The organism is Klebsiella sp. OBRC7 (genome assembly GCF_000293135.1).
GTDB classification, from domain to species: Bacteria; Pseudomonadota; Gammaproteobacteria; order Enterobacterales; family Enterobacteriaceae; genus Klebsiella; species Klebsiella michiganensis.
Genome location: NZ_ALNJ01000099.1, coordinates 1 through 57,671, shown reverse-complemented (window position 1 = coordinate 57,671; position 57,671 = coordinate 1). Strand labels below are relative to the sequence as shown.

Here is a 57,671-nt window from a genome sequence, read left to right as displayed (position 1 = left end):
ACCTCCGTCACTTCGGAGATGCTGGTCATTCTTCCATCCGGTAGCGACGCCATATAAATCAGCGCGCGTAATCCGTAATCAGTGAAACTCGTTAACTGCACAATCAACCTCAGGGAAAAGAAAAACAGAGTGCGTCGGTAGACAATTACTATTGATGATAAACCAGCCAGCGCTCAGGCCGCTAATTTATTTAAATGGGGCGGGCGAACAGCAAAAACAAGAGGCGCCTTAACGGCGCCCCTGGAGATCGTTATGCGTCGAACGGATCGCGCAAAATCATCGTCTCGGTACGGTCAGGACCGGTAGAGATAATATCAACCGGTACGCCGGTCAGCTCTTCAATGCGTGCGATGTAGTTCAGCGCTGCCTGCGGCAAACCGCTGCGCTCTTTCACACCAAAGGTGGTTTCAGACCAGCCCGGCATGGTTTCGTAAATCGGCTCGATGCCTTCCCAGTTGTCAGCAGCCAGCGGAGTGGTCGTCACTTCGCGGCCATCAGGCATCCGGTAGGCTACGCAGATTTTAACTTCTTTCAGGCCGTCCAGGACGTCCAGCTTAGTCAGGCAGAAACCGGACAGGGAGTTAATCTGCACCGCGCGGCGCACCGCTACGGCATCCAGCCAGCCGGTACGACGACGACGGCCGGTGGTAGCGCCAAACTCGTTACCCTGCTTGCACAGGAACTCGCCGGTTTCATCAAACAGCTCAGTCGGGAACGGACCCGCACCTACGCGAGTGGAGTAGGCTTTGATGATACCCAGAACGTAGTCTACATAACGCGGCCCCAGACCGGAGCCGGTCGCCACGCCACCTGCGGTGGTGTTGGAAGAGGTTACGTACGGATAGGTACCGTGGTCGATATCGAGCAGCGTACCCTGTGCGCCTTCAAACATGACGAAATCGCCACGCTTGCGCGCCTGGTCAAGCAGATCGGAAACGTCAACAACCATCGCGGTCAGGATGTCGGCAATCGCCATGACATCATCGAGAACCTTCTGGTAATCAACCGCTTCGGCTTTGTAGAAATTCACCAGCTGGAAGTTGTGATATTCCATCACTTCTTTCAGTTTCTCAGCGAAGGTGGCTTTATCAAACAGATCGCCAACGCGCAGACCGCGACGAGCCACTTTATCTTCGTAAGCCGGGCCGATACCGCGACCGGTCGTACCGATAGCTTTCGCGCCGCGCGCTTTTTCACGCGCTACATCCAGCGCGACGTGATATTCGAGGATAAGCGGGCACGCTTCAGAAAGCAGCAGACGCTCGCGGACAGGGATACCGCGGTCTTCCAGACCTTTCATCTCTTTCATCAGCGCAGCCGGAGAAAGCACAACACCGTTACCGATGATGCTGGTGACATTCTCGCGAAGAATACCTGATGGAATGAGATGGAGGACGGTTTTTTCACCGTTGATTACGAGAGTATGGCCGGCGTTGTGACCGCCCTGATAGCGCACAACATATTTAGCCCGTTCAGTCAGGAGATCGACGATCTTCCCTTTACCTTCGTCACCCCATTGGGTGCCCAGTACGACGACGTTGTTACCCATTTTTCAAAATCACCGTTTGCTTAAAAATGGATTCTACCATCGCTTTTTCAGAGTTACAGCACTTTTTGCACTCAAAAGGCGGGAAATTAGTCTACTTTACGCTCAGCCAATCGTTTTCCTCAACATGTAGTAGATGACGATACCGGCAACCACAAGACCTCCGCCAAACCGGCGTAATAAATTATCCGGTAATTGGCTCATCGTGGCGACCATTCGACGCCACGCGCGCGGATAAAGCAACGGCCCAAGCCCTTCAAGTACTAAAACCAGCGCCAGTGCCAGCCAGATTGTTGAGTTCATTATTCACCTTTATTTAAGTACAGCCACCGTCGCTCACCCCTGTGAGTCGTTGCTCAATTCATATTCTCCGGTATTTCATCATTGTTATGAACCGGCTTTATGAAACAAAATACATAACCCATTGGCGAGCCCAAATCCGCTGCGAACATTGTAAAAAAGGCGCCTCAACGGGCGCCTTTTTGCTTACTCATTGCTTATCAGCGGGTCGCAGACGTGGGTGATTTCATATAGCGGAAGAAATCGCTGTCCGGGCTGAGAACCATCACATCCTGATTGCTCTGGAAGCTGTTCTCATACGCACGCAGGCTACGGATAAAGGCATAGAAGCCGGGATCCTGGCTGAATGCATCAGCAAACAGTTTCGCCGATTCAGCATCGCCTTCACCGCGCAGAATACGACCCTGACGCTCGGCTTCCGCCAGCGTTTTGGTTACTTCATAATCCGCGGTCGCGCGCAGTTTTTCAGCTTCTTCCTGACCCTGTGAACGGTGACGACGCGCTACCGCTTCACGCTCGGCGCGCATACGGTTGTAGATCGCTTCAGACACTTCGGCAGGCAGGTTGATCTGTTTAATACGCACGTCGACGACTTCAATACCCAGCGCCGCCATACTGTTCGGGTTGATCACCTGAACCTTACCGTTTGTTTCTGCTTCAACACGCTCCGCCGCTTTGGCAATTGCGTCATCGGCAGCCGGCGTACTGACTTCATCTTCTGTGCCAGCAGAACCTGAGTTCAGCGCATCGCGGACTTCCAGGGTCAGACGGCCGCGGGAGTCGGTCACGATGTCTTTCACATCCAGACGGCCAATTTCAGAACGCAGACGGTCAGAGAATTTACGCTTCAGCAGCACCTCGGCCTGAGAGACGTCACCGCCGCCGGTTGCCAGGTAGTAACGGCTAAAGTCGCTAATGCGCCACTTGATGTAAGAGTCAACAATCAGGTCCTTCTTCTCTTTGGTAACAAAGCGGTCGGCCTGGTTGTCCATTGTCTGGATACGCGCATCAAGCATCTTCACGGATTCAATAAAAGGAATCTTGAAGTGAAGGCCAGGCGCGTACACCAGCGGTTTGTTTTCATCGTCGCGCAGAACTTTACCAAAACGCAGCGTGATGCCGCGCTCGCCCTCTTTGACCACAAAGATGGACATGTAGAGCACCACCAGCACGATGACAATTATCGCGATAACAGATTTACGCATCGTTATTCCCCCTGACGCTGGTAGTCGTTACGCTGCGCGTTGGCGCGGCGTTGGTCCATAATGGTGCCTCCCGTAGAGGTAGAAGCGTTACTGGCGCTGTTTGAGCTGGATGCAGGCGGCAGACGCAGCAGATCGCTTGCGCCACTGCTATCGCTCTTTGCCGCCGGCGCGCCGGCGCCTTTCAGCATCTGATCCAGAGGCAGAACCATCAGGTTGCTCCCCTTATCGTTGACCAGCACTTTGCGCGTATGGCTCAGCACTTTTTCCATGGTTTCGATATACAGACGCTCGCGGGTAATTTCCGGAGCCGCTTTATACTCAGGCAGAATTTTTGCAAAACGAGCCACTTCACCCTGCGCTTCAAGAACGGTCTGGGTCTTATAGGCGCGAGCCTCTTCAAGGATACGCTGTGCCTGACCGTTAGCCCGCGGCTGGACTTCGTTGGTGTAAGCTTCCGCTTCACGAATGTACTGCTGTTCGTTTTCACGCGCGGCAATCGCATCATCAAACGCGGCTTTTACTTCCTCCGGCGGACGCGCCGTCTGGAAGTTGACGTCGAGCAGGGTGATACCCATGTTGTACGGACGAATGGTCTCTTCCAGCTCGCGCTGGGTATCGCTACGAATGACGGTACGTCCTTCGGTCAGGATACGGTCCATGGTGTATTTACCGATCACGCCACGCAGGGCGCTGTCGGTGGCCTGACGCAGGCTGTCGTCCGCACTGGTGACGCTAAACAGATAGCGTTCCGGATCGGTCACGCGGTACTGCACGTTCATCTCAACGCGCACGACGTTTTCATCAGACGTCAGCATGACGCCGGAAGCCGCCAGTTCGCGGACCGACTCAACGTTAACCGCCTGAACGTTATCAATGAAAGTAGGTTTCCAGTTAAGGCCAGGCTCAACCAGATGGCTAAATTTACCAAAGCGAGTGACGACGCCACGTTCAGCTTCTTTAATGGTATAGAAACCGCTAGCTGCCCAGATAATAACCGCAGCGGCGGCAACGATGCCGACGATACGCCCGCCCATTGGCCCACGAGGTCCCTGAGAGCCGCTACCGCCGCCCAGTCCACCTTTTCCGCCACCCAGGCCGCCAAGTTTTTTACTTAGCTTACGGAAGATATCATCCAGATCGGGAGGTCCCTGCTCGCGACCGCCTTTATTGCCATTTCCCCCAGAGTTGCCGCCTTGGTTATTGCTGCTTCCCCACGGGTCGCGGTCCTGTCCGTTATTACCGGGCTGATTCCACGCCATGTATATGCTCCATATTTGTTTTTGATATCCCCACAGGGGTTAATATCTTCAGGCAAGCTGCAAGGTCAAATCACGTATTCAACCAGCGCTGGCTCTTGTTTACAGAGGCGACGCCAGTCAACGATCGGCATGCGCACCTGCAGACCAACGCTACCGTCATCCTCCATCCACTCTTTCTCTATCGCCTGAAGCTGATAGAACCGGCTTCTCAACCGACCTTCCTGCGGTGGCAGGCGCAGCGTGTGCTGGGCCACTTCACCAGAAAGCCGTTCCGTCAAAGCCTGAAAAAGCAGCGGTACGCCAACCCCGGTCTGGGCGGAAAGCCAGACCCGAATCGGTTTATTTTCTTCATCCCGATCGATACGCGGCTCAAAATCATCCAGCATGTCGATTTTATTCATGACCAGCAGCGCCGGGATCTCATCAGCTTCGATTTCCGCGAGCACCGTATTCACTGCATCAATATTTTCCTGCACGCGCACATCGGCTGCATCAATGATATGCAGCAACAGCGTCGCCTGGCGCGTCTCCTGGAGCGTCGCTTTAAACGCGGCCACCAGATCGTGCGGCAGGTGGCGAATAAAGCCTACGGTATCCGCCAGGACGGTTTCGCCGACATCAGGGACATCAATCCGGCGCAGCGTTGGATCCAGAGTGGCGAACAGCTGGTTCGCAGCATAGACCTCGGCTTCAGTTATCTGGTTGAATAACGTGGATTTACCGGCGTTGGTATAACCGACCAGCGACACGGTTGGAATATCGGCTTTGGCGCGTGACCGCCGTCCCTGCTCACGCTGTTTTTCAACTTTTTCCAGTCGCGCCAGGATCTGCATAATACGGTTACGCAGCAAGCGGCGGTCAGTTTCGAGCTGGGTTTCTCCCGGGCCGCGCAAACCAATCCCGCCTTTCTGTCTTTCAAGGTGGGTCCAGCCGCGAACGAGGCGAGTCGCCATGTGGCGCAGCTGCGCCAGCTCGACCTGCAGTTTCCCTTCGTGGGTACGCGCTCGCTGGGCAAAAATATCTAAAATCAGGCCGGTACGATCGATAACCCGGCATTCGCATAAGCGCTCCAGGTTTCGTTCCTGTGCCGGACTCAGGGCATGATCGAAGAGCACGACCGATGCACCGGTCGCTTTTACGGCTTCCGCAATTTCGACAGCTTTACCTTCACCAACAAAATACTTCGGGTGCGGTGCTTTACGGCTACCGGTAATCACCTGCATTGCTTCGACACCGGCGGAAGAGGCCAGAGTTTCAAACTCCTGGAGATCTTCCATATCTTTGTCTTGCGAAAAATAGATGTGTACCAGTACCGCCTGCTCACCGGCATCATAACGGTCAAACAAGCGTAAACCCCTTATAAAATACCAGCGGGGAACGCAGAAAACCTGGCTCCCCGACGTGGAAAAACAGCATCTGCCTTATTCGGCGTCTTCGCTGTCTTGCTGCGGCGCAGAAGAACCCTGCGCACCACCACCGTGGTGATAGTTGTTTGTACCGCCGCCAGCATTGTTGCTGTGGTGTGACACCGGGCGAGACGGGACAACAGTAGAAATTGCGTGCTTATAGACCATCTGGCTGACCGTGTTTTTCAACAGGATCACGAACTGATCGAAAGACTCAATTTGCCCTTGCAGCTTAATACCATTCACCAAATAAATAGAAACCGGAACACGTTCCCGACGCAAAGCGTTCAGGAACGGATCTTGTAAAGATTGCCCCTTAGCCATTCTCTCTTTTCCTTATATGTATGCTTGTTTTGTACTCAGAACCTTACGATTCTTAAAAAAATTACGCACGATACCCGTTCAATTGTACACGTTCAGTCCAGGCTAGCACCAACAACCTGTAATACTTTGTTGAACGCTTGTTCAGGTTGTTCACTGTCTAACCAGTGGATACCTTCCCAACCGCGCAGCCAGGTCACCTGACGTTTAGCTAACTGTCTCGTGGCGCAAACACCTCGATAAACCATTTCATCATACGGGATCTCGCCATTAAGGTAAGACCACATCTGGCGATATCCGACACAACGAATGGAAGGCATATCCGTATGCAAATCTCCCCGGGCAAAAAGCGCCCGCACTTCTGCTTCAAAACCTGAAGCCAACATCTGATGAAAACGCTGTTCTATGCGCTGATGGAGCAGTTCACGGCTCGCCGGGGCGATGGCGAACTGGTGCACCTTATACTGCAGAGCATCACCTGACGTTTGCGTCAGCTCCGTTAAAGTTTTACCCGAAATGAAAAAAACTTCCAGTGCTCGGGAAAGTCTTTGCGGATCATTTGGATGAATACGCGCGGCGGCAACCGGATCAATTTCCTGTAGCTGCTGGTGTAACGCGTTCCATCCCTGCTCTGCGGCCTGTTGCTCGATCCTGGCTCTGACCTCAGGGTCAGCCGAGGGGAGAGGCGACAATCCTTCCAACAACGCCTTGAAATACAACATCGTTCCGCCAACCAGTAGCGGAATACGCCCGGCAGCGACGATATCGGCCATCTCTGCCAGCGCATCGCGGCGGAAATCCGCCGCGGAATAAGCCTCGGCCGGGTCAAGAATATCCAGCAGGCGATGCGGCGCAGCGCTCAGCTCCGCGGCATCGGGCTTGGCCGTGCCTATGTCCATTCCTCGATAGATGAGGGCTGAATCAACGCTAATCAACTCTACTGGCAAAACTTTACGTAAGGCGATAGCCAATGCGGTTTTACCAGAGGCCGTCGGGCCCATTAAAAATATTGCCTTAGGCAGGCTTGCCTCAGTTACATCACTCATCTTTCAGGGCATTCATCGCCGAATGTAAATCAACAGGTTGTAACAGACCACCCGGCGGCGCTTTAACCAGCTGCGGACATAAGCGTTCGATATCCGCCAGGACGGCAATCGCCTGCGCCATGTTCCACTGCGCATGGTCGCTCGCCAGATTACGCGCCATCCATTGAGCAATATTGCCGACGTCGACGGTTTTTTGCTGCGCCAGGTAGCCTATCAGTTCAGGAATCAAGATTTGTAAATTTTGTTGTCTTAAGGGTAAAGGCACTGCGCGGACCGTCACGTGGTGCGCATCGGACTGAAGTTCAATCCCGACCTCAGCCAGCGCCGACTGCGCCTGCTTGAGCGCATCTTTTTCCTCGTCGGACACTTTTATCCGCAGCGGGATAAGCAGCGGTTGGGCGCAAACCGCCTCTGCGCCCGGCGTTAGCTGCGCCTGGCGCAGCCACCGCTCAGCAACCGGCAGAGCCAGCAGCGCTAACTTACCGCCGCGCTCCAGAAGCGCGCAGTCGCTATCGATAATCGTCAGTACGCGGCCAAAGCTTTGGCTATGACCCGACAGGCCTTCCGCTGCCGGTGCGGGAGCCAGAGGTTTGCGCTCCGTGGCCGGCGTATCCAGCAGTTGGCGATAAAGCGCACCCTGCTGTTTTTGATAGCCTGGCTGCGCGTGCGGCCAGGCGGCTCCGCCAGATGAACCCGAGGCGGTGGACTCTCGCGGACCGCCGGTATTAAAACGCGGCGCGGCGGGCTCATCCCGGTAACGGGGAGCGGCGCTTTCACGCGCGACCGCCGGCTGGGCAAAATGATTGCCGCCCGCCGCAATGCGATTTTCCGGCACCTGCCGCGGCGCGGGCTCATCGCCCTCTTCAGCCAACGGCACCTCCAGCTGCTGCTGCAGGACGCTCAGCACGCCCTGATAGATAAAGTCATGCACCAGGCGCGACTGATGAAAACGCACTTCATGTTTGGCCGGATGGACGTTCACATCTACCTGATGCGGATCTATCTTCAGATACAGCACAAAGGCAGGCTGCTGGTCGGCGCCCAGTTTGTCTTCACAGGCCTGGCGAATCGCGTGATTAATCAGGCGATCGCGCATCATACGCCCATTGACGTAGCAATACTGAATCTCCGCCAGCGTCGGATTGGTATGTAGCGGATCGGCCACCCAGCCGCTGAGGGTCAGGTCGCCGTGCTGCCACTCAATGGCCAGCGCGTGTTCGAGAAATGGCAAACCGCAGATCGCGCCCAGACGCCGCTCGCGCTGGCCGTCCTGCGATACCGCCCGGTACTGGCGCACGGCCTTGCCGTTGTGGCTGAGGTTGATGGTCACGTCGAAGCGCGCCAGCGCGATGCGCCGCACGATCTCGTCGATATGGCCAAACTCGGTTTTCTCAGTGCGCATAAATTTACGCCGGGCGGGGGTGTTATAAAACAGATCCAGCACTTCCAGCGTTGTCCCCACCGGGTGCGCCGCCGGCTTCACGGTGACCGCCTGATCGCGCCCTTCGGCATAGGCCTGCCAGGCCTCCTGCTGCTCCTCGGTACGCGAGGTCAACGTCAGGCGAGCCACTGAACTGATACTGGCCAGAGCTTCGCCGCGAAAGCCGAGGCTAATGATCGCCTCAAGGTCATCCAGCGAAGCAATTTTACTGGTGGCGTGACGAGCCAGCGCCAGCGCCAGCTCGTCTTTTTTGATGCCGCAGCCGTTATCGCGAATGCGGATTAACTTCGCCCCGCCGCGCTCAATATCAATGTCGATACGCGTCGCCCCGGCATCGAGGCTATTTTCCACCAGCTCTTTGACCACCGACGCCGGACGTTCCACCACTTCACCTGCGGCAATCTGGTTGGCGAGCTGCGGCGGTAGAACCTGAATCGGCATGGCCGTCTCCTTAATTTAACAACGTCCCGTCTGACGAACCTGCGCTGGCAGTCTGCGCGGCTGCCCCGCGCGGCGCGGATTGCAGAGGGTGCTGCATAAAGTAGTTACGCAGGCCGTTATAAATCGCCTCTGCGACCTGTTGCTGATAGGCATCGCTGCCCAACAGCCGCTCCTCGCCTGTATTACTAATAAAACCTGTTTCGACAAGGATCGAGGGGATATCCGGCGAACGCAGTACGCCGAGGCTGGCATGCTCAGGACGGCGCTTATGTAAATCGCCGATCCGCTGCAGCTGGCTCAGCACATTGGTCGCCACATCATACCCGACGCGCTGGGAATGGCCGAACTGTAAATCCAGCACCGCCTGGCTCAGGTAAGGGTCCGACTGGCTGTTGGCCAGTACATCGCCCGCGCCGCCCAGCAACTCTGACTGCTTCTCATGCTGTTCGAGCCAGCCGGCCATCTCGCTGTTCGCGCGGCGGTTGGAAAGCACCCAAACCGAGGCCCCGGTAGCATCGCGATTCGGCGCAGCGTCGGCGTGAATCGAGACAAGGAAATTGGCGTTTTGCTTACGTGCGACGTCAGAACGCCCCATGACGGAAATGAAATAATCGCCGTCGCGCGTCAGCACGGGCCTGAACTGCGGATCGGCATTCAGCAGCGCGCGGAGCTTACGCGCAATCGCAATGGTCACATTCTTCTCTTTTGTGCCGTTCGGACCAATGGCTCCCGGATCCTGGCCGCCGTGGCCGGCGTCAATGGCGATAATCACTTTATCGTCGCCGGAAACGGTACGCGCCGCAGGACGCGTTACGCTACTGGTGCTGGTCACCGCGGTAAGCCGGTCGTTATCGGCTTTAAACGGGTTGCGCGCGGGTTCGCTCGGACGCACGGGCTGCGCCACGGGCCTTTCCGCCTGTCTAACCACCACCGGCTGAGGTGGAGGCGGAGGCGGCACGTCGGCGTTAATCGTAAACACCACGGTGTAGTTAGAGCCGTTCTGCTGTTTCACCGCGCGGGTTTTGCCATCGGCGGTGAGATCCACCAGCAGGCGCAGCGACTGCGTATCCTGCGGCGTCCCGGAACGAATGCTTTTTACCAGATTATTGCCGCTAAACTGCAGCGGTAGCCCCTGGAGTACGCCAGTCTGTTTAATATCCAGCGCCACGATGCGTTTGCCCTGGGGGCTAAACGAATATTCAGGTTCGCCGATAAAGCTAATGGTAATGCGGGCCTGCCGATCGCCATTTGAGACCTGGATATCGGATAAACTTGCCGCAGTGGCCTGAATGCTGAACAGCATCAGTGCGGCGGCCAGCCAACTGGTTAAGCGATACATCATCCCGTCGTCCTTCAGGCTAATTAGCCAAACGCGCCAATAAAGACTCACCCAATGAGGAGACCGCGGTTACGCGCGCCTCACGCCCTTGTGCCTGATACTCAAGGTGAATTTCAACATCCGGGTCCGGCAGTACTCCCGTGCCCTGCTGAGGCCATTCCACCAGGCAGATAGCATCGTCAGTAAAATAATCGCGGATCCCCATAAACTCGAGTTCCTCAGGATCCGCCAGGCGATAAAGATCGAAGTGATAGACCATCAAATTATCGAGACTGTAAGGCTCGACGAGGGTGTAGGTTGGGCTTTTAACGTTGCCACTGTGACCGAGAGCCTGAAGGAAACCGCGGCTAAAGGTGGTCTTACCCGCCCCTAAATCGCCATATAAATAGATGACCGTCGCGCCAGCGCATGCCTGCGCGACGCGGTTGCCAAGGCTTAAAGTCGCCTGCTCATCGGGTAAAGGAATCACTCGGTTAATCATGGTCTACGTCAATCACATCCGGGTTAACAACACGCCTGAGCGTGGAAAAAAGATCGGTCGCCAGCATTCCGCGGGTGCCGTGTCTCGCCGCCAGCCGATCGGCGGCTTCGCCATGAGCAACGCATCCGGCGCAGGCGGCATCATACGGCGTCAGGCGCTGGCCTAACAACGCAGCGATAATACCGGTCAGCACATCGCCCATCCCGCCGCTGGCCATCCCAGCGTTACCGGCGTCGATAATAGCCATTTCGCCCGTTTCGCTCGCCACGATCGTACCTGCGCCTTTCAGCACCACGATGCCACCATAACGTTTTACCAGACGTTGTGCAGAATGTAAGCGATCGCTTTCAATTTCTGCCACACTCACGTTCAGCAGGCGGGCGGCTTCGCCGGGATGCGGCGTCAGCACGCGATTGTGACGTTTATCGGGATTGATTGCCAGCAGGTTCAGCGCATCCGCATCCCAGACCATCGGTTTGCGAAAATTCTCCGCCTGGCGTAGCGCATTTTTACCCCACTCGCCCTGCCCCAGACCCGGCCCAATCGCGATGACATCCGCCCAGTGCAGACTCTCTTCGAGAGAGCGGGACGTCAGCTCATGGACCATCAGCTCCGGCCTGGCGGTGAGAATGGGCGCAATGTTGTCCCGGTGAGTCAGTACTCGCACCAGCCCGGCGCCCGCGCGCAGCGCCGCTTCACCGCTCATTCGTATGGCACCCGCCGTCCCCGGTTCGCCGCCGATAATCACCAGCTTACCGTGGTCGCCTTTGTGCGAGGTTGGACGCCGCGGCGGCAGCCAGCCGGGGAGCTGCGAGGCATCATAGCGACTGAGCGCCGTCGTTTGGCCTGCCAGCCACCCCTCAAGCCCCAGGGCGTGATGATGCAAACGGCCAACGACATCGCGGGCTTTGCCGGTCAGCAGCCCCGGCTTAAGCGCGATAAAGGTGATGGTATGAGCGGCATGGATAACCGCGCCCGGCGTCGTCCCCGTCTGCGCATTCAGGCCGGAGGGGATATCCAGCGCCACAACCTCAGCCGGATGGGCGTTTGCCCGCGCGATCAGCGCCGCAACGTTTTCCCGGGGCGCGCTCTGTAACCCGGTACCGAGCAGGCCGTCAATAATCAGCGTGATATCTTCCGGCCAGGGGATGCTGGCGGCATGAATCGTGCCGCCGGCGTTGAGCCACTCCTCACGCGCGAGGCTGGCCTCATCCGGCAGCAGCTTCTCGCTCTCCATCGCCAGCAGCGTGACCTGAATGCCTCGCGACTGTGCCAGGCGAGCCACAACGTAGCCGTCGCCGCCGTTATTACCGTGGCCGCAGAGAATCAGCCAGTGCTGGCTTTCAGGATACTGGACGCGCGCAAGCTCAAAAGCCGCTTCGCCCGCACGACGCATCAGTTCATACAACGTCAGCCCAAGGGCATCCGCCGCCTCTTTTTCCGCTCGCCGTAGCGCCTCCGCCGACCAGATGATATGTGGTATACTCCCGGTGTTTCTCGTCATCGTATGGTCCATCATGTCACAGCCCCTCGATCTCAATCAGTTAGCGCAGCAAATCAAACAATGGGGCACAGAGTTGGGGTTCCAGCAGGTCGGTATTACCGATACCGATCTCAGCGCCAGCGAACCTAAACTGCAGGCGTGGCTGGATAAACAATACCACGGCGAAATGGCGTGGATGGCGCGTCATGGCATGATGCGCGCGCGCCCCCATGAACTCCAGCCCGGTACCCTGCGCGTGATTAGCGTGAGAATGAACTACCTGCCCGCTAATGCCGCTTTCGCCCGCACCCTGAAAGACCCCGCGGTGGGTTACGTTAGCCGTTACGCCCTCGGACGGGACTATCACAAGCTATTACGTTATCGCCTGAAAAAATTAGGTGAGATGATTCAGGGACAGTGTGCTTCGCTCAATTTTAGACCTTTTGTCGATTCCGCGCCGATTCTTGAACGCCCTTTAGCTGAAAAAGCGGGGCTGGGATGGACAGGTAAGCACTCGCTCATTCTTAGTCGCGATGCCGGCTCGTTCTTTTTCCTCGGTGAACTGCTTATCGATCTCCCTCTTCCCATTGACCAGCCCGTTGAGGAAGAGTGCGGCCGCTGTGTTGCCTGCATGACCATCTGCCCAACCGGCGCCATCGTCGAGCCCTATACCGTCGATGCCCGGCGCTGTATTTCCTATCTGACTATCGAACTGGAAGGCGCTATTCCGGAAGAGTTTCGTCCGCTGATCGGCAACCGCATATACGGCTGCGATGACTGCCAGCTGATTTGCCCGTGGAACCGCTTCGCGCAGCTCACCGATGAAGATGATTTCAGCCCGCGCAAGGCGCTACACGCCCCGGCGCTTATTGAGCTGTTCGCCTGGAGCGAACCCTGGTTTTTAAAAGTGACGGAAGGTTCGGCCATTCGCCGTATTGGTCATCTGCGCTGGCTGCGTAATATTGCCGTCGCGTTGGGCAACGCGCCCTGGGATGAAGCGAACCTGAAGGCGCTGGAAAGCCGCAGGGGTGAGCACCCGCTTCTCGACGAACATATCGAATGGGCGATGGCGCAGCAAATTGAAAAGAGAAATGCCAATGTGGTTGAGGTGCAGTTACCCAAAAAGCGGCGGCTGGTCAGGGTGGTTGAAAAAGGGCTACCGCGCGACGCCTGATTCATTCACAGGGTGTGAATAAAAATAAAAACACATTGCGTTTCAAGGGGCAGACGTTCGTCAAGTGATCGGATTAACACTTTGAAATGAAATTTAACTGTTATCTTTCAATTAGATATAAGAATACTATTTACATAGTGAAGTAATTTCCTGAGAGAGAACGAAAGGTTAACCTGTGGATAACTCTGTTCACAGTATTTTCAGGACCGCGCGAAAATCATCACCGGCGCGTGATTGCGCTGTGGATAAACTGGGTATGAGAAGATATTTGGAGCGGGAAACGAGACTCGAACTCGCGACCCCGACCTTGGCAAGGTCGTGCTCTACCAACTGAGCTATTCCCGCTTGGGTGTGGTAACTTTCAAATTTTGGAGCGGGAAACGAGACTCGAACTCGCGACCCCGACCTTGGCAAGGTCGTGCTCTACCAACTGAGCTATTCCCGCATACTTCTGGCCATATTTCTATGGCGTCGTGATTTGCATTTCTGCTTCGTCACGGGAGGCGCATTATACGAGAATTCGATTTACCTGCAACCCCCCTGAGCGCAATTTTTTTCGTTTTTGGTTTAAGTGACCACTTTATCACCACACACCGGCCTGAATTGTCTAAATAACCAGCAAATGCGGCAAAATCACTTTTTCCGGGCCCGCTAAAGGCGCAAAATCGCTCAAGTTTATAGGCGGATATCGCCCGCTGACGGTCAACAACGATGACAACCAGGGAAATAAAATGAAAAAAGCGCTTACCGTCCTGCTGCTGGCCACGCTTGCCACAGGAACAGCATCGGCAACAACGCTACATTTTGGGACAACGACGGCCAATCCGCCGTATGAAACCGTCAATGGTAAAAATCAGCCCACGGGTTTTGATATCGACCTGGCCAACGCGCTGTGCAGGCAGATGCAGGTCGAATGCAAATTCACTCCCCAGGGGTTCGATACCCTCATCCCGGCGCTGCGCTTTAAGAAATTCGACGCCGTGATTGCCGGTATCGAAGTGATTCCGATGCGAGAAAAGCAGGTTGCGTTCAGCCATCCCTATCGTCAGGCGCTGTCCGGCGTAGTTGTTACAGCGAAAGACGCCGCCCACACCTTTGCCGATCTGAAGGATAAAAAAATCGGCGTCGTGAAAGGCACCCTTCATCAGCACTATCTGCGGGACAAACAAAAAGCCGTGCATGCGGTGCCTTACAACAGCGACGAAAGCGCCCTGAGCGCGCTGAAAGAAGGCGTGATTAGCGGCGTGATGGGCGATCAGGAGACGTTAACGAAATGGCTCCAGGATAACCCCGACTACGCCATGATGGACGAACGCGCCACGGATCCCGGCTACTACGGTAAGCAGTACGCCATTGCGGTACGTAAAGACGATCCTGAGCTGCTGAATAACATCAATGCCGCTCTGGATGTCGTAAAAGCCTCGCCGGAGTTCCAGGCCATGGAACAGAAGTGGTTTAAATAGTCGGGGGGATGACCGGGGCGTGCTGGCCCCGGCTCGGGCGTTAAAGCTTAATAAAGTGTTCGCGATAGTAGGCCAGTTCCGCAACAGATTCGCGAATATCGTCCATCGCCTGATGGGTTCCTTGTTTCTTAAAGCCGTCGAGAATTTCCGGCTTCCAGCGACGAGCGAGCTCTTTCAGCGTGCTGACGTCCAGATAGCGGTAGTGGAAATACGCTTCCAGCTCAGGCATATATTTAAACAAGAAGCGACGATCCTGGCCAATGCTATTGCCGCAGATCGGCGACTTACCTGCCGGTACCCACTTCTTGAGGAATTCGATAGTCGCCAGTTCGGCTTCACGATCGCCCTGGGTACTCGCCTTCACCCGCTCCACCAGCCCGCTGCCGGTATGGGTACGCACGTTCCACTCATCCATCAACGCCAGCTGCGCGTCTGACTGGTGCACCGCAATGGTCGGCCCTTCCGCCAGAATGTTCAGATTCGCGTCGGTCACCAGGGTGGCGATTTCGATGATGCGATCGCGCTCCGGATCCAGCCCCGTCATTTCAAGATCGATCCAAATCAGGTTGTTTTCATCTGCACTCATGTTATTTTCCACCCTTCTTACGTCACTATATTCATCTAAAATAGCGTGTATCATAGAGGTTTTGCCCGTACAGGGCGACCAGGAGCCAGTTCGATTGAGTAAAAATAAACTCTCCAAAGGCCAACAGCGCCGCGTGAAGGCCAACCACCAGCGCCGCCTGAAAACGACTTCGGAGAAGGCCGATTTTGATGACAACCTGTTCGGTGAGAAATCCGAAGGGACCGTCATTAGCCGCTTTGGCATGCATGCCGATGTCGAATCCGCCGACGGTAGCGTCCACCGTTGCAACATACGCCGCACCATCCGTTCGCTGGTCACCGGCGATCGCGTGGTCTGGCGGCCTGGCAAAAGCGAAGCTGACGGCGTCAACGTCAAGGGCATCGTCGAGGCCGTCCATGAACGGACCTCCGTACTGACGCGTCCGGATTTCTACGACGGCGTCAAACCCATCGCCGCCAATATCAATCAGATTGTCATTGTTTCCGCGATTTTGCCTGAGCTTTCTCCGAATATTATCGACCGCTACCTTGTGGCCTGCGAAACGCTGAACGTTGAGCCGCTGATCGTGCTCAATAAGATCGACCTGCTGGATCAGGCGAGCATGGACTTCGTCAACGAGCAAATGGACATTTATCGCCATATTGGTTACCGCGTACTGATGGTCTCCAGCCGCACGCAGGATGGCCTGAAGCCGCTTGAAGAGGCGCTCACCGATCGTATCAGTATCTTTGCCGGGCAGTCAGGGGTAGGCAAATCCAGCCTGCTGAACGCGCTGCTGGGCCTGCATGATGACCAAATCCTCACCAATGACGTTTCGGATGTCTCCGGACTGGGGCAGCACACCACCACGGCCGCGCGCCTGTACCACTTCCCGCACGGCGGCGATGTGATTGACTCGCCGGGCGTACGCGAGTTCGGCCTGTGGCATCTCGACGCGGAACAAATCACCCACGGCTTTGTCGAATTCCATGATTATTTAGGCCGGTGCAAATACCGCGACTGCAAACACGACAATGACCCGGGCTGCGCCATTCGCGAAGCGGTGGAGAAAGGCGAAATCGCCGAAAGCCGGTTTGAAAACTACCATCGCATTCTGGAAAGCATGGCGCAGGTACAGGTAAAAACGCGTAAAAGCTTTTCATCAACCGATGACTGACATTTAAGCTGAGCATCGTTAGAATCGTCCCCCTTTTTTCAGGCTCCGCTGCTCCGCGGGGCCAGGAACGACAAATAATGGCCTGGAGGCTACCTTGTTAAACGATCTTAAACTTTCACTGCAATACATTCTGCCTAAACTGTGGCTCACCCGCCTCGCAGGCTGGGGTGCACGCAAACGAGCAGGCTGGCTGACAAAACTGGTCATCGATCTGTTCGTGAAATATTACAAGGTCGATATGAAAGAGGCGCAAAAGCCTGACACCGCCAGCTACCGTACCTTTAACGACTTCTTCGTTCGCCCGCTGCGCGACGACGTCCGTCCGCTAAACGCCGACCCGAGTGTGCTGGTAATGCCCGCCGACGGCGTCATCAGCCAACTGGGCGCCATTGAAGACGACAAAATTTTGCAGGCTAAAGGCCATAACTACAGCCTGGAAGCGCTGCTGGCCGGTAACTACCAGATGGCTGACCTGTTCCGTAACGGCAGCTTTGTTACCACCTATCTTTCGCCGCGCGATTACCACCGCGTGCATATGCCGTGCAACGGTATTCTGCGCGAAATGATCTACGTGCCGGGGGATCTGTTTTCCGTAAACCATCTGACCGCGCAAAACGTGCCGAATCTTTTTGCCCGCAACGAGCGCGTCATCTGCCTGTTCGATACTGAGTTTGGCCCTATGGTGCAAATCCTCGTCGGCGCTACCATCGTCGGCAGCATCGAAACCGTGTGGTCCGGTACCGTCACGCCGCCGCGCGAAGGCATCATTAAGCGCTGGACCTGGCCTGCTGGCGATAGCGAAGGCTCCGTCGCCCTGCTGAAAGGCCAGGAGATGGGCCGCTTTAAGCTGGGCTCCACGGTGATTAACCTGTTTGCTCCGGGCCAGGTGAAGCTGGTTGAGCAGTTACAAAGCCTGTCGGTGACCAAAATAGGCCAGCCGCTGGCGATCGCGCCTGAAGCCGCAGCGCCGGTAGAGCCCGCGCCGCTGGCGGAAGAAGAAGTCCGCGCTGAACACGCCGCCAGCCCTCTGGTTGACGATAAACAAGACGAAGGTTAATTCCTGAAAAAAGGTTACGCCGTGCGCCTGATATACACTTTCCTGTTGGCCTGGAGCCTCAGTTTTGGGGCGTACGCAGCGACAGCCCCGGATGCTAAACAGATAGCCCAGGAGCTGGAACAGGCGAAGGCGGCAAAGCCCGCCCAGCCTGAAACCGTTGAAGTCCTGCAATCTGCCCTGAACGCCCTTGAGGAGCGTAATGCTTCCCTTGAGCGCGCCCGCCAGTACCAGGACGTTATCGATAACTTTCCCAAACTGTCGCAAAACCTGCGCGCGCAGCTCAACAATCTCAGCGATGAGCCGCGCCAGGTCTCCACTACCCTCTCCTCCGATGCCCTGAACCAGGAGATTCTCCAGGTCAGCAGCCAGCTGCTGGAAGCCAGTCGTAAAGCTCAGCAGGAGCAGGATCGCGCCCGCGACATCGCCGACTCGCTCAACCAGCTGCCGCAGCAGCAGAGCGATGCCCGCCGCCAGCTGAATGAGGTTGAACGCCGGGTCGGCGCGCAAAGCAGTAATACCCCGCTGGCACAGGCGCAAAATCTTGGTCTGCAGGCGGAGTCCGCGCGGCTGAAAGCGCTGGTCGATGAGCTGGATCTGGCACAGCTTTCCGCCAATAACCGCCAGGAGCTCTCACGGTTGCGATCCGAGCTGGCGCAGAAAGAGAGCGAACAGCTCGACGCCTGGCTACAGGCGCTGCGAAATCAGCTCAATAACCAACGGCAGCGCGAGGCGGAGAAAGCGCTGGAAAGCACCGAACTGCTGGCAGAAAACAGCGAAAACCTGCCGCCGGATATCGTGGCGCAGTTTAAAGTTAACCGCGAGCTGTCGCAGGCGCTCAACCAGCAGGCGCAGCGGATGGATTTGATCGCCTCGCAGCAGCGCCAGGCGACCAATCAGACCCTCCAGGTGCGTCAGGCGTTAAACACCCTGCGCGAGCAGTCCCAGTGGCTGGGCTCTTCCAATCTGCTTGGTGAAGCCCTGCGCGCGCAGGTGGCGCGGCTGCCGGAAATCCCGCGGCCGCAGCAGCTGGATACCGAAATGGCGCAGCTGCGCGTGCAGCGTTTACGCTATGAAGATCAGCTCGGCAAACAGCCGCAGCTAAGACAAATTCGTCAGGCCAACGGTGAACCGCTCACCGCGGAACAGAACCGTATTCTGCAGGCCCAGATGCGTACGCAGACCGAGCTGCTCAACTCCCTGCTGCGCGGCGGCGATACGCTTATGCTCGAACTGACCAAGCTGAAGGTCGCCAACGGTCAGCTAGAGGATGCGCTTAAAGAGATCAACGAAGCGACCCACCGCTATCTGTTCTGGACCTCGGACGTCAGCCCAATCGGCTTCTCATGGCCGCTGGAGATCGTTCAGGATCTCCGCCGCCTGATCTCGCTCGATACCATGAGCCAGCTCGGTAAGGCCAGCATGATGATGCTGACCAGCAAAGAGACCCTGCTGCCACTCTTCGTCGCGCTCATTCTGGTGGGGTTTAGTATTAGCTCACGCCGCCATTTCACCAGCTTCCTTGAGCGCTCAAGCGCGCGCGTCGGTAAGGTTACGCAGGATCACTTCTGGCTCACCCTGCGCACGGTGTTCTGGTCCATACTGGTGGCCTCGCCGCTGCCGGTGCTGTGGATGACGCTGGGCTATGGCCTGCAGGCTGCCTGGCCTTTCCCGCTGGCCGTGGCGATTGGCGATAGCGTCACCGCCACGGTACCGCTGCTGTGGGTCGTGATGATTTGCGCCACGTTCGCCCGCCCTAACGGCCTGTTTATCGCCCACTTTGGCTGGCCGCGCAGCCGCGTCAGCAAAGCGATGCGCTACTACCTGATGAGCATCGGGCTGATCGTGCCGCTGATTATGGCGCTGATTACTTTCGATAACCTCAACGATCGCGAGTTCTCCGCCTCGCTGGGCCGCCTCTGCTTTATGTTGATTTGCGGCGCGCTGGCGATGGTGACCCTGAGCCTGAAACGCGCCGGCATTCCGCTGTATCTCGACAAAGAAGGCAGCGGCGACAATATGCTGAACCGGCTGCTGTGGAATATGCTGCTCGGCGCGCCGCTGATAGCGATGCTGGCGGCGGCGATCGGCTATCTTGCCACGTCGCAGGCGCTGCTCGCCAGGCTTGAAACCTCGGTCGCCATCTGGTTCCTGCTGCTGGTGGTTTATCACATCATACGCCGCTGGATGCTGATCCAGCGGCGCCGCCTGGCGTTCGATCGCGCGAAGCACCGTCGGGCGGAGATCCTCGCCCAGCGCGCCCGCGGCGAAGAGGAAGTCCAGCATACCAGCAGCCCGGAAGGTTCGATGGAAGCTGAGGTCAGCGAGGTCGATCTTGATGCCATCAGTACCCAGTCGTTGCGCCTGGTGCGCTCCCTGCTGATGCTGATCGCGCTGGTGTCGGTTATCGTGCTGTGGTCAGAAATCCACTCCGCATTTGGCTTCCTGGAGAATATCTCGCTGTGGGACGTCACCTCCACGGTACAGGGCGTTGAGAGCCTGGAGCCGATTACCCTCGGCGCGGTGCTGATAGCCATCCTGGTGCTGATTATTACCACCCAGCTGGTGCGCAACCTGCCCGCGCTGCTGGAGCTGGCCATCCTCCAGCATCTGGAACTGACGCCGGGCACCGGCTACGCCATCACCACCATCACTAAGTATCTGCTGATGCTGATCGGCGGTCTGGTCGGCTTCTCGATGATTGGCATTGAGTGGTCCAAGCTACAGTGGCTTATTGCCGCGCTCGGTGTGGGTCTCGGTTTTGGCCTGCAGGAGATCTTCGCCAACTTTATCTCGGGCCTGATTATCCTGTTTGAGAAACCGATCCGCATTGGCGATACGGTCACCATTCGCGATCTCACCGGCAGCGTGACGCGTATTAATACCCGCGCCACCACCATCAGCGACTGGGACCGTAAAGAGATTATCGTACCGAACAAGGCGTTCATCACCGAACAGTTCATCAACTGGTCGCTGTCGGATTCCGTGACCCGCGTGGTGCTAACGGTGCCTGCTCCGGTAGATGCCGATACCGAAGAGGTGGCGCAGATCCTGTTAAATGCCGCGCACCGCTGTTCATTGGTTATCGATACCCCGGCGCCGGAAGCGTTCCTCGTTGATCTGCAGCAGGGGATCCAGATTTTCGAGCTGCGTATCTACGCCGCCGAAATGGGTCACCGGATGCCGCTGCGCCACGAGATGCACCAGCTGATTCTGGCCGGATTCCGCGAGCACGGTATCGATATGCCGTTCCCGCCGTTCCAGATGCGCCTGGAGAGCATTGATGGCAGAAAAAGCAGCAGGGCGCTGACCTCGGCAGGGAAAACCAGCCGTACGCCCGGCAGCCTGTAAGAACGGCCTTGCCTGAACGCAGGCAAGGCCAGCGTTTTAGCTCTCCTGGACCATTAGCTGCACCGCTGTACGCCGGCGGTAATTCTCATAGATCCCCAGCGCCAGCAGCGAAAAGAAAGCCGGTCCGCCGACCATCCACAGCGCGCTGCCCCAGTCACCCGCTTCCATCACCGGCTCAATCACGGTAAAGATATTGGCAAATGCCACCACCAGTACCACAACGGCGGTCGCCAGCAGCGTCGAGCCGCGGTGTTTAAAAATCACAAAGGGGCGATCGAGATCCTGCTTAGCCTTAAAAAAAGGAAATGCCAGCGTTAAAAACAGATACGGCAGCGTCATAGAGACATTCGCCATCAGCGTCAGTTTGTTATAAAACGCCGACGCGGTATCGCCCCCAAAGGAAACCAGCAGAATAAACACGCTCACCAGCAGGCACTGCCACCACATGGCGTTCGCCGGCATACCGTTAGCGTTAATTCGCGTCATTGCTGAAGGCCAGAGCGCTTTTGGCGTGCCCTGAATAATCGCCTTTAACGGCGAGTAGCTCAGGGTAAAGAAAGCGCCGGTATAAGCGAGGAACATGGCGAGTCCGGTGATTCTGGCAAACCATAATCCGCTCAGGGCGGCGACGGCAGACGGCAGATGCATCGCATTAGCCAGGGTGGCGCCAAGGCGGGTCATCAGCACGTAGGTGATATTACCGAGGTTCGTGGAAGGGTTGCTCAATACCTGCTGCCAGTTGGCGCTCACGCCCCACAGAACAATCGCCAGCGAATAGCCAACAGAAATGACGACCGCCGCGATAACAATGCCTTTGGCGAAATTCTTTTCCGGCTGCTCGGTTTTATCCACCAGACCGCCAACCGCTTCGATTCCGCCGTAGGCAAAGATGGCAAAAACCACGAACGATAGCATCGCCAGACCAGACTGGTAGCCTGGATTAGGCGAGGCCGTGAAATCCAATGGTTGGGCATAATGGCCGCCGTTGAGCAGTAAAATCACCAGGCTCACCAGCAGCAGGACCAGATTAAGGCCCATGACCGCGATCCCGCCGACGGCGGTAATTTTGGCGATTTTGTGCATGCCTTTTACCGCGACAAAGGTCACCAGCAGCATCCAGCACGCGGCAAGAATACCGACCGTTTGCGTGGAGGTCAGTCCGGCCAGCGCCCAGGTTTGCGTTTTATCCGCGCCGAATAAGAATGTGGAAAACGGCACCCAAATTTTAGCCGCCGTGCTGACCATCCAGACCATATAGGATGAAAACCACATAAAGGCCCCCATAAACGCAAAGCGCGGGCCGACGCTATGATTCATCCATGAATAGATCCCGCCCTCCTCCTTACGATAGGCCGCTCCCATCTCCGCCATCATTAGCGCAAAAGGGATAAAGAAAAACAGAGCGGAGAAGAGATAAAACGGCATCGCGCTGTAGCCCATCAGGTAGAACGCAGAGGGGCTGTTTGCAAAACCAAATACCGAGGTGAAGATCATTAATATCAGCCCAATCAGGCTCATCTTCTTTATTTGCTGGTGCATAAATCTATCCAAACGCTGTATCGCGGCAGAGGATGCCGGATAGCCAAAAAAATGAGCGCGGATAGTAGCAAAAACCCAAACGGTTCTTGTGGGTATTAGGGCTAAAAGGCGGGCTTCCCTTCCATCATCGAAAGGGAAGCTGAGAAAGGATCAGGCGCGGTCGACGGTGAAAGAGAGAACCTCACCGATGCTTTCTGCCCCCAGGGCCAGCATCACGACGCGGTCAACGCCCAGCGCCACGCCGGAACAATCCGGCAGCCCGGCTTCGAGAGCGGCCAGCAGATGACGATCGATTGGCTGCTGCGGCAGGCCGCGAGCGGCGCGCTTGCGGTTATCCTGCTCAAAACGCTGCTGCTGTTCGCGCGCGTCGGTCAGCTCATGAAAACCGTTCGCCAGCTCAATGCCTTTGTAATAGACCTCGAAACGTTCCGCCACGCGGTGATCTTCGGTGCTGATTTGCGCCAGCGACGCCTGACTTGCCGGGAAGTGATAAATAAACGTCGGACGATCTTTACCGATGTGCGGCTCGACGCCCATGGTAAAAAGTAGCTGAAGCAGCGTATCCCGGTCCTCTTCCGTATCGGCGATATTGCTCAGATCCAGCTTCGCCGCCGCTTCGCGCAGCTGCGTTTTATCCGCCGACAGCGGATCGATTTCCAGATGACGCTGGAAGGCTTGCTGATAGGAGAGGCTTTCGGCTGGCTGGCAGTCGAGGACCTGCTGGAGCAGATCGTCCACTTCATTGATCAGCCGGTACATGTCATAGCACGGACGATACCACTCCAGCATGGTGAATTCCGGGTTATGGTGGCGCCCCATCTCTTCATTGCGGAAGCTACGACACAGCTGAAACACCGGGCCGCAGCCGGCCGCCAGCAGGCGCTTCATGTGATACTCCGGGCTGGTCATCAGGTACAGATTCAGCCCCTGAGAATGACCAGGACCGACGAAACGCGTCTCAAACGGGACCATATGAATATCCGTCACCGTCGCCTGACTCATGCAGGGCGTCTCCACCTCCAGCACGCCGCGGTCGGTAAAGAAACGGCGAATTTCCGCCATGACCGCTGCACGTTTTAATAGATTTGGAATGGATGCGCTCGGCTGCCAGGTTGCCGTTTCGCTCATGGTACGTTCTCCGATTTGAAACAAGGGCACGAAGTCTACTCGTAACTGGCGAATGAAACAAATTTTGTGCGAATACGTAAACGCGTTACATACACTTAATTTATTGATAACCCAAAAACATAAAGCAATGAGATAAACGACCGCACAGAACGATAAAAAAATCGAACACGTCAATTTTCCCTCCTAACCCTACGGCTATACTCCTTACCTATAAAGGAGCAGTGATACGTTTTCGCCAGCCCGGCGGCGAAATAAACAAAAACTGGAGGAATGTCGTGCAAACTTTTCAAGCCGATCTTGCTGTAATAGGCGCAGGCGGAGCAGGTCTTCGCGCCGCAATAGCCGCCGCGCAAGCTAATCCAAATGCAAAAATCGCTCTAATTTCAAAAGTCTATCCTATGCGCAGCCATACCGTTGCTGCTGAAGGGGGTTCCGCTGCCGTTGCGCAGGATCATGATAGCTTCGAGTACCATTTTCACGACACCGTTGCCGGCGGCGACTGGCTATGTGAGCAGGACGTCGTTGACTACTTCGTTCATCACTGCCCGACGGAAATGACCCAGCTCGAACAGTGGGGATGCCCGTGGAGCCGCCGCCCGGACGGTAGCGTCAACGTCCGGCGATTCGGCGGCATGAAGATCGAACGAACCTGGTTCGCTGCCGATAAAACCGGCTTTCATATGCTGCACACCCTGTTCCAGACCTCGCTTCAATTTCCGCAAATCCAACGCTTCGACGAACATTTTGTTCTGGATATTCTGGTCGATGATGGGCAGGCTCGCGGTCTGGTCGCGATGAATATGATGGAAGGTACGCTGGTACAGATCCGCGCCAACGCGGTAGTTCTGGCTACCGGCGGCGCTGGACGCGTGTATCGCTACAATACCAACGGCGGTATCGTCACCGGCGACGGGATGGGTATGGCGCTCAGCCACGGCGTACCGCTGCGCGATATGGAGTTCGTGCAATATCACCCCACCGGCCTGCCGGGCTCCGGTATTCTGATGACGGAAGGCTGCCGCGGCGAAGGCGGTATTCTGGTCAACAAGAACGGCTACCGCTACCTGCAGGATTACGGCATGGGTCCAGAAACCCCGCTGGGCGAACCGAAAAATAAATATATGGAGCTGGGTCCGCGCGATAAAGTCTCCCAGGCTTTCTGGCACGAATGGCGCAAGGGCAACACGATCCCTACGCCGCGAGGCGATGTGGTCTATCTCGATCTGCGCCATTTGGGTGAGAAAAAGCTGCTTGAACGTCTGCCGTTTATCTGTGAACTCGCGAAGGCCTACGTTGGCGTCGATCCGGTAAAAGAGCCGATTCCGGTGCGTCCAACCGCACACTACACCATGGGCGGGATCGAAACCGACCAGCAGTGTGAAACCCGTATCAAAGGGCTGTTTGCCGTTGGCGAGTGTTCTTCTGTGGGTCTGCACGGCGCCAACCGCCTTGGCTCCAACTCCCTGGCGGAGCTGGTGGTCTTTGGTCGTCTGGCCGGTGAGCAGGCCATGCAGCGCGCAACCGAAGCGGGCGAAGCCAATAGCGCCGCGCTGGACGCGCAGGTCGTCGATATCGAGAAACGCCTGAAAGATCTGGTTAATCAGGAAGGTAACGAGAACTGGGCGAAGATTCGCGACGAAATGGGTCTGTCGATGGAAGAAGGCTGCGGCATCTACCGTACGCCGGAGCTCATGCAGAAAACGGTCGATAAGCTCGCCGAGCTGCAGGAGCGCTTCAAGCGCGTGCGGATCACCGATACGTCCAGCGTGTTCAATACCGACCTGCTGTACACCATCGAACTGGGCCATGGACTGAACGTCGCCGAATGTATGGCGCATTCCGCCCTCGCGCGTAAAGAGTCCCGCGGCGCGCATCAGCGTCTGGATGACGGCTGCACCGAGCGCGACGACGTCAACTTCCTCAAGCATACCCTCGCCTTCCGCGATGCCGATGGTCACACTAGTCTGGAGTACAGTGATGTGAAAATCACCACTCTGCCGCCGGCAAAACGCGTGTACGGTGCGGAAGCGGAAGCAGCCGAGAAGAAGGAGACGACGAATGGCTGAGATGAAAAACATGAAAGTCGAAGTGGTGCGCTACAACCCGGAAGTGGACATCGCACCGCACAGCGCTTTCTATGAAGTTCCCTACGATGAGCAAACCTCGCTGCTGGATGCCCTGGGCTATATCAAAGACAACCTCGCACCGGACCTCAGCTACCGCTGGTCCTGCCGCATGGCGATTTGCGGTTCCTGCGGCATGATGGTGAACAAGGTGCCAAAACTGGCCTGCAAAACCTTCCTGCGCGAATACACCAAAGGCATTAAAGTCGAGGCGCTGGCTAACTTCCCGATTGAGCGCGATCTGGTGGTCGATATGACCCACTTTATTGAAAGCCTGGAAGCGATTAAGCCGTACATCATTGGCAACCCGCGCACGCCCGATCAGGGGCCTAACACGCAGACGCCGGCGCAAATGGCCAAGTACCACCAGTTCTCCGGCTGCATTAACTGCGGCCTGTGCTACGCGGCCTGCCCGCAGTTTGGTCTTAATCCGGAGTTTATCGGCCCGGCGGCGATCACCCTCGCCCATCGCTACAACGAAGACAGCCGCGACCACGGTAAAAAGGAACGTATGGCGCAGCTTAACGGCCAGAATGGCGTCTGGACATGTACTTTCGTGGGCTACTGCTCCGAAGTCTGCCCGAAACACGTCGACCCGGCGGCCGCGATCCAGCAGGGCAAGGTAGAAAGCTCGAAAGACTTTCTTATCGCCACCCTGAAACCACGCTAAGGAGTGCAGTATGACGACTAAACGCAAACCCTACGTGCGGCCGATGCCGTCGACCTGGTGGAAAAAGCTGCCGTTTTATCGCTTCTATATGCTGCGTGAGGGAACAGCGGTACCCACGGTCTGGTTCAGCATTGTGCTGATTTACGGATTGTTCGCACTGAAGCACGGCGCGGAGAGCTGGGCCGGGTATATCGGTTTTCTGCAAAATCCGATTGTCGTGATCCTGAACCTGATCACGCTTGCAGCCGCGCTGCTGCATACCAAAACCTGGTTTGAGCTGGCACCGAAAGCTGCCAATATTATCCTTAAAGGCGAGAAAATGGGGCCAGAGCCGGTTATTAAGGGGCTTTGGGTTGTCACTGCGGTCGTCACCGTGGTGATCCTGTTTGTCGCGCTGTTCTGGTAAGGAGGCTGGAATGATTAATCCCAAACCAAAACGTTCTGATGAACCGGTATTCTGGGGGCTGTTTGGCGCTGGCGGCATGTGGGGAGCGATTGTCGCCCCCGTCATCGTGCTGCTGGTGGGTATTATGCTGCCGCTCGGACTGGCGCCCGCGGACGCCTTCAGCTACGAACGCGTGCTGGCTTTCGCCCATAGCTTTATTGGCCGCGCATTCATTTTCCTGATGATTGTGCTGCCGCTATGGTGTGGACTTCACCGTATTCACCATGCGATGCATGATTTGAAAATTCACGTACCCAACGGTAAGTGGGTCTTCTACGGCCTCGCGGCGATTCTGACCGTCGTCACTCTGGTCGGCATATTGTTCATCTAAAGCGCTCGCCGGAGGCCGTTTTTACCTCCTCGGCGATAAGCCCGGTAGCATTATGTTACCGGGCTCGCTTCTCAAGAAAATTCTGCCGCATTTTTCCTGCCTGAATCTACACTTAGCTTAAAACTGGCAAGGAAAACATTATGCGTCTGCTACCCGTTATTGCGGTTGTTGCCGCTTCATTTCTGCTTGTAGCCTGCAGCGCACCGACTCCACCTCCTGGCGTAACCGTGGTCAGTCCGTTCAACCCTCAACGCTATCTTGGCACCTGGTATGAGATTGCCCGCTTCGATCACCATTTTGAGAGCGGTTTAGAAAAAGTTACCGCAACCTATAGCCTGCGCGACGATGGTGGGCTGAACGTGGTCAATAAGGGATACAACCCCGACCGGGGGATGTGGCAGAAAACCGACGGCGTGGCTTACTTTATCGGGGAGCCCACGCAAGCCGCGCTGAAAGTGTCGTTTTTCGGCCCCTTCTATGGCGGCTATAACGTGATTGCGCTGGACAAGGATTATCGCTACGCGCTGGTTTGCGGACCTGATCGGGATTATCTCTGGCTACTGGCGCGCGCGCCGAAAATCCCGCCAGAAGTGAAGCAGCAGATGCTGAATATCGCTACCCAGCAGGGATTCGACGTCAGCAAACTGCTGTGGGTCAATCAGCAGTATTAATGTGCGCTCATTTTCAGGCCAATGATACCAATCACAATACACGCCAGGCTGGCAATGCGCATCGGGCTGGCGGATTCGCCTAGCAGGATAATCCCCGTCACGGCTGCGCCGACCGCGCCAATTCCGGTCCAAACGGCGTAAGCCGTCCCCACGGGTAGCGTTTTCATCGCCCACGACAGCAGCGCCATGCTGATGACCATGGCGGCAATCGTTACCACGCTTGGCACCAGGCGGCTAAACCCATGGGTATATTTCAGGCCGACAGCCCAGACGACTTCCAGCAGACCCGCGATAAACAGAATAAACCAGGACATATGGCTCCTTTGATGGGGCCGTCCCCAGATGTGAAACGCTTACAGGCCGTCCCGTAAGGTAGATGATATTCCACAAGAATTATACACGACGTGGCAACGGTGAGGAAGAACGGTACGACCCACGGCCGTACCGCCATGGTCTATTGCTGAGCTTTGGTCGCGGCGCCCGAAATCGCGCTGCCGCCTTCTGAAATATCCTGACCTACGCCGCGCGTGGTGTTACATGCGGTCAGTACAGAGGAAAGTGCCAAAACCGTAAAGAACGCTGCAATCGCTTTTTTTACCATAATGTCATCCTTATTAACCAGTTTTAGTTATCGTGCTCTATAAGCATAGACAAACTGGTCCAGGATGAGGGAAGCGAGACGATTTTTAAGAGAAAAAGAAGTGAAGAAAGGGAATCAGATAGAAAGTGAGTATATGAATAAGAATTGCCTGATGAAATAAGGTTAGCTGACCGCGTGAGAAATAGCATGACCCAGGCTCTGGATATCCTCGCCCATGCCGCGAGCCGTATTGCATCCAGTCAGCAGCGAACCGCTCAGCAATAACAGTAGCAAAAGTTTCAGTGTGGGATTCATCTTCCTTGCCTGCGATGTCAACCTGTAGAGGCGCAGCATGGCGCTGCGCCAACTCTTTCGCCGCCTGAATTACTTCACGCGGGAGACGTATTCGCCAGAGCGAGTATCGACTTTGATGACTTCGCCAATCTGTACGAACAGAGGAACTTTAACCACTGCGCCAGTGGACAGCGTAGCAGGCTTGCCGCCGGTACCCGCGGTATCGCCTTTCAGGCCTGGATCGGTTTCAACGATTTCCAGCTCAACAAAGTTTGGCGGGGTGACGGAAATTGGCTGACCGTTCCACAGGGTCACGATGCATTCAGCCTGATCCAGCAGCCATTTAGCGTTATCGCCAACGGCTTTAGCGTCAGCGGCCAGCTGTTCGAAAGTAGAGTTGTTCATAAAGTGCCAGAACTCACCGTCGTTATACAGGTAAGTCAGGTTCATATCGACAACGTCCGCACCTTCAGCAGAATCGGTAGACTTGAAGGTTTTCTCAACGCGAGTACCGGTCAACAGGCGGCGCAGCTTAACGCGCGCGAAAGCCTGGCCTTTGCCGGGTTTAACGAATTCACTGGCTTCAACGGCATAAGGTTCGCCGTCCATCATGATTTTAAGACCGGCACGAAAATCGTTGCTATAGTAAGTCGCCATAAGGCCCTCTGAAATTTTGTTAATTGGTAGCTAAGCCACAAAATGGCGCATATTGTAACCCTAAATACCCCATCCAGAGAAGATTGGTTAACGCAACTTGCCGATGTTGTGACCAGTCCTGATGAACTGCTGCATCTTTTAAATGTAGACGCTGATGCGAATCTATTGGCAGGGCGTGATGCTAAACGCCTGTTCGCACTGCGTGTTCCGCGGGCGTTTATTGCCCGTATGGAGCCAGGTAATCCCAACGATCCTCTTCTTCGTCAGGTACTTACCTCCAAGGAAGAGTTTATTAATGCCCCGGGATTCTCTACCGATCCGCTGGAAGAACAGCATAGCGTTGTGCCCGGTCTGCTGCATAAATACAGCAACCGTGCGCTACTGCTGGTGAAAGGCGGGTGCGCGGTAAATTGTCGTTATTGCTTCCGTCGTCACTTCCCCTATGCTGAAAACCAAGGCAATAAGCGTAACTGGCAGCAGGCCCTGGAGTACATTTCGGCACATCCCCAACTGGATGAGATCATTTTTTCCGGTGGCGATCCGCTTATGGCCAAGGATCACGAACTCGACTGGCTATTGACGCAGCTGGAATCTATTCCCCACATCAAGCGCCTGCGTATTCACAGCCGACTGCCCATTGTGATTCCTGCACGTATTACTGATACGCTGGTTGCACGTATTGCTGCATCATCGTTACAGGTACTGCTGGTGAACCACGTTAACCACGCCAACGAGATTGATGCGGCGTTTCGTACGTCCATGAGAAAACTGCGTATGGCTGGCGTGACCTTATTGAATCAAAGCGTGCTGCTGCGCGGCGTAAATGATAACGCCAACACGCTTGCCGACCTGAGCAACGCGCTATTCGACGCCGGCGTCATGCCTTATTATCTGCACGTGTTGGACAAAGTGCAGGGAGCAGCGCATTTTATGGTCAGTGACGAAGAGGCCAGAGCGATCGTGCGCGAATTGCTGACGCTGGTGTCCGGCTATTTAGTACCAAAACTTGCGCGGGAAATCGGCGGGGAACCCAGCAAGACGCCCCTCGACTTGGGGTTAAAGCAGCAATAGTCAATCCGTCTGCCGGGCATGGCCAGGCAGACTGCCTATTTGCTATTACTCACTGGTATATAAATACTACTGCTTAATCATTTGCGTAAAACCAGTTTTTATCCTTTCAGAAAAAAAGTAAAAGCAAATATAAAAGCAAGCTGTAAACCCATTCATTAAAGCTACAAGAAAAGAGAAAGAATGTTTGCTGCGGTCATAACCAATAGCAGGGGTAAAATCCACTTGGGTAATTTGAACTCTGTTGCTTTATTGTCATTGAAACTTTTTTGCGCATCTTCCTGAATGGCTAAATTATGAGTCACATTGTTCTCAACCGGAGGCGAAGATGTGCTCGCGGTGATCTGCACATTTTCAGGGTTTTCTGGCTCTTTTTCGTCCGTTCGGAAGAATGACGCGATATTTGATCCTGCGGCGAGAACAAATCCCCGCTGCCTTACTGTGACAATAATATCTTGCGATAATCCTGCTTTCAGTAATGATTTTCTTAGCAAGGAAATGTTCTGATAGAACGTGTTCTGAGAAACAACAATCCCTCTATTTTTCCACACTATATCCAGAAACTCCTCCCTGGATATAATCTTCCCGTTGCTTTCGAGCAAAAGTTGCAGGCAGCGTGCCGTTGGCACATTGAGGGTCACACTGTCCCCATTCTCTCCTACAGGCTGTAGCTCATTCATATTTACATTAAAAATAACTTCATTATTAATGATATATTCATTGAATATCATAATCCCAATCCTCTCTCACCATTCCATATGAAACAAAGATGAATTAAATTCAAATTCACCTTTAGCAAACACAACACATCCCTTTTAGCCTGCCAGATTAGATAATTTCAAGGATAAATTCCCGCTCCTCCCAGAGCAAAGATAATATTATCATGATATTTGAACCAAATGGAAGACTGATTTACAACTATACGTTCCAGATACGCTCGTTATTATCTACAAAGTCTACTTGTGAATTTGCAAGCTTCAATAAACAAGTTTTAAATTCAAGCAGAATTCACATGCATTTTATCTACCATGCACTTAGATTTGTTACCGCTCCGGCACAATACGCGCTGATTTGTACAATAGTGGCGGCAGGAGAAAGATAACGATAGCGCTCAGGCAGCATAGCAGAATGCTAGTTATTACTATTCATACTAATTAACATCCACGCCATGACGCTATTCAGGACTTTAGTATCTCTATATGGATTAAATAAATGAAAAAAACAATTTTAGCTGTAATGGTCGCTGCTTCAGCAGTTCTGAGTGCCCAGGCTTTTGCGGCAGGGAACAGTTCTAACCTGACTATTCTGGGCAACGTAACCGACACCGGTGAATCCTGTAACGTAACGCCGTCCGCGATGATTTCAGGCGGATCTTTAACGCTGGATGATGTAAAAGCATCCGTGCTGGAGGCCCTGGCTGTCAACGCACCGTATATGTCTACAGCAAAAGATATTGAGTACAAAATCGAAGACTGCCAGAAAGGCGCCAAAGACTTTAGTGGCAATATCAACGTCACCGTAACAGGCGACTATATCAGCGGCCAGGATGACGTGCTGACCAACTCCGCGGCCAGCCCGGCGACTAACGCTGCGGTTACCGTGGTTAATACCGATGGAACCCGCGTAAGCTTCACCGGCACTACGCCTAAGGTTATTGCATATACTGCGGGTACGCCTTCTTATCTGCGTTATAAAGCCGCATACGTTAAAACCGCAAATGGCGTTACCGATGGTGCAGTTAAGGGTGTAGCAACCTTTACTATTAGCTACTAATAAGCATGCCGGGGTTTACCTGAGGTAAACCCCATTCTTATATTCAGGGAATGAATTATGCTGAAGTCATTATTAAGGCTAACTACACTTTCTTTTATTACCATCAGCTTCGTAGCCCACAGCGGAGTCGTGGTGGATTCAACCCGTCATCTTTATAAAGAAGGCGCGCGAGAAATCAGCGCAAACATTGAAAATAAAGATGATACGCCATATCTTATTAAATCCTGGGTAGAAGCATCTGAGGGAACGAAAGACAGCTTTTTTATGGTGACGCCTCCGCTTTTCCGTCTGGAGGGAAAGCAAACGAATACGGTGCGTGTTTTTCCTAATGCGTATATATCCAAAGCACCAAAGGATCGTGAAACCGTCTACTTCTTTAACGTTATGTCTATCCCGCCAACCAGCGATAGTGAAGCCGATAAAAACAAGCTGCAGCTCGCCGTTCGCCACAGAATGCGCCTCATCTATCGTCCACGCGCTATTCAGGGTATGAATATTACTACTGAGGCCAAAAATCTGCAGTGGCGTAAGTCCGGTAATAAAATAACGTTAAAAAACCCGACCCCATTCTTTATTTATTTTAAAACAATAACAATAAACGGCAGGGATATTACTAGTTCAGTTAACAACATTGATGCTTTTTCCAGCAAAGAAGTTACTTTGCCTGCAGGTATAAATGGTTCAGAGATCGTATGGAAGGTGGCTACAGATAATGGGGGCTCGGGCCCAGCTAACACCTCATCGATTTAAATTCTTTTTCATTGGCCAGGGTGAAAAGTATGTCTATTTCAATAAAAAAGATGGGAGGGGCGCTATCCGGAACCTACCACACAATTTTCGTTCTCGTTCCGGCGCTCGCTCTCGGTTTAAGCGCTAATGCCCTGGCACGTGATTTTTTTGATCCCGCTTTTATAAAATCAGTAAATCAGGGCGATCCATCCTCAATACCGGACCTGTCCCTGTATTCAACCAGGGATGCACAGGCACCAGGGGTGTACCGCATTGACGTTATTTTAAATAATAGTCTGCAAGAAACGGCCGATATTCGCTTTGTTGACAAAAAAGATCCGGCGACTGATGCCTTAAAACTCGCGCCATGTTTAAGCATTGCTAAATTAACCACCTATGGTTTACGTTCAGATGCATTTCCAACATTAAAAGAGGATGCTAACGGCTGCGCTGATACGAGCGTCATCCCGGATTTCACCACCGATTTTAACTTTAATACTCAACAACTGCTGATATCTATACCGCAGGCAGCCCTGTCGACGATAGCTCAGGGATTTGTTTCTCCCGATGAGTTTGATGACGGTATTAACGCCTTGCTGACCAACTATCAGTTTAGTTCGGGCAAAGACTATGAAGCGGACAATGAGTATTACAATCTTAACCTACAATCCGGCCTGAACATTGGGCCGTGGCGCCTGCGCAACCTTAGTACCTGGAATAAATCAGCAGGCACGAAGAGTGACTGGGATTCCGTCTATCTCTATGCGCAGCGAAGCATTGTGTCGTTGAAAAGCACCTTAGTCATGGGTGAAAGCACCTCTCTCTCCAGCATTTTTGACAGCGTGCCCTTCACGGGGATTCAGCTGGCAACCGATACGGACATGATTCCTGAAAGCCTGCGCGGCTTCGCGCCTGTTGTTCGTGGTATTGCCAGGACCAACGCTCGCATCGTCATTAAACAGAATGGCTATCAAATCTACCAGGCCTTTGTCGCTCCGGGCGCTTTCGAAATCACCGATCTCTACTCGACCGGCGGCAACGGTGACCTTTACGTCACCGTCGAGGAGTCCGATGGTTCCCGACAGAACTTCGTCGTGCCTTACGCCTCTCTGCCATTAATGCTCAGAGAAGGCCAGATGGAGTATGAGATCACGAGCGGTAAATATCGCCCATATGACGGCAATATAGATGAAAAGCCGTTTACGCAGGCTACGATCGGCTACGGTGTCTTAAGCAACACCACTTTCTATACCGGTTTGCAGGCGGCATCCAACTATCAGGCGCTCGCTTTCGGGGCCGGGCAAAACCTTGGCGATATTGGCGCGGTTTCCGCAGACGTCACGACAGCCTGGTCCCACAAGAAAGATGAAGATAAAACGTCCGGCCAATCCTGGCGTATCCGCTATGGTAAAAATATTCTTGAGACCGGCACCAATATTACCGTAGCCGGCTACCGCTATTCGACCTCCGGGTACAATACGCTAAGCGATGTGATGAACACCTATAGCAACAGATACGGCGGCTATACTCCACGCTCTCTGCGTAACAGAACCAATATTACCGTCAGCCAAAGCCTGGGGGCCGGGTTAGGTAGCCTTTCTGTATCCGGGATATTCGAGGATTACTGGGACAGCAAGCGCCACAATAACTCGCTGAATATTGGTTACAACGGCGGGTTCCGTCGCTTTAACTATTATGCTGGCTATAGCTATAGCCGCTACAGCTGGGGAAATAATGCCTCCGGCCGTTATGTAGAAGATGACCATGTCATTTCATTTAATATCTCTATTCCTTTAAGCGAGTGGTTGCCCAATGCTTATGCGACCTACAACGTCACCAACAGCAGCCCGGGCTCGACCGATCAGTATGTTTCTCTGAGCGGGGTGGCGCTGGAAAATCATAACCTCGACTGGAACGTACAGCAGGGCTACAGCAATCGGGAGGATGCCAGCGGTGGCGTCTACGGCAACTATCGTGGTTCAACGGGTTCAGTTAACGCCGGCTACAGTTACGCCAAACATAGCCAGTTGATTAACTATGGTCTGAGCGGCGGCGTATTAATGCATGCCGATGGTATTACCCTGGGTCAGGAAATGTCTGAAACCGCCGTATTGGTTAAAGCACCCGGGCTGAAAAATGTACGCCTGGAAAACGACGCGACTATCGAAACGGACTCCCGCGGCTACGCGATTATTCCGTACGTTACGCCATACCATCGGACCAACGTAACCTTAGATAGCACGACTCTGGGGAATAATATGGAATTGCCAAATACGACGCAAAAAGTCGTGCCTACCCGTGCAGCCGTGGTACGGGCGAACTTCGCGGGTAATATTGGCCGCCGCGCATTCCTTATCCTTAAGAGAGCATCAGGTGAAAACGTGCCGTATGGCGCAACGGTAACGTCAACTACCGATAAAAATGCCCAGGCCAGTATCGTGTCTGATGGTGGGATGGTCTACATGTCTGGTCTAAAAGATAACGGTGAAGTCTATGCCCAGTGGGGTTCAAAGACTGGCCAGCAGTGTAAAGCGGCTTATAGTCTGGCTATGGAAATCGAAGGCATCGCGCAGACGACTGCGGTTTGCCACCAACAGGGAAAGTAATACTATGAAATGTCTTTTTTTTATAATTAGTTTACTCAGCATAAGCTTACAGGCGGTGGCTACCTGCTCATATAGTAAAACGGGTGGCGGTGCGATTACCGTTAGTTTTAACGGTTCTGTCATCGCGGATTCCACATTACCTAACGGTAGCATATTAGCGTCGGCAAGACGTGGAAGTGTAAATCCCAAAACATTTTCATCGTGTAGTTCCAGCGATGTTTATGTCGTCAGAACCGTACCTGTCGTAAGCCCATCTAATATTACTAAAATTGGTGGAAAAATAGTTTATGAGACAGGTATCCCCGGTATTGGGTTTCAGATTTCTGATATTACCTTACCATCAATTAACTATTTTTCCCCTGCAGAAATAGATCAGCCAGAAATAGCCAGTAATCATTATTTTTCTAAAGCGTCTGGACAGGTCATGGTCTGGTTAGTGAAAACCGGCCCCATAACGAAACAAAAGGGAAACAAAACGGCGGTTTATTTTATGGCTGGCCCGCCAAATCAGACCAACACGGGTGCATCGAATACCGCTGAATTATTCAGAATCAATGTGGATTTGACTAACATTACTTTTAAGGAAACTACCTGCGAAATCTCGCCTCGCAATGGGAGTATCGTAAAACTATCAACCATTGATATTTCGGATTTAAATTCCGTAGCAGTCGGCAGTGCCGCGGGCAAGTCCAAAAATATTACCCTCGATATTAACTGTCCGGATTCAGAAATCAATAAAAAATATGTTTACTGGTTTAGCCCTATATCTGTAGCATCAACGAGCATAAATGGACTATTACTAAATTCATTACCAGACGGCGCTCAAAACATAGGTATTATTCTTAAGAAAAATGGTTCTGCGATAAAATTTAACGATCTGAGTGCTTATCCCTTCGTCAGTGCTAAGAGTCAGGATTTAACGCTCACTGCTGACTATTTTAAAATCGCTAAAAATATCTCTGCAGGCATCACTGGGGAGATAAAAACAGATTTAGAGGTCATCCTCCAGGAGGAATAATTTCCTGTAAGCAAGGATATAAGCATATACCAGCAAGTTTTACATAGACTTAATGATGAATAAAAGCAAAAACGTTATGAATCCAAAATTATTCGAGTGGTGAGTAAGAGAATACCTGGCAGTTTACTGCATTAAGTGGCTGCATGAGCGCACTCAGCCAACGCTCATGCAGCCTGAACATGGCGATTATAAATACCTGTCGTTATCAATCCGTTCTCTCACACACAATCATACCATCAATATTAATTCACTAAACTGATACATGAACCGCTAAAAATTCACTAATCAATCATCAACACAGACATTGAAAAATAACAGTTACATATTAGAATCAGCCTCGAAATACCACCTTGCACATTCGTGTATTTCGTTTTCTAAAAATGTCAAAATAGATTTTGACTTGTTGTTGTTTTCTTAAAACACTCATATATTAAAGGAATATATAATGAAACAACTCACTGTATTTGAAATGGAAGAGATTTCTGGTGGCTACTCCTGGGACTTCTCATCGATTACTGGCGCCTTAACCAGCATTGTTTTTAATAGCGCAGAAGCTATCGGGGCATCCATTTTAGGTGCCACTGCAGGCGCACTTGCCGGTTCTGCTATGGGCGGCATCTTCGGCGGCAACGGTGGCGGCATTTTGGGTATCGGGTCAATTGGCCAGGCGGTGGGGATGATTTACGGTCTGTGCGTTGGCGGCGTTGGTGGTGCTATTGCTGGTGCCATGGTTGGCTGGGATATCACTCTCGATAAATGTATCGAGATGTTTGATGGATTTGTTGATGGTACGCTAGCCTACTGGTAAGAAAGTTTTCAGACCATAACTTTATGAAGGCTCTAACGAGCCTTCTTTTATCTTAATTCTCTATCTCAAAGCTGACAACAATGTTAAAAAATATCTATCGCAAGGAAGCGATTGAGTACAAAAAAAATCACTGGAAAGGGAAAGCATTATTGTTAGCAGGCATCCCAGCATGGTTGGTCACCTTGTTAGCATCACTTTTTCTTATTGCCCTTGTATTATCTCTCATATTTTGCACCTTCACTCAGCGCATAGATGTACGTGGCGAAGTCATTACCCTCCCCCACTCTGTGAACGTCTTCGCGCCACAGCAAGGTTTTGTTGTTAATCAGCACGTAAAAGTGGGTGATATCGTAAATAAAGGCCAACCACTTTATGAGCTTGACGTTTCGCGTAATACCATCAATGGGAATGTGAGCGCAGCCCAAATTGAAGTGATTAATGAAAAAATCGCCAATGCCGAAGATATTATAAGAAAACTGACGCACAATAAAGCTGAAACATTAACCGCCCTTGATAAACAGATTAAAACTACCAGCGCCTCACTAGCTGAAACTAATCGCATGCTGGCGACGACTCAGGTAGGCTTAAACAAAATGCATACCAACTTATCCAGCTATGATAAATACCTCAAGGATGGTCTGATCACTAAAGACCAGTATAACTATCAGCATTCTTTATATTTTCAACAGCAAAGTGCCTATCAATCTCTGGTTACCCAAAAAATGCAGCTGGAATCTCAGCTCACGCAAACCAATAGCGATAAAATAACCAAAGCAGCAGACTTTGATAATCAGATCTCCAGCCAGCACAATCAAATCAATGATTACAAAAATCAGCTGGTAGAATCCAACGCGAATGGTAATCTCATTATTAAAGCAACGACCAATGGAAAGATTGAGTCGCTGGCAGTGACTAAGGGGCAGATGGTTGAGAACGGCAGCAGCCTCGCACAGATCAAACCCACAGGGGATATTGAGTATTATCTCATCCTATGGTTACCTAATAATACTATCCCTTATGTGAAGCCAGGCGACACCATTAATATTCGCTATGATGCTTTTCCTGCGGATAAATTTGGGCAATTTCCAGGAAAGGTTATTTCTATCTCCTCGGTTCCAGCATCACGCCAGGAGATGGCTGAATATACCAACGTTAATAACGGCACTAGCCAGCAGGAGTTGGCGCTCTATAAAGCCATTATAAAAATTAAAGACAAGACTTTTAACTACAACGGAAAAACGCTCACGCTCTCTAACGGCCTGAAGGCTCAGGCGGTAGTTTTTCTTGAAGAGCGTCCGCTTTATATGTGGATGTTTACCCCTTTCTATAAGATGACGCAAAGCGTGAGTGGCCCGATCGATGCATAAAGAACTGTTTAAAACGATTACCGATAAGCTAAATTTTTCGCTCCGCCATAAAACGCCGGTGATATTACAGTCGGAGGCTGCCGAATGCGGTATCGCCTGTCTGGCGATGGTTTGCGGCTTCTACGGGCTCAATATCGACCTGTTCAACTTCCGCCATCGCTACGGCAGTCCTTCTCAGGGCGTTACGCTCATGTCGTTGAGCAAAACGGCGGAACATGCCGGGTTGAAAAGCCGTGCGCTATCCCTCGACCTGGATGAAATCAAGCAGCTAAAGCTGCCCTGCGTCATCCACTGGGGTTTGAATCATTACGTGGTGCTCACTAAAGTGCGTAAAAGCAGCTTTATTGTTCACGACCCGGCGCTGGGTAAACGGGTTATTGGCATCCAGGAAATGTCCAATAACTTTACCGGCGTTGCGCTGGAGCTATGGCCGGACCAAAACTTTCAGCAGGAACAGGCGAAATCTCGTCTACGCCTGCTGGACCTGATGCGTAATATTGTTGGGCTGAAATCCGTCCTGCTCAAGATCTTTGCCTTTTCGGTAGTGGTTGAGGCTATCGGTCTGTTGTTACCCATCGGCACGCAGCTGGTTACCGACCACGTCATCATGGCGCACGATCAGAGTCTGCTTTCAGTTATCTGTATTGGCCTGGTTTTCTTCACGCTCTTCCGTACATTTATTAGTATGCTGCGGGCCTGGATCTCATTAACGTTAAATACGCTGACCAATATTCAGTGGAAGACAACGCTGTTCGATCATCTGGCGAGCCTGCCGTTATCCTTTTTTGAGAAGCGCCATCTGGGCGATATTCAGTCTCGTTTCTCCTCGCTGGATACTATCCGCTCAACCTTCACCAATAGCATTGTTACCGGCATTATCGATTCGATTATGACCGTTGGCCTGCTGATTATGCTAACGCTTTATGGCGGCTGGCTGGTTTGGGTCGTGGTGGGCTTTACTTTATGCTACGTCATCATGCGTTTTGCGACCTACAGCTTCTACCGCCGCGTTGCCGAAGAGCAGGTTATCAAGGGCGCCCGTTCCAGCTCGCACTTTATGGAGTCGCTCTACGGTATTTCAACCATTAAGGCGTTGAACTTAAAAGAACGCCGTTCGCAGCACTGGTTAAATATCAACATCGACGCCTGTAATGCCGGCATCAAACAGACTCGGTTCGATATGATGTTTGGCGGTATTAATACCTTTATTACTTCTATCGACCAGGTTGCGGTTCTCTGGCTGGGGGCAATTATGGTTATTGATAACAATATGACCCTTGGCATGTTTATGGCCTTTAATGCCTATCGCGGTCAGTTCTCGCAGCGCGCCTCAAGTTTGATCGATCTGATTATGCAGCTACGTATGCTGTCGTTACATAATGAGCGTCTTTCAGAGATCGTCTTTAGCGAGCCGGAAAAAGAACTGCCTTCACGACGCGTTTTTGCAGAAAACACGGGCGTTAAACTGGAAGTGAAGAATCTCAGCTACCAGTACGATCCGTTCTCGCAGCCTATTTTTTCTAATTTAAATATTACCGTTGAACCGGGCGAATCCATCGCGCTGGTCGGCCCTTCCGGCGTCGGTAAAACCACACTACTGAAAGTCATGTGCGGCCTGCTGTCCCCAACCAGCGGCGATGTGATAGCGGATAACCTCGATATTCAGAAAATCGGCATTAACAACTTCCGTCATGGAACGGCCTGCGTTCTGCAGGAAGACAGACTCTTCTCGGGTTCCCTGATCGATAATATCAGCGGCTTTGAAGATAACGCCGATATGGACTTTATCGTTGAATGCGCACGCAGATGTAATATCCATGATGAAATCATGAAAATGCCGATGGGGTACGAAACCATTGTCGGCGAGCTCGGTTTAGGCATCTCTGGCGGGCAAAAACAGCGGCTCTTAATCGCTCGCGCCCTCTATCGAAAACCCAGCATTCTGTTTATGGATGAAGCCACCAGTCATCTCGATCTTAAAAATGAGTCGGTGATTAACCAGTCTATCTCTGGGCTAAGCATTACCCGAATCATCGTCGCCCATCGGCCATCCACCATTGCCTCGGCCGATCGCATTATTGATTTATCACAGCTACGCACGCTGGCACCAGCGTAACCCTCAGGAAAAGGAGATCCGAATGCAAGGCACGTTTATTGGTTTTAATACCGCATCAATTAAATATGAAGACAAATTTTTAGCTTTAATGCTCAAAGTAAAGCTGAGTAACCAACTTTTCCAGTCTTACTATCTTCAGGCCCAGGCGCTTACCGACCTCCTGTTAGTTTTACAACACAGGATGGCCATCGTATTACAGCGCTTAAACGCTGAAGGTGAAAGTTATAAGAGTGAGCTGGTTGCTTTTAATGAGCAGCTCATAGAAAACACCCCGGTTATAGATATGCCGGAAGTCCAGCAGCCCAATCCGGAAAGGCGAGTCATATCGATTACGTTAAAACCAGGCGCGACCTGGTCAACGCTCATTCTGGTGCTGCAAAACGAGCAAATTGCTACCCTGCGCATTGATGATATGCAGGTTGAAGCGCTGCTGGTTGGCATTCAGCAATCCCTTAAAAACGCTGGTGATAACGAACTGATTAAAAATTTAACGTCATCACTGGAAAGCCTGATGCTATATGCACTGGATTTAACGAATACCAAGAATGTTGATTATCAGCAGTACATCCAGGATGAATGGAAACTCAATTTGTTTTCCCATTATCTGGGCGTACTGTACTGCTGTGATACGGAGGCAGGACGAAAAATCATCTCCGGCGCTGTGATTAAAACCAACGCCGCCCATCCGTCAGAGCAGGAGAATAGCGTTGTGATGCGCTTAATTGAAAAAAGCCCAAAACTGAAAGAAGTGCACGCGCAGCATCAGCCCTGCCAGATTTTTAGCCAAATTATTCCTTCTCAACCTGGGAAAATGCTGTCGCTGGAGGAGTGCCTGCGGCCTTTACATGCGTTCTACCTGGCGACACAGGCGAAAATCAACGCGCGCTAAAAAATATGCCAGGTGCCTCTATTGGCTCAAGAGAGGCACCTGTTAAATCAATTCGGGCACTTATAAACCTGGCCGTTCATTTGGCTATCGGTCGGGACAAAGCTGGACAACAGATTCTGCGTCGGGCTGCTGACGCCGTAAATCACGTTGCCTCCCATTTCTGCCGCATGGTTACGCAGAGCGTTTGCCGCACCGCGCATAGAGCCGCCTTCATCACCATTCTGCCCGGACAGCCAGTTGCTCTGCGTACCGGTCGCAGTGCCCAACAGCTGGCATTCGGAACCCGGTTTATCCTCAACAAAGCGTACGTTCTGGCCACCAGAGGTCAATTCGTTGCTGGAGCTGCAACCTGCTAACAACAATGCTGCGCCGACAATCCCTGCTAAATATTTTACCTGCATGTTATTCCCCACGATCAATGAGCTGGACGCACTGGCCCGGATGTACAACCTTATACTAAAAAGACGACAAAAAGAAAAACCCCCGAGCATTTCTGCCCGAGGGTTCTTTATTTCTAAGGGGTATAGCGCACGATTACATCATGCCGCCCATACCGCCCATGCCACCCATACCGCCAGCAGCACCTAAGTCAGGCGCGTCGCTTTTCGGCAGGTCAGTGACCATGCACTCGGTGGTGATCATCAGACCAGCAACGGATGCTGCGTACTGCAGAGCAGAACGCGTCACTTTGGTTGGGTCCAGGATACCGAAGTCGATCATGTTGCCATATTCTTCAGTTGCGGCGTTGTAACCGTAGTTACCTTCACCGGCTTTCACGTTGTTAGCAACAACTGACGGCTCTTCACCGGCGTTGGATACGATCTGACGCAGCGGAGCTTCCATTGCGCGCAGAGCAACTTTGATACCGACGTTCTGATCTTCGTTCTGAGCGGTCAGGCCAGCCAGTTTAGCGGCAACGCGAACCAGCGCTACGCCACCACCGGCAACCACGCCTTCTTCAACCGCAGCACGGGTCGCGTGCAGGGCATCGTCAACGCGGGCTTTCTTCTCTTTCATTTCAACTTCGGTCGCTGCGCCAACTTTGATTACCGCAACGCCACCTGCCAGTTTCGCAACGCGCTCCTGCAGTTTTTCACGGTCGTAGTCAGAAGTCGCTTCTTCGATCTGCTTACGGATCTGAGTAACGCGGCCCTGAATCGCAGCTTCTTCACCCACGCCATCGATGATAGTGGTGGTGTCTTTGTTGATAACAACGCGTTTCGCCTGACCGAGGTCTTCCAGAGTCGCTTTTTCCAGCTCCATACCGATCTCTTCAGAGATAACGGTACCGCCGGTCAGAGTTGCGATGTCCTGCAGCATAGCTTTACGACGGTCGCCGAAGCCCGGCGCTTTAACCGCAGCCACTTTAACGATGCCGCGCATGGTGTTCACCACCAGGGTCGCCAGCGCTTCGCCTTCTACGTCTTCAGCGATGATAACCAGCGGTTTGCCAGCTTTCGCTACGGCTTCCAGAACCGGCAGCATTTCGCGGATGTTGGAGATTTTTTTGTCAGCCAGCAGGATGAACGGGCTTTCCAGCTCAACAGCACCGGTTTCCGGCTTGTTGATGAAGTACGGGGACAGGTAGCCGCGGTCAAACTGCATACCTTCAACCACGTCAAGTTCGTCTTCCAGACCGGTACCGTCCTCAACGGTGATCACGCCTTCTTTACCGACTTTGTCCATCGCTTCCGCGATCAGTTTACCTACGGTTTCGTCGGAGTTTGCGGAGATGGTACCTACCTGAGCAATGGCTTTAGAGTCAGAGCACGGTACGGACAGCGCTTTCAGTTCTTCAACGGCGGCAACGACAGCTTTGTCGATACCACGTTTCAGGTCCATCGGGTTCATACCCGCAGCAACGGCTTTCAGGCCTTCAGCGATGATAGCCTGAGCCAGTACGGTTGCAGTGGTGGTACCGTCGCCTGCAGCGTCGTTCGCTTTAGAGGCAACTTCTTTCACCATCTGCGCGCCCATGTTTTCGAACTTGTCTTCCAGCTCGATTTCACGCGCTACGGAAACGCCATCTTTAGTGATGGTCGGCGCACCGAAGGATTTGTCCAGAACCACGTTACGGCCTTTCGGGCCCAGGGTTACTTTAACTGCGTCTGCCAGTACGTTTACGCCGCGCAGCATTTTCACACGAGCGTCGTTACCGAATTTTACGTCTTTAGCTGCCATTTTATCTTTCCCTTAAATTCGTATGTTCAGTGTCGTTCGCGGATTACGCTTCAACAATTGCCAGAATGTCGCTTTCGGACATGATCAACACTTCTTCATTGTCGATCTTCTCGGACTTCACGCCATAGCCATCGTTGAAAATGACGATGTCACCAACTTTAACGTCCAGAGGCTGCACGGTTCCGTTTTCCAGGATGCGGCCCTTACCGACAGCGATGATTTCGCCACGAGTTGATTTTGCTGCCGCAGAACCGGTCAGAACGATGCCGCCAGCAGACTTCGTTTCAACTTCTTTACGTTTGACGATCACACGATCATGTAACGGACGAATACTCATTTTGATAGCTCTCCTTTGAGAAAGTCATTATCAGTTATGGATGACGCCGGTCCGCACACGGTTTTCCGGCTAGTGCCCTGAGAGATGGGGATGGGGTTTTACCGCTTCAAGGGGAAAAGTAAAAAAAAATTTGTCCTCGTGCTCGGACGCACATAAATTTGCCGTCCTCGCCTGACGTCATAAGCAAAAGCGATTGTGATACCATCCTTTTTTTGCCGGGCGCAAGGTTGAATCATGAGTGGTTTAAAACAGGAGTTAGGGCTGGCTCAAGGCGTGGGATTACTCTCCACGTCATTACTGGGAACCGGGGTCTTCGCCGTTCCGGCACTGGCTGCGCTGGTCGCCGGCGATAACAGCCTCTGGGCCTGGCCGGCGCTGATTTTACTGGTGTTTCCCATCGCTATCGTCTTTGCGACGCTGGGCCGCCACTTTCCCAGCGCCGGCGGCGTGGCGCATTTTGTGAATATGGCCTTTGGCCCGCGTCTGGCGCGCGTCACCGGCTGGCTCTTTTTATCGGTGATCCCGGTGGGATTACCCGCGGCCCTGCACATCGCCACCGGCTTTGGTCAGGCGCTTTTTGGCTGGCATGACAGCCAGCTGCTGCTGGCCGAGCTGGGAACGCTGGCGATTATCTGGTGGGTCGGTTCTCGCGGAGCCAGCTCCAGCGCCAATCTACAGACGCTGGTTGCCGTGCTGATTGTCGCCCTCATCGTCGCCATCTGGTGGCGCGGCGCGATCAATCCCGCGCAGATCCCCTTCCCGGCGCCCGCTGAAATCGATAGTTCGCAGCTTTTCTCCGCACTCTCCGTGATGTTCTGGTGCTTTGTCGGGCTGGAGGCTTTTGCACACCTGGCCTCTGAGTTTAAGCAGCCGGAACGCGATTTCCCCCGCGCGCTGATGATTGGCTTATTACTGGCGGGTTCCGTCTACTGGGCCTGTACCGTGCTGGTCCTGCATTTTCATGCCTTTGGCGAGGAGATGGCCGCCGCCGCGTCGCTGCCCAATATCGTGGTGCGACTGTTTGGCGTGCAGGCGCTGTGGATTGCCTGCGTTATCGGCTATCTCGCCTGCTTCGCCAGCCTCAATATCTATATTCAGAGTTTTGCTCGCCTGGTCTGGTCGCAGGCGCAGTACAAGCCCGAGAGCTATCTGGCCCGGCTGTCGCCGCGACAGATTCCGCGCAACGCGCTGAACGCGGTGCTCGGCTGCTGCGTCATTAGCGCGTTATGCATTTATGCGCTCAATATCAATCTTGATGCGCTGATCGTCTACGCCAACGGCATTTTTATTATGATCTATCTGCTGTGCATGCTGGCGGGCTGCCGTTTGCTTGAGGGACGTTATCGCGCGTTAGCGGCGTTTGGCGGCCTGCTGTGCCTGCTGCTGCTGGCGATGGTGGGCTGGAAGAGCCTTTACGCGTTTATCATGCTGGCGGTACTGTGGCTGTTTTTACCGAAGCGCAGGCTGGCGGAGGGGTATTCCAGGCCGGAGTAACCGGCCCGGGCAATGCATGTTAGTCGCGGCGATCGTCTTTATGATCGAGACGGTCGCGTTCGTCGTCTTTACGCTGGTATTCGCCTTCAAAGGTATCGCCGCCGCCCGTTCCGGCGCTAAACCCGCCGCCCGGCATCCGGCTAAAGCGCAGATGCGGCATCAGTTTTAAGGTCAGATGCTTCTGTACCGGAGGTAACAGCAGCAGCAGCCCCAGGAAATCGGTAAAGAACCCCGGCAGAAGCAACAGCAAACCGGCGATAATCAGCGACACGCTTTTGATCATCTCTGCGGCCGGGCTCTCCCCCGCCGCCATCTTCTGCTGCATCAGCATGAGGTTTTTAAAGCCCTGGTTTTTCACCAGCGATATCCCCACCACCGAGCTGAAGATCACCAGAATCAGCGTCAGCAGAACGCCAAGCACATGAGCGACCTGGATAAAGATCGAGATTTCAATGTAAACGTATAAAAAAACGGCAATTAACGGAATCCAACGCACCGGCGTCTCCTTCATTAACAGACGCCAGCATCGGCGCCCGTAGTCATAGATGTGCTATTCGCATCAGCAAGATGTTGGGCCAAAACGTCACTTTTCAATCGTAAAAAAAGCTTATTTTTTTCAAAATTAGAAAACCGGTGACTCATTTCACAGATTAATAATTCTTATAAGATTCACTACATAATAAGTGATCAGGGCGGCTGATATTCGCTATCATCAGCATATGATCGTGGGCACCGGGCCGATTAAGGAAATAATCTGCGGCCAGAAAATGCGCTAGATCCCATTAATTCTGCGTATTTGGTGAATTCATAGGCAGCTTGAAAGAGAAGGTTCACATGTTAAACAACATTCGTATCGAAGAAGACCTGTTGGGTACAAGGGAAGTTCCAGCTGACGCTTACTACGGCGTCCATACTCTGAGAGCGATTGAAAACTTCTACATCAGCAACAACAAAATCAGCGATATCCCTGAATTTGTCCGCGGAATGGTGATGGTGAAGAAGGCCGCTGCGCAGGCTAACAAAGAGCTGCAAACTATCCCCAAAAGCGTCGCCAATGCCATTATCGCCGCCTGCGATGAGGTCCTGAATAACGGCAAATGCATGGACCAGTTCCCGGTCGATGTGTTCCAGGGCGGCGCGGGCACTTCCGTTAACATGAACACCAACGAAGTGCTGGCGAACATCGGCCTTGAGCTGATGGGCCACCAGAAAGGCGAATATCAGTACCTCAACCCGAACGACCACGTTAACAAATGCCAGTCCACCAACGATGCCTACCCGACCGGTTTCCGCATCGCGGTCTACGCCTCCATCCTCAAACTGATCGATGCGATTAATCAGCTGGGCGAAGGCTTCCAGCAGAAGGCCGTGGAGTTCCAGGACATTCTGAAAATGGGCCGGACTCAGCTACAGGATGCGGTACCGATGACCCTCGGTCAGGAGTTCCACGCGTTTAATGTTCTGCTTAACGAAGAGACCAAATGCATTCTGCGCACCGCGGAACTGCTGCTGGAAGTGAACCTTGGCGCGACCGCTATCGGCACCCGTCTGAATACCCCGGATGGCTATCAGCAGCTGGCGGTACAAAAACTGGCGGAAGTCAGCAACCTGCCGGTTGTCCCCGCGGAAGATCTGATCGAAGCGACCTCCGACTGCGGTGCCTACGTGATGGTCCACAGCTCTCTGAAGCGCCTGGCGGTAAAACTGTCCAAAATCTGTAACGACCTGCGCCTGCTCTCTTCCGGCCCGCGCGCTGGCCTGAACGAAATCAACCTGCCTGAACTGCAGGCGGGCTCTTCCATCATGCCCGCCAAGGTTAACCCGGTGGTCCCGGAAGTCGTCAACCAGGTATGCTTCAAAGTAATCGGTAACGACACCACCGTCACCATGGCTTCCGAAGCGGGCCAGCTGCAGCTGAACGTGATGGAACCGGTGATTGGCCAGGCGATGTTTGAATCTATCCATATTCTGACCAACGCCTGCTACAACCTGCTGGAAAAATGCGTCAGCGGCATCACCGCCAACAAAGCGGTATGTGAAAGCTACGTCTACAACTCCATTGGCATCGTCACCTACCTCAACCCGTATATCGGCCATCACAATGGCGATATCGTCGGCAAAATCTGCGCTGAAACGGGCAAAAGCGTGCGGGACGTGGTGCTTGAACGCGGCCTGCTGACCGCGGCGGAGCTGGACGATATCTTCTCTGCGCAAAACCTGATGCATCCGGCCTATAAAGCGAAGCGTTATACCGATGAAAGCGAACAGTAGGTTTTCCGATTAAACTAACCAAGGGCATGTCAGCAATGACATGCCCTTTTTGTTCTTATTGATTTACTAAATTACAACAACCCAATATCAACTTGTTAATAAAACAAGGAAGGCAAATATGTTTGGTGCAGAACTCGTTATTGTCCTGCTGGCGATTTATCTGGGGGCCAGACTCGGGGGAATCGGCATCGGTTTCGCCGGTGGCCTGGGCGTCCTCATCCTGACCCTCGTGTTTCAAATTAAACCTGGCGCGATCCCCTTCGACGTCATCGAAATCATTATGGCGGTTATCGCCGCTATCGCCGCCATGCAGGTCGCCGGAGGGATGGATTACCTGGTCAGCCTTGCCGAACGTATGCTCCGGCGTCATCCCAAATACATCACCTTTCTCGCGCCGCTGGTCACCTGGTTTATGACCGTGCTTGCCGGAACCGGGCATACGGCGTTCTCAACCTTACCGGTTATCACCGAAGTGGCAAAAGAACAGGGCATCCGCCCCTCACGCCCGCTCTCCATTGCGGTAGTCGCTTCGCAGATTGCCATTACCGCCTCGCCGATTTCCGCAGCGGTGGTCTTCTTTGCCGGTATTCTGGAGCCCCTGGGCGTCAGCTACCTGACGCTACTGGCGATCTGTATTCCGGTTACCCTGATTGCCGTCATGCTTACCGCCATCGTCTGTAACTTCCTCGGCTGTGAGCTGAAAGACGACCCGATTTATCAGGAGCGGCTGGCAAAAGGGGAAGTCAAACTGCGCGGCAGCCAGGTTTTTGAACTGAAGCCGCACGCCAGACGCTCGGTATTACTGTTTCTGATTGGTATCGTCGCGGTGATGTTCTACGCCACTGCCATTAGCGATACCGTAGGCCTGATCCAGAACCCGCTCCTGCCGCGTAACGAAGCGATCGTGGTATTTATGCTGACTATCGCGACATTGATCAGCATCACCTGCAAAATCGACACCGGTGAAGTGCTTAACGCCAGCACGTTTAAATCCGGCATGAGCGCCTGCGTTTGCGTTCTCGGCGTCGCATGGCTGGGGGATACTTTCGTTAAAGCCCACATCAGCGATATCCAGACCGTGGCGGGCGACCTGCTGCACAACTATCCGTGGCTGCTGGCGGTCGTGCTATTCTTCGCCGCAACCCTGCTCTATTCCCAGGCCGCGACCACCAAGGCGCTGATGCCCGCCGCGCTGATGCTGGGCGTGAGCCCGCTTACCGCCATCGCCTCATTTGCCGCCGTCTCCGCCCTTTTCGTTCTGCCGACCTACCCCACCCTGCTGGCGGCGGTCGAAATGGATGACACCGGCTCAACCCGCATCGGCAAATACGTTTTTAACCATGCCTTCCTGATCCCCGGCGTCATCGCCATTACGCTATGCGTGATCCTCGGGTTTATTTTCGGCGGCATCATGCTGTAAATCTCTTCAAATTCGGGCCAGATCCTGGCCCGTTGCGTTAATCCTCCCCACCTTGCGTGCTATAGTGCCTCTTTTCGCTGATACGAGGTTCACGATGACGATGCCTGATGCTGTTGTTGTACTCTGTACCGCGCCGGATGAAGCGACCGCCCAGGACCTGGCGGCCAAAGCGCTGGCGGAAAAACTCGCCGCCTGCGCCACTCTCCTGCCGGGAGCGACATCGCTCTACTACTGGGAAGGAAAACTGGAGCAGGAGTATGAAGTGCAAATGCTGCTGAAAACCGACCTTGCCCATCAGCAGGCGCTACTGGACTGCCTGAAGTCCCATCACCCGTATCAAACCCCTGAACTTCTGGTTCTGCCCGTTATTCACGGAGACAACGATTACCTCTCATGGCTCAACGCATCATTACGCTGATCCTGCTGCTTTGCAGCACTTCGGCCATTGCCGGCCTGTTCGACGCCCCTGGCCGTTCGAACTTTGTTCCTGCTGACCAGGCTTTTGCCTTCGATTTTCAGCAGAATCAACACGATCTTAATCTGACCTGGCAAATCAAGGATGGTTACTATCTTTACCGTAAACAGATAAAGCTGACGTCCGCCGATGCGGCGTTTACCGACCCCTCGCTGCCTGCAGGCGAATGGCATGAGGACGAGTTTTACGGTAAAAGCGAAATTTACCGCCAGCGCCTGACCGTGCCGGTCACTCTGACTCACGCCGCCGCCGGCGCGACTCTTACCGTGACTTATCAGGGATGCGCGGATGCCGGTTTTTGCTATCCGCCGGAAACCAAAATCGTGCCGCTCGGCAATGCGCTGGCGCGCTCCGACAGCGGCGCTACGGTCGAACAACCAAAGCTCAACCCGCCTCTGCCGCTGGAAACGCGCCCGGCGCTGCCGGTAGAGTCGCCATCTGACCTTCCGCCCCCCACTGTGGACAATAAAGATGCCGCTCTTCCCTTTAGCGCGCTCTGGGCGCTATTAATTGGTATCGGCATCGCGTTTACCCCCTGCGTTCTGCCGATGTATCCGCTCATTTCCGGTATCGTGCTGGGCGGTCAAAAACGCCTCTCCACCGCCCGCGCGCTGCTGCTGGCCTTTATCTACGTCCAGGGTATGGCTCTAACCTATACCGCCCTGGGGCTGGTCGTTGCCGCTGCGGGCCTGCAGTTCCAGGCGGCGCTGCAGCACCCTTATGTGCTGATCGGCCTGTCGGTGGTGTTTATCCTGCTGGCGCTGTCGATGTTTGGTCTGTTTACGCTCCAGCTGCCTTCGTCGCTGCAAACGCGTCTGACGCTGATGAGCAACAAACGCCAGGGCGGTTCACCCGGCGGCGTATTCGCCATGGGGGCAATTGCCGGATTAATCTGCTCGCCCTGTACCACCGCGCCGCTGAGCGCCATTCTGCTCTATATCGCCCAGAGCGGTAATCTGTGGCTGGGCGGCGGTACCCTGTACCTCTACGCGCTCGGTATGGGGCTGCCGCTGATCCTGGTGACCGTATTCGGTAACCGTCTGCTGCCGAAAAGCGGCCCGTGGATGGCCCACGTCAAAACCGCCTTTGGCTTTGTGATCCTGGCGCTGCCGGTATTTTTACTCGAGCGTGTCGTGGGCGAACCGTGGGGCCTGCGGCTTTGGTCGCTGCTTGGCGTCGCCTTTTTTAGCTGGGCGTTTATTACCTCGCTGGGCAGCACGCGCCCCGGGCTGCGTATTGTGCAAATAGCGATGCTCGGCGCCGCGCTGGTCAGCGCCCGTCCGCTGCAGGACTGGGCTTTCGATGCGCCGGTCGCGCAACGGCAGTCCCATCTCCAGTTTACCCGTATCCATAGCGTCGATGAGCTCAATCAGGCGCTGGCCCAGGCGAAAGGCAAACCGGTGATGCTCGATCTGTACGCCGACTGGTGCGTGGCCTGCAAAGAGTTCGAGAAATACACCTTTACCTCACCAGAGGTTCAACAGGCCCTGAAAGAGACCGTTCTGCTGCAGGTTGATGTCACCAAAAATAGTGCGCAGGACGCGGCGCTGCTGAAGCACCTCCAGGTGCTCGGCTTGCCCACCATTCTGTTTTTCAATGAACAGGGCGAGGAGCAGCCCGCGCAGCGCGTCACCGGCTTTATGGATGCCGCGGCATTCAGCGCCCATTTGCGCGATCGACAACCGTGAGCGACACTGTAGGAGGAATAATGGAGGAAAAGACCGTGCAACGTGAAGATGTCCTGGGTGAAGCCATCCAAATCCTCGAAATCGAGGGTATCGCTAACACCACGCTGGAAATGGTCGCCGAGCGCGTGGCTTACCCGCTCAATGACCTCAAACGTTTCTGGCCTGACCAGGAAGCGCTGCTGTACGACGCGCTTCGCTATCTCAGCCATCAGGTCGATGCCTGGCGCCGCCAGCTTTTACTGGACGAGTCGCTCAGCGCGGAGCAGAAGCTGCTGGCCCGCTACGCCGCGCTGACCACCTGCGTAAGCAACCATCGTTATCCCGGTTGCCTGTTTATTGCCGCCTGTACTTTTTATCCGGACCCTCAGCATCCGATCCATCAGCTGGCCGAGCAGCAAAAGCAGGCTTCGCTGGCCTATACCCATGAACTGCTTAGCCAGCTCGAAGTTGACGATCCAGCAATGGTCGCAAAGCAGATGGAGCTGATCGTTGAAGGCTGCCTGAGCCGACTGCTGATCAAGCGCAGCCAGACGGATGTCGATACCGCGCGTCGCCTGGCAGAAGACATTTTGCGTTTTGCCCAGTGCCGTATGGGCGGCGCCCTGACCTGATTCCGATATCTTAACCAATTCATCGCGCATATAATCCCCTCCTCATCGATATGCTGACAGGGTTTGATATGCGCTCTCTTCTTTGGGTTGCCATCATGGGGCTGTGTTCGACACCGCTCCTGGCAGCTTCTCCGCAAGGCTTTTCTTTCGCGCACAAAGACTGGGAGCTCGCCTGCGACAACACCGGGACCTGCCGAGCCGCCGGCTATGGCGCCACCATGGGCGAAGTCAGCGTTCTGCTGACCCGCAATGCGGGCGCGGCGCAGCACGTCATCGCTGTTGCGACTTTCGCGCAAACCGAACGCGATATCCCCCCTGACGCAACGGTAAATCTGTTCATTGACGATCGGGATAACGGTCCACTTGAGGCCGCCGACGAGAGCCACTTTCGCTTTGATGACACCCAAACGGCGGCCCTGATTCAGGCCCTGGAGCATAACGGCAAAATTGAGCTTGCCCTTAACGGCGAGCGTAAGACGCTCTCCGACGCGGGCAGCAGCGCCGTATTCCTGAAAATGGATGAGTTTCAGCAGCGCCTGGGCACTGCCGATGCGCTGTTACGCCAGGGCGACGCCGGTGATGACAATATTTTATCAGCCGCGCCCGCGCCGGAAATTATCGCCGCGCCGGTCATCCACAATGCCGCCACCGTAGCGCTGACGGCAAAGCAGCGGCAGAAACTCCGTCCTCAGCTCGTCCCTCTGCTAAACAGCCATTGCGACGACTGGCAAAACGCGGATATCCCGGCATCTGAGCGCCAGATCACCGCAACGCCGTTGGATAAAAGCCACACGCTAATTCAGGCGCTGTGCTGGCGCGCTGCCTACAACGACGGCTATGCAACGTGGGTGGTCGACAAGGCGTTTATGACCCAGCCTCAGCTGGTCACCACCGACGCCTCCAGCTATGCCGACGGCGTGCTCACCTTTTTCAATAAAGGCCGCGGTATCGCCGACTGCATCAGCGGTGAAGAGCGCGTCTGGGATGGCAAAACGTTTGTCCAGAGCCTGAAATACACCACCGGCGACTGCCGGGAGATCGCCCCCGGCGGCGCGTGGATGCTGCCCACCTTTGTGAGCCAGGTTATCCCGAAGCAGCAGAAAGATGCCGATAACAACGCGCTGAAAGCGCTGTATAACGCCGTATTAAAGGAGCAGAAGGCCAATCCTGAAATGGATCTGAATAATATCGCCGAGCAGTTCCCCCTCAGCGGGAACGTCAGCCATTTTACGCTGACCTACGCGGACGACTCTCTGGTATCGACAACGAAGCCGTCCGCCGATATCAGCGATGATGAGTGGCAGGCGTTTCTCCAGTCCGATATCAGCGCCGACTCCGAAAACGGTAAAGTCAGCTTTACGCTGGTCGACCTCGACGGAGACGGTAAACGCGATTTAATTATCGACAGCTACGTTGGCGGCACCGGACTCTTTAGCTATACCGGGATACTAAAACGCAGCGACGACGCTTTTGCTGCGGTCAACAGCGATGATAGCGGCAATGGCGATGATTTTGACGCAGGCGTTCCGGGCGCGCTCTATTCTCTCAACGGCCGCGGCGCCAACCAGTGGAGTCACTGGGTGCGCATTAACGGCCAGGTTTACGCACTCTGGTACAACGGCCAGTTTGGCGAAGATAATCTCTATCTGTTGCGCCCGTTTGGCCCCTCAGGCAGTACGCCAGCAGTGACAATCCGCTATCGCTACACCCTTAACGACATTCGCTCGCCGGAAAAAGACCAGCCTCTGACGCCCGCGCTGAATGAGCGGGAAAAGTCAGACCTGCTGAAGTCGCTGGAAGTGATGCAGAGCAACCTGCTCAAGGATAAGCCACAGAGCGACAATGACGCGCCAATTTGCCCTATTCCTCCGGGCACATCATCCGACGACGCGGAAAACTACTACAGCGGGGTAGCGTCGAACTATATCTATGAAACCGTGGCATATATCCCGGTCTGGCTGAACGATAAATGTTTTATCGGCACCATCTTTAGCCACCACGGCGCCTATCGTCACGGCGTCGATGCGGAAATCACGATCAGCTCGCCGCGCGATGACGAAGACATTGTTGGCGACTACGCGATCTCCGGATTACGCCGCGCTATCTCGGTGACCAGCGGCTGGAAAATCCGTGAAGGCGACAACGGTATGATGTAATTTTCAGCAAAAAAGCGTCTTCAGGCGCAGAATTGCCGCAAACTTAAGCAACCGGTAGATAAATCGAGAAATTTGATTGACGCCGCGTACGGATTACGGTTTAATGCGCCCCGTTGCCCGGATAGCTCAGTCGGTAGAGCAGGGGATTGAAAATCCCCGTGTCCTTGGTTCGATTCCGAGTCCGGGCACCACTTATTTAGAGAACCCAGCCTATGGCTGGGTTTTTGCTTTTCTGCGGCCGGACTCTCCATCGAACTCCGTTCGATTATTCGCCGCACGGCGGCTCACCCCTTCGGGGCCAGCGCGACAAGCGCGCTGTTCAACGCCTGCGGGGTGAGCTGAGTGCGTCGAACAATTAAACTTCATTAAAACTCTTTTTTGCGGAGCCCTTTCGAGCTCCGCGAACGCTGCTATTTCAACAGGGATTTAACTTTTCTGCCCACCCGACGAACCAGACTTCTACCTCTGTTGGCGCCCTGAACATGAATGGCTTCATAAAGGGCATTAAAGCGGTCATGGGCCCAGCCATCTCTTTGCTGGGAAATAAGACCATCAATCTTATGATTTAAAAGCTGCAGTTCATTACTGACAGAGTGGCCGCCATTGATGCTACGCAGTCGGCTCACCTCGCTCTCAAGTTCATGAATTTTTTCGAGGTAAGCAGGAATCAACCCCATCGCATAGTTATATTTCACATTTTCATCCATAAATGGACGGAAACTACGATAGTTATTTTTGCTCTTATTTCCGCTTAACAACATTCCGGAGTTTGCTACTCTATACCAAAATAGCGGTTCAGGAACGAGCTGCAATTTATAGCCTTGTAAGGATACTTTCGCAAAAAACTCCCAATCTTCATGGCCTAAACCATAATCTTCAGTAAAGCCACCGATATTGTCGAAAGCTTCTTTGCGGATAAGGGCATTAGCATCGCCAAAGCAGTTGCTAAAGCTGGCGATATTTAAATCCGGGCCTAACGGCAGCCAGCAGTGCGTCATTTTACGGAACGGAGAAGGGAACTCTTCACCAAAAATGAGATCGCTTGGGGTGGTTAACACATCGGCCCCGGAGTTTAATGCTGCCGTGACAAATGTCTCAACCTCAAAAGGTTTAGCGACATTATCATCGTCCATAAACATCAGATATTCACCGGAGGCGTGTCGCGCAGCCAAATTTCGCGCCGCGCCCAGGTAGTTATTTGAACTACGGATGATTTTCCAGCCTCGAGCGTTAAAATCGTTCTCGATAAGGTTCAAATAACGATGAGATTCTTCTTTTGTACTTCCATCATCAACTAAAATGACTTCAATATTTTGATACGTCTGCGTTTTAATTGAGGCAAGTGCCTGCTGGAGCAAATGGTGACGATCGAAATGAGTGATACACACGCTAACTAACGGGCGATTCGATTCATCTATTTTCTTGAAGACGCTGTTATCTTTTCGCTCAATAGCGGCAAACCACGCTGTCTGGATATTTTCCTGTGACTCAACCAGCCCAGGCTTGATATTTATATTTTTTAAGCGATAGTGGATTTTACCGTACAAATCAACCGGCGTTGGGGTAAACAAAACCTCAGCATGATGCTCTTGCGGAATCAGTTCTGGAATTCCTCCGACGTTTGAGGCGAGGAAGTTAACGTTATTAACCAGGCACTCATAAACTGTATAAGGAGAGTTTTCAACGAGCGATGGGATGATGACTAATACATTTTTTCTTTTTATATATTCATTAGCATTAGTACGATCGTAATCGCTGATGATATTGACTGCCAGACCCAGATTTTTGGTCTGGTTCATGATATAGGTAAAGGAATCAATTTTACCCAGCGTGACATTCTTCCCGAGGAAAGTCACGCCAGAGATCGTCTCTTTGTCTTCGTCAGAGAGTTTTCTTAATGCGCGCAGAAAGATATCGAGCCCTTTACGGGTTTCAAGCCGGCCGAAAAATACAAGCTCAACGCCTGCAACTGGTGTTTCATTTGTTTTTACGACAACATCACTTCTCGCCTCAAACCCTTGAAATGGCTCACAATTTAAAATAACGTGGCGTTCTTCAGGAACATTCCAGTGTTTACTCAACATCCAGTCAATTAAATACTGAGAAGGACTAACGACTTCATCAGCCATCTCAACAACCATTTTCTCCATATAATAGAGTTCAAGATGATTCTGATCATATGGGAGCTGATAATTACCTTCATCAGCCCATAATGTTGAGCTATGAGTATTGACAATGAATTTTGTATTCTCAAAATCAGTGCCATTCTTTTTACTTAATAAAGCGTAATACGGATCTGCCTGCCATTCACAAGAAATAATAGTGTCGTAGACATTATTTTCTTTCAGCCAGAGCAAAATTGAGTAACTTTTTCTTCTAAAATAAGGCGCATCAATATTAATCTCTTTTACCAGACCGGTACTTAGCAGATTAATACCAAAGGTGCTATAAATACGTGACCAATCGCTAAAAGTTGATGCAGAAGACTCCGAATAGTCACCACATGTATACAATACATCGACATCATAACCCTTTTTTGCCAAAGTAGTGGCAAGGGCAGTGAAAGCAGTACCAATGCCGCCGTTACGGACAGGCCCCTCTATGTCCGGCGTCATTATAAGAACTTTTTTCATTGTGATCTTTCCTTAGTAACCTAGACTTTTCTATAATAATGAGTAAGTTGAAGTAATATTAAGATAGCAATCAATAGCTTCTGTTAAACAGGATAAAAAATGACCAGTGCAGAGTTAAAATTTGATTTATTTCTAAAATCCTATCATCCATCTCATCGATTTGTCTATAAGGCAAACCCCGGTAACGCGGGTGATGGCGTGATTGCATCTGCAACGTACGATTTTTTCGAACGAAATGCGCTTACCTATGTTCCTTACAGGGCCGATGAGCGCTACAGCGCTGATACTGATATTTTAATTTTTGGTGGCGGAGGAAACCTCATAGAAGGACTGTATGCTGAGGGCCGCGATTTTATTCAAAGTAATATTCACAAATTTCACAAAACGATCATTATGCCTTCGACCATCAGAGGGTATAGCGATTTATTCACTAATAATAGTGATAAGTTAGTTGTCTTTTGCCGTGAAAATACAACTTTCGATTATATAAAATCTCTCAGCTATGAGCCAAATAAGAACGTATTCATTGCTGATGACATGG

The 57,671-nt window shown here is 53.3% G+C and carries 52 protein-coding genes and 3 tRNA genes (1 of these 55 running past the window's edge); 28 read left to right on the top strand and 27 right to left on the bottom strand.

The features are described from left to right. The 12 genes from nsrR to nnr form a co-directional block, all read right to left on the bottom strand. Positions 1–101, bottom strand: partial view of a nitric oxide-sensing transcriptional repressor NsrR gene (gene nsrR / locus HMPREF1144_RS21000; RefSeq protein ID WP_004097980.1) — the beginning only. The gene continues 325 nt to the left of window position 1, outside the view; the window shows 101 of its 426 coding nt (coding positions 1–101); the start codon lies at positions 99–101; its stop codon lies off the left edge, out of view. 149 nt (positions 102–250) lie between these two features. Further along, positions 251–1,549, bottom strand: a complete 1,299-nt coding sequence (locus HMPREF1144_RS20995) for an adenylosuccinate synthase (RefSeq protein ID WP_004097979.1) — start codon at positions 1,547–1,549, stop codon at positions 251–253. A gap of 102 nt (positions 1,550–1,651) precedes the next feature. After that, positions 1,652–1,849, bottom strand: coding sequence for a DUF2065 domain-containing protein (locus HMPREF1144_RS20990; RefSeq protein ID WP_004097978.1), 198 nt, complete (start codon positions 1,847–1,849; stop codon positions 1,652–1,654). A 197-nt stretch (positions 1,850–2,046) separates the two neighbouring features. After that, positions 2,047–3,051, bottom strand: coding sequence for a protease modulator HflC (gene hflC, locus HMPREF1144_RS20985; protein ID WP_004097977.1), 1,005 nt, complete (start codon positions 3,049–3,051; stop codon positions 2,047–2,049). 2 nt (positions 3,052–3,053) lie between these two features. Continuing rightward, entirely contained in the window at positions 3,054–4,310 is a 1,257-nt protein-coding gene (gene hflK, locus HMPREF1144_RS20980) for an FtsH protease activity modulator HflK (RefSeq protein ID WP_004097974.1), read from the bottom strand. A 65-nt stretch (positions 4,311–4,375) separates the two neighbouring features. After that, a complete protein-coding gene (gene hflX, locus HMPREF1144_RS20975) occupies positions 4,376–5,656 on the bottom strand; it encodes a ribosome rescue GTPase HflX (RefSeq protein ID WP_004097973.1) in 1,281 nt (426 codons plus the stop codon). 75 nt (positions 5,657–5,731) lie between these two features. Continuing rightward, positions 5,732–6,040 (bottom strand): RNA chaperone Hfq, encoded by a 309-nt coding sequence (hfq, locus tag HMPREF1144_RS20970; RefSeq protein ID WP_004097968.1) that lies wholly within the window; start codon positions 6,038–6,040, stop codon positions 5,732–5,734. 92 nt (positions 6,041–6,132) lie between these two features. Beyond that, positions 6,133–7,083, bottom strand: a complete 951-nt coding sequence (gene miaA, locus HMPREF1144_RS20965; protein WP_042928172.1) for a tRNA (adenosine(37)-N6)-dimethylallyltransferase MiaA — start codon at positions 7,081–7,083, stop codon at positions 6,133–6,135. Then, positions 7,076–8,965, bottom strand: coding sequence for a DNA mismatch repair endonuclease MutL (gene mutL, locus HMPREF1144_RS20960; RefSeq protein WP_004097965.1), 1,890 nt, complete (start codon positions 8,963–8,965; stop codon positions 7,076–7,078). The genes miaA and mutL overlap by 8 nt, the downstream gene beginning before the upstream one ends. Before the next feature lie 10 nt (positions 8,966–8,975). Next, positions 8,976–10,307, bottom strand: a complete 1,332-nt coding sequence (gene amiB / locus HMPREF1144_RS20955; protein WP_009653870.1) for an N-acetylmuramoyl-L-alanine amidase AmiB — start codon at positions 10,305–10,307, stop codon at positions 8,976–8,978. Positions 10,308–10,323: 16 nt separating this feature from the next. Continuing rightward, a complete protein-coding gene (tsaE, locus tag HMPREF1144_RS20950; protein WP_004097961.1) occupies positions 10,324–10,785 on the bottom strand; it encodes a tRNA (adenosine(37)-N6)-threonylcarbamoyltransferase complex ATPase subunit type 1 TsaE in 462 nt (153 codons plus the stop codon). Beyond that, positions 10,778–12,289: a bifunctional ADP-dependent NAD(P)H-hydrate dehydratase/NAD(P)H-hydrate epimerase gene (gene nnr, locus HMPREF1144_RS20945; protein ID WP_198286854.1), complete on the bottom strand. Its 1,512-nt coding sequence runs from the start codon at positions 12,287–12,289 to the stop codon at positions 10,778–10,780. Before nnr ends, tsaE begins: the two co-directional genes overlap by 8 nt. A gap of 13 nt (positions 12,290–12,302) precedes the next feature. On the opposite strand from nnr, the gene queG reads away from it, so the two are divergent. Next, positions 12,303–13,442, top strand: coding sequence for a tRNA epoxyqueuosine(34) reductase QueG (queG, locus tag HMPREF1144_RS20940; protein ID WP_004097957.1), 1,140 nt, complete (start codon positions 12,303–12,305; stop codon positions 13,440–13,442). Between the two features lie 269 nt (positions 13,443–13,711). Here the strand turns inward: queG and HMPREF1144_RS20935 are convergent. Together HMPREF1144_RS20935 and HMPREF1144_RS20930 are read right to left on the bottom strand one after the other, a co-directional pair. Beyond that, positions 13,712–13,787 (bottom strand) — tRNA-Gly (locus tag HMPREF1144_RS20935). A 24-nt stretch (positions 13,788–13,811) separates the two neighbouring features. After that, positions 13,812–13,887 (bottom strand) — tRNA-Gly (locus HMPREF1144_RS20930). A 286-nt stretch (positions 13,888–14,173) separates the two neighbouring features. On the opposite strand from HMPREF1144_RS20930, the gene HMPREF1144_RS20925 reads away from it, so the two are divergent. Beyond that, positions 14,174–14,905, top strand: coding sequence for an arginine ABC transporter substrate-binding protein (locus tag HMPREF1144_RS20925; RefSeq protein WP_004097956.1), 732 nt, complete (start codon positions 14,174–14,176; stop codon positions 14,903–14,905). Between the two features lie 40 nt (positions 14,906–14,945). Here the strand turns inward: HMPREF1144_RS20925 and orn are convergent, their stop codons facing one another. After that, the gene (gene orn / locus HMPREF1144_RS20920) at positions 14,946–15,491 is read right to left on the bottom strand and encodes an oligoribonuclease (RefSeq protein WP_004097954.1); all 546 of its coding nucleotides are present in this window, start codon (positions 15,489–15,491) and stop codon (positions 14,946–14,948) included. 94 nt (positions 15,492–15,585) lie between these two features. Here orn and rsgA point away from each other — a divergent pair, with 94 nt between their 5' ends. The 3 genes from rsgA (at position 15,586) to mscM (ending at position 21,052) form a co-directional block, all read left to right on the top strand. Next, the gene (gene rsgA / locus HMPREF1144_RS20915) at positions 15,586–16,647 is read left to right on the top strand and encodes a small ribosomal subunit biogenesis GTPase RsgA (protein ID WP_004097952.1); all 1,062 of its coding nucleotides are present in this window, start codon (positions 15,586–15,588) and stop codon (positions 16,645–16,647) included. A gap of 94 nt (positions 16,648–16,741) precedes the next feature. Next, positions 16,742–17,704: an archaetidylserine decarboxylase gene (gene asd / locus HMPREF1144_RS20910; RefSeq protein WP_004097949.1), complete on the top strand. Its 963-nt coding sequence runs from the start codon at positions 16,742–16,744 to the stop codon at positions 17,702–17,704. Positions 17,705–17,725: 21 nt separating this feature from the next. Beyond that, positions 17,726–21,052, top strand: a complete 3,327-nt coding sequence (gene mscM, locus HMPREF1144_RS20905; protein WP_004097946.1) for a miniconductance mechanosensitive channel MscM — start codon at positions 17,726–17,728, stop codon at positions 21,050–21,052. A 36-nt stretch (positions 21,053–21,088) separates the two neighbouring features. Here the strand turns inward: mscM and yjeM are convergent, their stop codons facing one another. Next, positions 21,089–22,591 (bottom strand): glutamate/gamma-aminobutyrate family transporter YjeM, encoded by a 1,503-nt coding sequence (gene yjeM / locus HMPREF1144_RS20900; RefSeq protein ID WP_009653873.1) that lies wholly within the window; start codon positions 22,589–22,591, stop codon positions 21,089–21,091. Between the two features lie 150 nt (positions 22,592–22,741). Then, entirely contained in the window at positions 22,742–23,719 is a 978-nt protein-coding gene (epmA, locus tag HMPREF1144_RS20895) for an elongation factor P--(R)-beta-lysine ligase (RefSeq protein WP_004097943.1), read from the bottom strand. Between the two features lie 275 nt (positions 23,720–23,994). Between epmA and frdA the strand changes: the two genes are divergently transcribed. The 5 genes from frdA (at position 23,995) to HMPREF1144_RS20870 (ending at position 27,959) form a co-directional block, all read left to right on the top strand. Continuing rightward, positions 23,995–25,785, top strand: coding sequence for a fumarate reductase (quinol) flavoprotein subunit (gene frdA, locus HMPREF1144_RS20890; protein ID WP_004097942.1), 1,791 nt, complete (start codon positions 23,995–23,997; stop codon positions 25,783–25,785). Then, positions 25,778–26,512, top strand: coding sequence for a succinate dehydrogenase/fumarate reductase iron-sulfur subunit (locus tag HMPREF1144_RS20885; RefSeq protein WP_004097940.1), 735 nt, complete (start codon positions 25,778–25,780; stop codon positions 26,510–26,512). Before frdA ends, HMPREF1144_RS20885 begins: the two co-directional genes overlap by 8 nt. A 10-nt stretch (positions 26,513–26,522) precedes the next feature. Beyond that, positions 26,523–26,918 carry a fumarate reductase subunit FrdC gene (frdC, locus tag HMPREF1144_RS20880; RefSeq protein ID WP_004097939.1) on the top strand — a complete coding sequence of 132 codons (396 nt, stop codon included), beginning with the start codon at positions 26,523–26,525 and terminating at the stop codon, positions 26,916–26,918. 10 nt (positions 26,919–26,928) lie between these two features. After that, complete coding sequence (gene frdD / locus HMPREF1144_RS20875) at positions 26,929–27,288, top strand: fumarate reductase subunit FrdD (protein ID WP_004097938.1); 360 nt, start codon at positions 26,929–26,931, stop codon at positions 27,286–27,288. Between the two features lie 140 nt (positions 27,289–27,428). Continuing rightward, positions 27,429–27,959: a lipocalin family protein gene (locus tag HMPREF1144_RS20870; protein WP_009653880.1), complete on the top strand. Its 531-nt coding sequence runs from the start codon at positions 27,429–27,431 to the stop codon at positions 27,957–27,959. Here HMPREF1144_RS20870 and sugE read toward each other — a convergent pair. The 4 genes from sugE to efp all read right to left on the bottom strand — a co-directional run bounded on the left by sugE (position 27,956) and on the right by efp (position 29,490). Then, positions 27,956–28,273 (bottom strand): quaternary ammonium compound efflux SMR transporter SugE, encoded by a 318-nt coding sequence (sugE, locus tag HMPREF1144_RS20865; RefSeq protein ID WP_004097936.1) that lies wholly within the window; start codon positions 28,271–28,273, stop codon positions 27,956–27,958. The genes HMPREF1144_RS20870 and sugE overlap by 4 nt on opposite strands. Positions 28,274–28,413: 140 nt before the next feature. After that, complete coding sequence (gene ecnB / locus HMPREF1144_RS20860) at positions 28,414–28,560, bottom strand: lipoprotein toxin entericidin B (protein ID WP_004097935.1); 147 nt, start codon at positions 28,558–28,560, stop codon at positions 28,414–28,416. 162 nt (positions 28,561–28,722) lie between these two features. Further along, positions 28,723–28,854: an entericidin A/B family lipoprotein gene (locus HMPREF1144_RS20855; RefSeq protein WP_004097932.1), complete on the bottom strand. Its 132-nt coding sequence runs from the start codon at positions 28,852–28,854 to the stop codon at positions 28,723–28,725. A 69-nt stretch (positions 28,855–28,923) separates the two neighbouring features. Next, positions 28,924–29,490 carry an elongation factor P gene (gene efp / locus HMPREF1144_RS20850; protein WP_004097931.1) on the bottom strand — a complete coding sequence of 189 codons (567 nt, stop codon included), beginning with the start codon at positions 29,488–29,490 and terminating at the stop codon, positions 28,924–28,926. Positions 29,491–29,532: 42 nt separating this feature from the next. On the opposite strand from efp, the gene epmB reads away from it, so the two are divergent. Continuing rightward, a complete protein-coding gene (gene epmB, locus HMPREF1144_RS20845; RefSeq protein ID WP_009653877.1) occupies positions 29,533–30,561 on the top strand; it encodes an EF-P beta-lysylation protein EpmB in 1,029 nt (342 codons plus the stop codon). Positions 30,562–30,722: 161 nt separating this feature from the next. On the opposite strand, the gene HMPREF1144_RS20840 is transcribed toward epmB, so the two are convergent. Beyond that, complete coding sequence (locus HMPREF1144_RS20840; protein ID WP_004097927.1) at positions 30,723–31,289, bottom strand: winged helix-turn-helix domain-containing protein; 567 nt, start codon at positions 31,287–31,289, stop codon at positions 30,723–30,725. A gap of 481 nt (positions 31,290–31,770) precedes the next feature. On the opposite strand from HMPREF1144_RS20840, the gene HMPREF1144_RS20835 reads away from it, so the two are divergent. The 8 genes from HMPREF1144_RS20835 (at position 31,771) to yjeJ (ending at position 41,864) form a co-directional block, all read left to right on the top strand. After that, positions 31,771–32,331 (top strand): fimbrial protein, encoded by a 561-nt coding sequence (locus tag HMPREF1144_RS20835; RefSeq protein WP_004097925.1) that lies wholly within the window; start codon positions 31,771–31,773, stop codon positions 32,329–32,331. 57 nt (positions 32,332–32,388) lie between these two features. Beyond that, a complete protein-coding gene (locus HMPREF1144_RS20830) occupies positions 32,389–33,081 on the top strand; it encodes a molecular chaperone (RefSeq protein WP_009653874.1) in 693 nt (230 codons plus the stop codon). 29 nt (positions 33,082–33,110) lie between these two features. Next, positions 33,111–35,666, top strand: a complete 2,556-nt coding sequence (locus tag HMPREF1144_RS20825) for a fimbria/pilus outer membrane usher protein (RefSeq protein WP_077251535.1) — start codon at positions 33,111–33,113, stop codon at positions 35,664–35,666. A 4-nt stretch (positions 35,667–35,670) separates the two neighbouring features. After that, positions 35,671–36,684 carry a fimbrial protein gene (locus tag HMPREF1144_RS20820; protein WP_009653883.1) on the top strand — a complete coding sequence of 338 codons (1,014 nt, stop codon included), beginning with the start codon at positions 35,671–35,673 and terminating at the stop codon, positions 36,682–36,684. A 445-nt stretch (positions 36,685–37,129) separates the two neighbouring features. Continuing rightward, positions 37,130–37,492: a hypothetical protein gene (locus HMPREF1144_RS20815; protein WP_004097919.1), complete on the top strand. Its 363-nt coding sequence runs from the start codon at positions 37,130–37,132 to the stop codon at positions 37,490–37,492. An 80-nt stretch (positions 37,493–37,572) separates the two neighbouring features. Then, positions 37,573–38,859, top strand: a complete 1,287-nt coding sequence (locus HMPREF1144_RS20810; protein WP_009653885.1) for an HlyD family secretion protein — start codon at positions 37,573–37,575, stop codon at positions 38,857–38,859. Further along, the gene (locus HMPREF1144_RS20805) at positions 38,852–40,975 is read left to right on the top strand and encodes a peptidase domain-containing ABC transporter (protein ID WP_004097913.1); all 2,124 of its coding nucleotides are present in this window, start codon (positions 38,852–38,854) and stop codon (positions 40,973–40,975) included. Before HMPREF1144_RS20810 ends, HMPREF1144_RS20805 begins: the two co-directional genes overlap by 8 nt. A 22-nt stretch (positions 40,976–40,997) precedes the next feature. After that, complete coding sequence (gene yjeJ, locus HMPREF1144_RS20800; protein WP_009653879.1) at positions 40,998–41,864, top strand: YjeJ family protein; 867 nt, start codon at positions 40,998–41,000, stop codon at positions 41,862–41,864. Between the two features lie 47 nt (positions 41,865–41,911). Here the strand turns inward: yjeJ and HMPREF1144_RS20795 are convergent, their stop codons facing one another. The 3 genes from HMPREF1144_RS20795 to HMPREF1144_RS20785 form a co-directional block, all read right to left on the bottom strand. Further along, complete coding sequence (locus HMPREF1144_RS20795; protein ID WP_004097909.1) at positions 41,912–42,265, bottom strand: DUF4156 domain-containing protein; 354 nt, start codon at positions 42,263–42,265, stop codon at positions 41,912–41,914. 133 nt (positions 42,266–42,398) lie between these two features. Then, entirely contained in the window at positions 42,399–44,045 is a 1,647-nt protein-coding gene (groL, locus tag HMPREF1144_RS20790) for a chaperonin GroEL (protein ID WP_004097907.1), read from the bottom strand. A gap of 43 nt (positions 44,046–44,088) precedes the next feature. After that, entirely contained in the window at positions 44,089–44,382 is a 294-nt protein-coding gene (locus tag HMPREF1144_RS20785) for a co-chaperone GroES (protein WP_003855929.1), read from the bottom strand. A 234-nt stretch (positions 44,383–44,616) separates the two neighbouring features. Between HMPREF1144_RS20785 and yjeH the strand changes: the two genes are divergently transcribed. Next, entirely contained in the window at positions 44,617–45,876 is a 1,260-nt protein-coding gene (gene yjeH / locus HMPREF1144_RS20780; RefSeq protein ID WP_009653871.1) for an L-methionine/branched-chain amino acid transporter, read from the top strand. A gap of 19 nt (positions 45,877–45,895) precedes the next feature. On the opposite strand, the gene HMPREF1144_RS20775 is transcribed toward yjeH, so the two are convergent. Then, the gene (locus HMPREF1144_RS20775; protein ID WP_004097899.1) at positions 45,896–46,372 is read right to left on the bottom strand and encodes an FxsA family protein; all 477 of its coding nucleotides are present in this window, start codon (positions 46,370–46,372) and stop codon (positions 45,896–45,898) included. A 338-nt stretch (positions 46,373–46,710) separates the two neighbouring features. On the opposite strand from HMPREF1144_RS20775, the gene aspA reads away from it, so the two are divergent. The 7 genes from aspA (at position 46,711) to HMPREF1144_RS20740 (ending at position 54,688) form a co-directional block, all read left to right on the top strand. Next, the gene (gene aspA / locus HMPREF1144_RS20770; RefSeq protein WP_004097898.1) at positions 46,711–48,147 is read left to right on the top strand and encodes an aspartate ammonia-lyase; all 1,437 of its coding nucleotides are present in this window, start codon (positions 46,711–46,713) and stop codon (positions 48,145–48,147) included. A gap of 118 nt (positions 48,148–48,265) precedes the next feature. Then, on the top strand, positions 48,266–49,567 hold the full coding sequence (locus HMPREF1144_RS20765) for an anaerobic C4-dicarboxylate transporter (protein WP_004097897.1): 1,302 nt from the start codon (positions 48,266–48,268) through the stop codon (positions 49,565–49,567). Between the two features lie 94 nt (positions 49,568–49,661). Beyond that, on the top strand, positions 49,662–49,985 hold the full coding sequence (gene cutA / locus HMPREF1144_RS20760) for a divalent cation tolerance protein CutA (protein ID WP_004097896.1): 324 nt from the start codon (positions 49,662–49,664) through the stop codon (positions 49,983–49,985). Next, complete coding sequence (locus HMPREF1144_RS20755) at positions 49,961–51,730, top strand: protein-disulfide reductase DsbD (RefSeq protein ID WP_009653884.1); 1,770 nt, start codon at positions 49,961–49,963, stop codon at positions 51,728–51,730. The genes cutA and HMPREF1144_RS20755 overlap by 25 nt, the downstream gene beginning before the upstream one ends. A gap of 35 nt (positions 51,731–51,765) precedes the next feature. After that, positions 51,766–52,341 (top strand): transcriptional regulator, encoded by a 576-nt coding sequence (locus tag HMPREF1144_RS20750; protein WP_009653888.1) that lies wholly within the window; start codon positions 51,766–51,768, stop codon positions 52,339–52,341. A 68-nt stretch (positions 52,342–52,409) separates the two neighbouring features. Continuing rightward, positions 52,410–54,497, top strand: a complete 2,088-nt coding sequence (locus tag HMPREF1144_RS20745; protein WP_042928165.1) for a DUF1176 domain-containing protein — start codon at positions 52,410–52,412, stop codon at positions 54,495–54,497. A gap of 115 nt (positions 54,498–54,612) precedes the next feature. Continuing rightward, a tRNA-Phe gene (locus HMPREF1144_RS20740) sits at positions 54,613–54,688 on the top strand. A gap of 219 nt (positions 54,689–54,907) precedes the next feature. On the opposite strand, the gene HMPREF1144_RS20735 is transcribed toward HMPREF1144_RS20740, so the two are convergent. Beyond that, on the bottom strand, positions 54,908–57,130 hold the full coding sequence (locus HMPREF1144_RS20735; protein WP_009653886.1) for a glycosyltransferase: 2,223 nt from the start codon (positions 57,128–57,130) through the stop codon (positions 54,908–54,910). A gap of 99 nt (positions 57,131–57,229) precedes the next feature. Here HMPREF1144_RS20735 and HMPREF1144_RS20730 point away from each other — a divergent pair. Next, on the top strand, positions 57,230–57,671 hold a 442-nt coding region (locus HMPREF1144_RS20730; RefSeq protein WP_009653878.1), incomplete at its 3' end, for a polysaccharide pyruvyl transferase family protein.

Excerpts from the sequence above, each read along its gene's own strand:
- HMPREF1144_RS20995 (WP_004097979.1), bottom strand. The coding sequence starts at position 1,549 with ATGGGTAACAACGTCGTCGTACTGGGCACCCAATGGGGTGACGAAGGT.
- HMPREF1144_RS20990 (WP_004097978.1), bottom strand. The coding sequence starts at position 1,849 with ATGAACTCAACAATCTGGCTGGCACTGGCGCTGGTTTTAGTACTTGAA.
- hflC (WP_004097977.1), bottom strand. The coding sequence starts at position 3,051 with ATGCGTAAATCTGTTATCGCGATAATTGTCATCGTGCTGGTGGTGCTC.
- hflK (WP_004097974.1), bottom strand. The coding sequence starts at position 4,310 with ATGGCGTGGAATCAGCCCGGTAATAACGGACAGGACCGCGACCCGTGG.
- hfq (WP_004097968.1), bottom strand. The coding sequence starts at position 6,040 with ATGGCTAAGGGGCAATCTTTACAAGATCCGTTCCTGAACGCTTTGCGT.
- miaA (WP_042928172.1), bottom strand. The coding sequence starts at position 7,083 with ATGAGTGATGTAACTGAGGCAAGCCTGCCTAAGGCAATATTTTTAATG.
- mutL (WP_004097965.1), bottom strand. The coding sequence starts at position 8,965 with ATGCCGATTCAGGTTCTACCGCCGCAGCTCGCCAACCAGATTGCCGCA.
- amiB (WP_009653870.1), bottom strand. The coding sequence starts at position 10,307 with ATGATGTATCGCTTAACCAGTTGGCTGGCCGCCGCACTGATGCTGTTC.
- tsaE (WP_004097961.1), bottom strand. The coding sequence starts at position 10,785 with ATGATTAACCGAGTGATTCCTTTACCCGATGAGCAGGCGACTTTAAGC.
- nnr (WP_198286854.1), bottom strand. The coding sequence starts at position 12,289 with ATGACGAGAAACACCGGGAGTATACCACATATCATCTGGTCGGCGGAG.
- queG (WP_004097957.1), top strand. The coding sequence starts at position 12,303 with ATGTCACAGCCCCTCGATCTCAATCAGTTAGCGCAGCAAATCAAACAA.
- HMPREF1144_RS20925 (WP_004097956.1), top strand. The coding sequence starts at position 14,174 with ATGAAAAAAGCGCTTACCGTCCTGCTGCTGGCCACGCTTGCCACAGGA.
- orn (WP_004097954.1), bottom strand. The coding sequence starts at position 15,491 with ATGAGTGCAGATGAAAACAACCTGATTTGGATCGATCTTGAAATGACG.
- yjeM (WP_009653873.1), bottom strand. The coding sequence starts at position 22,591 with ATGCACCAGCAAATAAAGAAGATGAGCCTGATTGGGCTGATATTAATG.
- epmA (WP_004097943.1), bottom strand. The coding sequence starts at position 23,719 with ATGAGCGAAACGGCAACCTGGCAGCCGAGCGCATCCATTCCAAATCTA.
- HMPREF1144_RS20885 (WP_004097940.1), top strand. The coding sequence starts at position 25,778 with ATGGCTGAGATGAAAAACATGAAAGTCGAAGTGGTGCGCTACAACCCG.
- frdC (WP_004097939.1), top strand. The coding sequence starts at position 26,523 with ATGACGACTAAACGCAAACCCTACGTGCGGCCGATGCCGTCGACCTGG.
- frdD (WP_004097938.1), top strand. The coding sequence starts at position 26,929 with ATGATTAATCCCAAACCAAAACGTTCTGATGAACCGGTATTCTGGGGG.
- HMPREF1144_RS20870 (WP_009653880.1), top strand. The coding sequence starts at position 27,429 with ATGCGTCTGCTACCCGTTATTGCGGTTGTTGCCGCTTCATTTCTGCTT.
- sugE (WP_004097936.1), bottom strand. The coding sequence starts at position 28,273 with ATGTCCTGGTTTATTCTGTTTATCGCGGGTCTGCTGGAAGTCGTCTGG.
- ecnB (WP_004097935.1), bottom strand. The coding sequence starts at position 28,560 with ATGGTAAAAAAAGCGATTGCAGCGTTCTTTACGGTTTTGGCACTTTCC.
- HMPREF1144_RS20855 (WP_004097932.1), bottom strand. The coding sequence starts at position 28,854 with ATGAATCCCACACTGAAACTTTTGCTACTGTTATTGCTGAGCGGTTCG.
- efp (WP_004097931.1), bottom strand. The coding sequence starts at position 29,490 with ATGGCGACTTACTATAGCAACGATTTTCGTGCCGGTCTTAAAATCATG.
- epmB (WP_009653877.1), top strand. The coding sequence starts at position 29,533 with ATGGCGCATATTGTAACCCTAAATACCCCATCCAGAGAAGATTGGTTA.
- HMPREF1144_RS20840 (WP_004097927.1), bottom strand. The coding sequence starts at position 31,289 with ATGATATTCAATGAATATATCATTAATAATGAAGTTATTTTTAATGTA.
- HMPREF1144_RS20835 (WP_004097925.1), top strand. The coding sequence starts at position 31,771 with ATGAAAAAAACAATTTTAGCTGTAATGGTCGCTGCTTCAGCAGTTCTG.
- HMPREF1144_RS20830 (WP_009653874.1), top strand. The coding sequence starts at position 32,389 with ATGCTGAAGTCATTATTAAGGCTAACTACACTTTCTTTTATTACCATC.
- HMPREF1144_RS20825 (WP_077251535.1), top strand. The coding sequence starts at position 33,111 with ATGTCTATTTCAATAAAAAAGATGGGAGGGGCGCTATCCGGAACCTAC.
- HMPREF1144_RS20820 (WP_009653883.1), top strand. The coding sequence starts at position 35,671 with ATGAAATGTCTTTTTTTTATAATTAGTTTACTCAGCATAAGCTTACAG.
- HMPREF1144_RS20815 (WP_004097919.1), top strand. The coding sequence starts at position 37,130 with ATGAAACAACTCACTGTATTTGAAATGGAAGAGATTTCTGGTGGCTAC.
- HMPREF1144_RS20810 (WP_009653885.1), top strand. The coding sequence starts at position 37,573 with ATGTTAAAAAATATCTATCGCAAGGAAGCGATTGAGTACAAAAAAAAT.
- HMPREF1144_RS20805 (WP_004097913.1), top strand. The coding sequence starts at position 38,852 with ATGCATAAAGAACTGTTTAAAACGATTACCGATAAGCTAAATTTTTCG.
- yjeJ (WP_009653879.1), top strand. The coding sequence starts at position 40,998 with ATGCAAGGCACGTTTATTGGTTTTAATACCGCATCAATTAAATATGAA.
- HMPREF1144_RS20795 (WP_004097909.1), bottom strand. The coding sequence starts at position 42,265 with ATGCAGGTAAAATATTTAGCAGGGATTGTCGGCGCAGCATTGTTGTTA.
- groL (WP_004097907.1), bottom strand. The coding sequence starts at position 44,045 with ATGGCAGCTAAAGACGTAAAATTCGGTAACGACGCTCGTGTGAAAATG.
- HMPREF1144_RS20785 (WP_003855929.1), bottom strand. The coding sequence starts at position 44,382 with ATGAGTATTCGTCCGTTACATGATCGTGTGATCGTCAAACGTAAAGAA.
- yjeH (WP_009653871.1), top strand. The coding sequence starts at position 44,617 with ATGAGTGGTTTAAAACAGGAGTTAGGGCTGGCTCAAGGCGTGGGATTA.
- aspA (WP_004097898.1), top strand. The coding sequence starts at position 46,711 with ATGTTAAACAACATTCGTATCGAAGAAGACCTGTTGGGTACAAGGGAA.
- HMPREF1144_RS20765 (WP_004097897.1), top strand. The coding sequence starts at position 48,266 with ATGTTTGGTGCAGAACTCGTTATTGTCCTGCTGGCGATTTATCTGGGG.
- cutA (WP_004097896.1), top strand. The coding sequence starts at position 49,662 with ATGACGATGCCTGATGCTGTTGTTGTACTCTGTACCGCGCCGGATGAA.
- HMPREF1144_RS20755 (WP_009653884.1), top strand. The coding sequence starts at position 49,961 with ATGGCTCAACGCATCATTACGCTGATCCTGCTGCTTTGCAGCACTTCG.
- HMPREF1144_RS20745 (WP_042928165.1), top strand. The coding sequence starts at position 52,410 with ATGCGCTCTCTTCTTTGGGTTGCCATCATGGGGCTGTGTTCGACACCG.
- HMPREF1144_RS20735 (WP_009653886.1), bottom strand. The coding sequence starts at position 57,130 with ATGAAAAAAGTTCTTATAATGACGCCGGACATAGAGGGGCCTGTCCGT.